Genomic DNA, 56126 nt, shown 5'->3' with positions numbered 1-56126 from the left:
AGGCGCATTTCGATGACGGGTAGAAGGCAATCGATATTGGATAGTCGGCCGGCCGCTCTATCTTTGGCGAGGCGTTCATAGCCATCAAGGAACCAATAATCATTGACTCCAAGTACTTTGAATGCGGGATCCAGCGACTCCAACTCATCGAGGAATCTCGGCCAATTCTGCTCGCCGCCGTAATCTTGCACGATCGAGTATGGAGTATGGAGATGCAGATCCCACTTCGCCCATAGCGAGCCGCGCATTACCTTCCCCCTGAGCATGGTCTGAATGACTAGCGACGGTTCAAGTTGATCAGTGTGGCAACGGTGTCGCGTCGGCGCAAGACCCAGCGTTACTGTGGGTTACGGCGTCGCCGTCATGTAGCACCCTTCGCCCACGGCTCGCCAACGAGATCTTCCGCGTGGCCCTTGCCTAGTGAACGTTGAGTAGCGCGAGCGGTGAGGAATCACGTGCCCTAGTCTCTGGACTCGACGCGCCAACTGGCGGAATCACAGGAGTGAGCACGTGGGCGAAGCGCAATCGCAAACTCTGCGATGCACCCGACAATTGCAAACCCGCACCGGAGTGATCGCCTGCATGACGACGTCGTGGTGCGCCGCAGGCCTGGGTAGTCGCGTGCGCTGCCCGCAGAGGGTAGCGGCACGGTGGCTTCAGCCTCTTGCAGCGCCCGCGCAGCGAGATCGGAGACATCTCCCGGTTACAGTCACAGCAGTTCGATGCGAGACCAGGCCAGCCCGGGGTAGTCGATCGCGGGCGGCAGCCCGCAGCTCGCCGGCGGTAGCCGGCAGGGTACGGCGCTAAGCCGGGGGTGGGTGGGAGCTCGCGGAGCGGGGGCGTTGAGGAGCGGAGCGACGAAGTAGCCCCGGCGTAGCGAGCGTGGGGAGGTCTCCCCCGGTCGACGGCGCAGCAGTTCGATGCGAAACCACGCCGGCCCGGGGTAGTCGATCGCGGGCGTTAGCCCGCAACTCGCCGGCGGTAGCCGGCAGGGTACGGCGCTAAGCCGGGGGTGGGTGGGAGCTCGCGGAGCCGGGGCGTTGAGGAGCAGAGCGACGAAGTAGCCCCCGCGTAGCGAGCGTGGGGCGTACTACCTGATGCGCATCCCGGAGATGGCTCGGGCGATCACCAGTCGCTGGATCTCCGAGGTGCCTTCGAAGATTGTGTAGATTTTGGCGTCTCGGTGCATGCGTTCTACTGGGTATTCGCGGGTGTACCCATTGCCGCCGAGGATCTGGATGGCTTCTTCGGTGACTTTGACGGCTACTTCGCCGGCTTTGAGTTTGGCCATGGAGCCTTCGCCGTGGCGGTAGTCGGGGGTTTCGCCGCGCATCAAGGCGGAGGACATGTTGGCGGCGCGCCACACCAACAACCTTGCGGCGTCGATTTCCAGGGCCATGTCGGCGAGTTTGAAGGCGATGCCCTGGTTGTCGATGATCGGGCGGCCGAACTGTTCGCGGGTCTTGGCGTAGTCGAGGGCTACCTCGTAGGCGGCGCGGGCGATGCCGATGGCTTGGGCGCCGACGATGTGGCGGGTCATTTCGAAGGTTGCCATCGAGGCGTTGCGGGCGCGCTCTCCCCCACTGGCAGCGGCTTCGCGAGCGCGGGCGAGGCGTTCGTCGAGCTTTTCCTTGCCACCCAACACATTCGCCGCGGGGATGCGGACGTTGTCGAAGAAGACGTCGGCGGTGTGGGAGGCACGCAGGCCGTGTTTGCGCAGCTTGGTGCCTTGCGCCAAGCCCTGGACCTCAGTCCGCGGTACGACGAAGGCGGCCTGCCCCTTCGTGCCCAAAGCAGGATCCACGGTCGCGACGACCACGTGGATGTCCGCGATGCCGCCGTTGGTGGCCCAGGCCTTCTGCCCGTTGATGACCCACTCGTCACTAACAGAGTCATAGACAGCTCGAGTGCGGATGGCGGAGACGTCCGACCCAGCCCCGGGTTCGGACGAGCAGAAGGCGGCGACCTGTACGTCGTCCACTGTCCCGTAGCAGCGGGGCATCCACTCGCTCCACTGCTCCGGCGTACCGTTCGAGAAGATCGCCGAGGACGCCAGACCGGTGCCCTTGAGGGACATCCCGATGCCCGCGTCGCCCCAGAACAGCTCTTCGTGGACGAGCGGCATCAGCAGACCGGACGGGTCGATGAAGAGGTTGATGTTCGCGTCGAGCCCGTACAGCCCGATCTTGGCCGCCTCCTGGATGACCGGCCAGGGGGTCTCCTCGCGCTCGTCCCACTCGGCGGCCGCGGGACGCATCACGTCGGCGGCGAAGGTGTGGGCCCAGTCGCGGATCTCGCGCTGCTCGTCGTTCAGCGCGAGCGAGAAGTGGCTCCAGCCCGGCTTGGCGCGCTCGGCGCCGAGCTCTCCGGCGAGGGCCATCACGTCCGCCGACACGGCAGGCTTCAACTCAGTCATCGACATCCTCACTGTACGAAAGAAAGCAAGTACGATGTTACCGACGAGTGTAACTGTCGTTTGCAGCGAGGGGTACCACTGTGGCTAAGATCGAACCCATGAGCTCCGCGCTGCTCGCGATCGGACGCCGCCGGACCACGGCGGAGCGCCGTCGTGACCGGGAGCGGGACATCATCCGCGCCACCCGCGAACTGTTCGACGAGCGCGGCACGATCGACGCCCAGATCGACGACATCGCCAAGCGCGTCGGGATCAACAAGGCGCTGATCTACCGCCACTTCGCCGGCAAGGAAGAGCTGTTCGCGCTCACTCTGGTCGACTACCTCAGCGAGCTCGACGACCAGCTCGACCAAGCGGACAACACCCGGAAGACCCCGCTCAACCGCCTCAAGGCCCTCAGCGAGGCGTTCGTCGACTTCTGCCTCGGCTACCCGGCCTTCACCGACTGCGCGATGAGCCTGCTCCGAAGGACCGGTGAGGAGCTGTTCGGCGAGATCACCGAGCCGGTGATGGTCAAACTCGGTACGGCGATGGCCGCGCCGCTGGACCGGATCGCGGCCGTGCTCAAGGCCGGCCAGCGGACCGGTGTCTTCGACGAGGTCGACACGGCGTACCTGGCCAACCACCTCTACACGCAGACCCTCGGGTCGTTGCACATGGCAAGGATGGGCCTGATCGTGTCGAGCGGGCAGCCGGGACACCCGGTGGTGCACCACGCGGATGTCGGCACGGTGCGAGAGACTGCCATCACCGCCACCCTGGCCACCGCAGTCGGCCGCAAAGCACTGAAACCCAGAGCTCGTTCGAGAGCAGGAGAGACATCGTGACCGAACCTCGCAAGGTGGCCGTGGTGGCCGGGAACCGGATCCCGTTCGCGCGCCAGGACAAGACCTACCGGCACGCCTCGAACTCCGACATGCTCACCGCCGCCCTCAACGGCCTGGTCGACCGCACCGGCCTCGGCGGCCAGGAGCTCGGCGAGGTCGTCGCCGGCGCGGTCCTCAAGCACGCCCGCGACTGGAACATGGTCCGCGAGGTGGTGCTCGGTTCCAAGCTCGCGGCGACCACGCCGGCGTACGACATCCAGCAGGCCTGCGGTACCGGGCTGGAGGCGGCGATCCTGGTCGGCAACAAGATCGCCCTCGGCCAGATCGACGCCGGCGTCGCGGGTGGCGTCGACACCGCCTCGGACGCGCCGGTCGCGGTCAACGACCACCTGCGCAACGTGCTGCTCGACCTCAACCGAGCCAAGACGTACCCGGACCGCTTGAAGGTCCTGGCCCGTGTCCGGCCGAAGGACATCGTCCCCGAGATCCCTCGCAACGCCGAGCCGCGGACCCGCAAGTCCATGGGTGAGCACGCCGCGCTGACCGCGCTCGAGTGGGGCATCACCCGCGAGGCGCAGGACGAGCTCGCCTACCGCTCCCACATCAACCTGGCCAACTCGTACGACCGCGGCTTCCAGCAGGACCTGATCACGCCGTACCTCGGCCTCGAGAAGGACCAGAACCTCCGCCCCGACACGACGCTGGAGAAGCTGGCGAAGCTCAAGCCCGTCTTCGGCAAGGGCGAGACCGCGACGATGACGGCGGGCAACTCGACCCCGCTCACCGACGGCGCGTCGGCGGTGCTGCTGAGCACCGACGAGTGGGCCGCCGAGCACGGTCTCCGACCGCTCGCGTACCTCACCCACTCGCAGACGGCCGCGGTCGACTACGTGAAGGGCGCCGAGGGCCTGCTGATGGCCCCCGCGTACGCCGTACCTCGCATGCTGCACCGGGCCGGCCTCACGCTGCAGGACTTCGACTACTACGAGATCCATGAAGCGTTCGCCTCCCAGGTGCTGTCGACGCTGAAGGCGTGGGAGGATCCGATCTTCTGCAAGGAGCGGCTCGGCCTGGACGCGCCGCTCGGCGAGATCGACCGCGACAAGCTGAACGTGAACGGGAGCTCACTGGCCGCGGGCCACCCGTTCGCAGCGACCGGCGGGCGGATCGTGGCCGCGCTGGCCAAGCAACTGGACGAGAACGGCGGCGGTCGCGGGCTGATCTCGATCTGCGCCGCGGGCGGCCAGGGTGTCGTCGCCATCCTCGAGAAGTAGGAGCTGAGATGACGGATCGCTACCAGACCTTCACCCGGACACCGCTCGGCCAGACGCTGGTGAAGAACCTGGGTCTTCCCGACCCGGCTCCCCTCCAGCGCTGGGTCGAGGGCGCGCCGGTGATCGACGGACCGGTGGTGTTCGGCGGGATCGGTGAGACCGACGCGGGCAAGGCGATCCAGGCCTTCCTCCACGACGTCGGCGCCACGTTCAGTACGGCGACCGAAGGCGTCGCGTCGAGCGAGATCCGGCCGAAGGCGCTGGTCTTCGACGCGACCGGCGCGATGTCGACGGCCGACCTGACCAGCCTGCAACGGTTCTTCTCCCCCGTCATCCGCCAGCTGGCCGCGGCCGGCCGGGTGATCGTCGTCGGTCGTACGCCGGAGCTCGCGCAGTCCCCCGAGCAGCAGATCGCACAACGCGCCCTCGAAGGCTTCACGCGAAGCCTCGGCAAGGAGGTGAAGCGCGGCGCAACGGTCAACCTCGTGTACGTCGCTCCCGACGCGCACGAGCAGCTCGACTCGACGCTCCGCTTCTTCCTCTCCCCCAAATCGGCGTACGTCGACGCGCAGGTCGCCCGGATCGGCATCGGGCCCCTGGTCAGCAACGACCCGACTCGTCCGCTCGCCGGCCGCGTCGCCCTCGTCACCGGCGCCGCGCGGGGCATCGGCGAAGCGATCGCAAACACGCTGGCCCGGGAGGGTGCCGCCATCATCGGCGTCGACGTACCGCAGAACGCCGACGCCCTGCGCAAGGTCATCACGCGGGTCGGCGGCTCCGAACTCCTGCTCGACGTGACCTCCGTGGACGCCGCGCAGCGGATCGCAGCCCACGCGCTCGAGCAGCACGCCGGTCTCGACATCGTCGTCCACAACGCCGGCATCACCCGGGACAAGCGGCTCGCGAACATGCGGACCGACACCTGGGACGCCGTCCTCGACGTGAACCTGCGCGCGCCGGAGCGGATCACCAAGCACCTGGTGGAATCGGGCGCGCTGCGCGACGGCGGATCGATCATCGGCGTCTCGTCGATGGCCGGGATCGCGGGAAACAACGGCCAGACCAACTACGCCACCTCGAAGGCCGGGATCATCGGTCTGGTCCAGGCCTTGGCGCCGCAGCTCGCCGAGCGGCAGATCCGGATCAACGCGGTCGCGCCCGGCTTCATCGAAACCGAGATGACAGCCAAGATCCCGTTCACGATCCGCGAGGTCGGCCGCCGGATCAACTCGCTGCAGCAGGGCGGGCTGCCGATCGACGTCGCCGAGACCATCGCGTGGTTCGCCGATCCGGCGTCGGCGGGCGTCACCGGCAACGTGGTCCGCGTCTGCGGCCAGAGCATGCTCGGGGCCTGAGATGCCGACGCGGCGGTACGACGACTCGCCGAGGTTCGGAGCGCTCTACGCGCGAACCGTGAAGGCCACGCTGCGGCGCGCCGACTACGAGCCGAACGAGGACGGTCTGACGCTCGAGCTGCCGCGGTCCGCGGTAGATCAGGACCATCTGACGGCGTACCGCGAGGTGACCGGGTTCCAGGCGGGTCCGGCGCTGCCGCCGACGTACCTGCATGTGCTCGCGTTTCCGCTGCACCTGGACCTGATGTCGGACCCGTCGTTCCCGTACAAGCCGATGGGGATCGTGCATCTGTCCAACACGATCACCCAGAAACAGCCGATCCCGATCCATGCGGAGCCGGCGATCCGGGTGCACAGCACGCCGGAGCGGCCGCATCCCAAGGGCACAGTCTTCGACGTGATCAGCGAGGTCCGCGTCGACGGCGACGTGGTGTGGAGCGATCTCACCACATTGCTGAGCCGCTCGGCCGGTACGCCGAACGCGCACGTCGATCTGCTCAAGGATCCGGAGCTCGGGCCGAGCGCGTGGTGGGACCTGCGCGGCAACCTCGGCCGCCGGTACGCCGCCGCGTCCGGCGACCGGAACCCGATCCACCTGTTCAAGCTGACCGCGCAGGCGTTCGGGTTCCCGCGCCAGATCGCGCACGGGATGTGGGCCAAGGCTGCCGCGCTGGCGTCGCTCCAGCGGGCCGGGAAGCTACCGGACGCCTTCACCGTCCGGGTCGATTTCCGGAAACCGTTACTCCTTCCTTCGCGGGTGCAGTTCGGGTTCGAGCAGGCGGGCAAGACGACCGACTTCGCGCTGTACGACGAGAAGCACGAGGTCACGCACCTGATCGGACAGCTGCAGGAGAGCTGAGCTCGCTGCGTCTCCGCAGCGCTCCCGGGACGCAGCGCTCCGCGATCTCGTCCAGTACGGCGCCGATCGGAGCCGGGTCGTGGCGATTCCCGTCGCGTTCCCGGATCGCGAGCTCGCCGGCGGCAGCCTCCCGGGCACCGATGACGGCCTGGTACGGCGCCCAGCGGTTCTCCCGGATCCGTGCGCCGAGAGAGCCCTCGTCCGCGTGCGCGATCTCGACCCGCAGGCCGCGGTCCAGCGCGCGCCGGGACACCTCGGCGGCGACCTTCTCCTCGTCGTCCGAGATCGGCAGCACCACGAGCTGCACCGGCGCGAGCCACGCCGGGAACGCGCCGCCGTGCACCTCGATCAGCTGCGCGACCGCTCTCTCGATGCTGCCGACGATCGCCCGGTGCACCATCACCGGGCGATGCTTGTTGCCGTCGGCACCGATGTACTCGAGCCCGAACCGCTCCGGCTGGTGGAAGTCGATCTGGACGGTCGAGAGGCTGAACTCCCGGCCGGCCGAGTCCATCATCTGGATGTCGATCTTCGGTCCGTAGAACGCGGCGTCACCCGGCGCGTCCTCGTAGTCGATCCCGGCGTTCTTCAGCACCTCCCGCAGGATCTCGACGGCGTGCGCCCAGCTCTCCGCGTCTCCGACGTAGTTGCTCTGCGGGCTGTTCAGTGACTCGTCCGGAAGCGCGAGCACATAGCGGGACGGGCTGATCTGCAGGTCGGCGTACGCCTGGTTGATCAGGGCGAGCGCGCTTTCCGCCTCCCCGGCGACCTGGTCCAGACGGCAGAAGATGTGCGCGTCGTTGAGCTGCATCGCGCGGACTCTGGTCAGGCCGGCGATCGCGCCGGAGAGCTCGGCACGGTACTGCCCGCCGAGCTCGGAGAACCTGAGCGGCAGCTCGCGGTAGCTGTGGGAACGTGACCGGAACATCAGCGCGTGGTGCGGACAGATGCTCGGCCGGAGCACGAGCTGCTCCTCGCCGATGTCCATCGGCGGGTACATGTCGTCGTGGTACTTCGCCCAGTGTCCCGAGATCTCGTAGAGCTCGCGTTTCCCGAGCACCGGCGAGTACACCTGCTGGTAGCCGGCTCTTCGCTCGACCTCGGAGATGTAGCTCTCCAAGGCCCGGCGTACGGCGGCGCCGGCCGGCAACCAGTACGGCAACCCGGCCCCGATCAACGGGTCCGAGTCGAACAGCCCGAGCTCACGCCCGATCTTGCGGTGGTCGTACATGGTGGTCTCCTCGTCAGTTCAGAGTGGGACGAGAGACCCCGGACAAAGCAAAACCCCGGGGCACTCGCCCCGGGGCTTGATCAAGACAGTCAGCTGTCAGCGCACCGGGACAATCTCCGGCGTCGTCGTCACTACAGCGCGCTTCAACATGCTTCTAAGTTAGCAGATCCTCGTCGAGACCGACGGGACGGATCAGACCCTCCTGGGCGACGGAGGCGATCAGGCTGCCGGACTCGGTGTACAGGCGGCCGGTGGCGAAGCCGCGGGCGCCAGAGGCCGACGGCGACGCCTGGTCGTAGAGGAGCCATTCGTCGGCACGGAAAGGCCGGTGGAACCACAACGCGTGGTCGAGGGAGGCTGGTTGGATGCGGCGGTCGCCGATGACGATGCCGTGCGGAAGCAGGCTGGCGCCCAGCAACGTCAGGTCGCTGGCGTAGGCAAGGACGCATGCGTGGAGGGCTGGGTCATCGGGGAGCTTGCCGGCGGCGCGGATCCAGAACTGCCGGCCGGTGACGCCGGCCAGGCGGACATCGAGGGCGGCCCACTCACGATCCCAGTCGGCCGCGGCGCGGCCGGACCGTGCCTCCAGAACAGTCGCGAGTCGCGGCGCTTCCAACGGCGGTACGACGTCGTCCGGCATCGGGTCCTGGTGGTCGAGGCCGGGCTCGGGGCGCTGGAAGGACGCGGACATGTAGAAGATCGGCTTGCCGTTCTGCGACGCCACCACCCGCCGGCTGCTGAACGAACCGCCGTCGCGGGTCGGCTCCGCGCGGTAAACGATCGGCACCGACGTGTCCCCCGCCCGCAGGAAGTACCCGTGCAGCGAGTGCACGACCCGCGCCGGGTCCACGGTCCGGCTCGCCGCGGCCAGCGCCTGGCCGAGCACCTGACCACCGAACACCCGCTGCATCGACGTCTGCGGCTGGCGTCCGCGATACAGGTCGGCGTCGATCATCTCCAGGTCGAGCAGCTCGACCAGATCCTCCAGCGACTCAGGCATGCCTCATCCTGACAGCCACCGGCGCCATCACACCCCACATCACACCCCCTGCCGCTGTGCGAACGATCACCCGAACGCTTTCGGTGAACTTTCGGTCGCACCAGGTACGGTTGAGCACTCAACCACCAAGCGATTGATTCAGGAGACGCCCGTGAAGTTGCCGCCCGCCGTCCGTGACCTTGTCCTGCTGATCGCCCGCGTCGGGCTGGGGATCGTGTTCGTCGCCCATGGCTGGCAGAAGTTCCACACGAACGGACTCGACGCCACGGCGCAGGGCTTCGAGCAGCTGGGGGTGCCCGCGCCGACGCTCTCGGCGTACTACGCGACCGGGGTCGAGCTGCTGGGCGGGATCGCACTCATCGTGGGGGTGCTGACCCCCGTCGCCGGTTTGCTGCTGACGCTGGACATGCTCGGCGCATTCGCCTTCGTGCATGTCTCCAACGGCGTGTTCGCGGGCAGCGGTGGCTGGGAGCTGGTTGCCGCTCTCGGGCTGATGTCGCTCACGCTGGCCGCAACAGGAGCAGGGCGCTTCAGCCTGGACAACGTCCTGGCCAAAGCGCCCAATCGCTCAGCTGTGACTGCCTAGCGGTCAGTGCCGTCCTCGCGGTCGAGCTGGGCGAGGAACTGCTCCACCTCGGCGCCCAGCTCGTCGGCCGACGGGGTGGAGTCGGCCAGAAGACTCTTGCGGGTGACAGATCCCTCAGCCGCGTCGTACTGCGATTCGAGCGCCTTCACGACTGCGGACGCGTCCTCGGAGGCCTCGACCTGCTCGTCGACCAGCCGACCCGTAACGGCTGCCTCGTCGAGCAGGGCCTTGCTAGGGAGGAGCAGGCCCGTCGCGGCCGAGATCGCGTGCACCAGCGCCAGCGCGGCGCCGGGGAAGCGGTTCTCCGCCAGGTAGTGCGGCACGTGGACCGCGAAGCCCATCGCGTCCTTGCCGGCCTCGCCGAGGCGGACCTGCAGCATCGTCCCGGCGCTGGCCGGCAGGCGCATCTCGCCGTCCCAGATGTTCGACCGGGTGACCAGCTCGGGCCGCGTCGCGTGCGCGGTCAGACCGAGCGGTCGGGTGTGCGGCACGCCCATCGGGATGCCGTGCACGCCGATCGTCAGCGTCACGTTGAACAACTCGTTGAGCTGGCGAATAGCGCCCGCGAACCGGTCCCAGTGGTTGTCCGGCTCGACGCCCTCGAGCAGCAGGAAGTCGACGCCCGCGTCGTCCGTCACCAGGTGCAGGGACAGGTGCCGCGGCGTGTAGTCGATGAACCGGTCCTCGGCGAACGTCACCTCGGGCCGCCGGGCCCGGTAGTCGTGCAGGAGGTCGACGTCGAAGCGCGCCAGCAACCGGTGCTCGAGCACCTCGAGCAGGTGGTCCGCGGTGACCCGTCCGGCCTGGCCCGCGTCCATGAACCCGTCCAGCGAGTGCACCAGCACCTTCGGCGTCGCCGCCGGGCCGGTCGCCACCGACTCGTCGACGATCTCGTAGAGGTCGTCCGGTCGCAGCATCGTCAGTCTCCTTCGTCCGTGGCCAACAGGGCGGTGCAAGCCCGCCTATTCTGCCCAACGCCGTGACGGCGGGCACAAATTCCGCCTCGGCCAGAAACTTTCCGGCTGTTCCACGACGCGGCGGCTGGGGAGACAGCTCTGGAAAGCGCTTGCTAACTTAGTCCGGTGAGCCCCGAACCCGATTCCGCCCTGACCGTCATGCTGGCGATGAACGACGCCAGCCGGGACCGCGTCCTCGTGCCGCGGGTCCGGCAGCGCCTGGAGGCCGTCGCCACTGTGCTGCCGGTCGGCCCGACGAGCAGTTTCCTCGCCGATCCCGCCGTCCGCGCCGCGCTGCCGGACGTCGACGTACTGCTCACCGGCTGGGGCTGCCCGCGGATCGGGCCGGAGGTACTGGACGCGGCGCCGAAGCTGCAGGCGATCCTGCACGCGGCCGGGTCGGTCAAGGGGATCGTCGACCCGATGGTGTTCGAGCGCGGGATCCAGGTGTCGTCGGCGGCCACTGCGAACGCGCAGCCGGTGGCCGAGTTCACGGTCGCGGCGATCGTGCTCGCGGGCAAGCGTGCGTTCAAGCTGGCCGCGCAGTACCGGACCGAGCGGCGGAAGGCGGATCCGCACGGGATGCCGGGCAGCTACGGCTCGACGGTCGGCCTGCTGGGCGCCTCGCGGATCGCGAGGATGGTGGCCGAGCGGCTCAAGGCGTTCGATCTGCATGTACTGATCAGCGACCCGTACCTGACCGCCGCAGAGGCCGCCGAGCTCGGCGCTGAGCTGGTCGACAACGACACGCTCTTCCGGCGCAGCGACATCCTCAGCGTGCACGCTCCCCTGCTGCCGGAGACGGTCGGCCTGGTCGACGCGCGGCTGCTGAGCCTCCTCCACGACGGGTCGGTCCTGATCAACACGGCCCGCGGCAAGATCATCGACGCCGACGCGCTGCTGCAGGAGTGCCTCAAGGGCCGCATCGACGCCGTCCTCGACGTCACCGACCCCGAGCCGCTGCCGCCGGACTCGCCGCTGCTCGACCTGCCGAACGTCTTCGTCACGCCGCACGTCGCCGGCGCCGTCGGCAACGAGATCGCCCGCCTCGGCGAGCTGGCAGTCAGCGAACTCGAGCGCCTCACCGCCGGCCAACCCCTCCTACATGCCATCACGCCGCAAGAGTTGGGACGGCTCGCATGACCCGCCTGGTACTACCTGACACTGACCGTGTGCTCTCGCGACAGACTGGGTGGGGCCGGGACCACTGGGAGGCGTTGGCGGATCACCTCCTCGACTCGCTCGTTCCGTACTTCTCCCCTGGCGCCTCGCTGATCCACCTGCCCGGCCGCCCGAGCCGGTCCGGTACGGCGTCGGACGCCCTCGAAGGCTTCGCCCGCTCGTTCATGCTGGCCGCCTTCCGCATTGCCGGCGTCCAGGGCAAGGGCTGCGAGCAGCTGATCGAGCGGTACGCGCGCGGCGTCGCCAACGGCGCTGACCCGGACCACCCCGACTCCTGGCTGCGCCTCACCCCCAGGTCCCAGCAGATGGTCGAGGCCGCCGCGATCGCCGTAGCCCTGCACGAGTCCCGCGAGTGGATCTGGGAGCGCCTGGACACTCGGGCGCAGGAGCATGTCGCCGAGTGGCTCGGTGGCTTCATCGGCTCCACCACGCACGACAACAACTGGCGCCTGTTCCAGGTGGTCAGCGAGCAGTTCCTCGCCTCGGTCGGAGCGCCGTACTCGCAGGAGGACATCGACGGCGGCCTCGACCGCATCGAGGACTGGTACGTCGGTGACGGCTGGTACTCCGACGGCGACGGGCAGAACTACGACAACTACATCGGCTGGGCCATGCACCTCTACCCCGGCCTCTGGGCGCGGATGGCTGCGGCCACGCCGGGAGCGCAGTACGAGGACCGGCTGAAGCTCTACAAGGAGCGCATCAACCTGTTCCTGGCCGACGCAGTACACCTGGTCGGCAACGACGGTGCACCCATCTACCAGGGCCGGTCGCTGACGTACCGGATGGCGGCGGCAGCGCCGTACTGGATGGGCGCCATCCTCGACTCCACCCCACTCACGCCCGGCCAGACCCGACGGCTGTGCTCCGGCATCGCACGGCACTTCGTGCAGCACGGTGTGCCCGACGAGCGCGGCCTGCTGACGCTCGGGTGGTACGACACATTCCTGCCGACGACACAGCAGTACTCGGGTCCTGGCTCGCCGTACTGGGCCTCGAAGGGGTTCATCGGGCTCCTGCTGCCGCCGGAGCACCCGGTGTGGACCGATCCGGAGGGCTCGGTCCCGCTGGACGACGCGGATCAGGTACGGGCGATGCCCGCGCCGGGCTGGATCGTCCACGGCAGCCGCCACGACCAGGTGGTGCAGCTGGTGAACCACGGGTCGGACCACCTGCCCACAGCCGAGCCAGATGGTGTGGAGCCCGCGGGCGACCCGCACTACAACCGGCTGGCGTACGCGAACCACGCCGGCCCGGAGCTGTCCGACCACGCGCCGCAGCTCGACAACCTGATCTCGCTGGTCGGCGCGGGCGGCATGCAGAGCTCACGCGGGCGGATCCGGCGCATCGGCATCAGCGGGCGTACGGCGTCCTCGTGGCACCAGGCCTGGCTGGGTGCGGTGGGACCGTGGCGGATCGAGATCGCGTCGGTCGTCCACGCCGGCTGGGAAATCCGGTGCGCGCTGGTCGAGGGACCGAGTGGCGCGCTGGTGCGCAGCGGCGGATTCGCGGTCGCCGGCGAGTCTTTGCCTGAGGCAACAGTCCGCGGCCTGGCCGCCGCCGCGCGAAACACCGACGGGCTGACGTCAGCCGTGGTCGGGTTACACGGATACGACCAGGCGGGCGTGCACAGAGGCTTGCACACGAACGCGTTCGGAGCGCATTCGGTCACGCCGTACCTGACCGCACGGCACTCCGGCGAGCCGTTGGTGCTGGTCAATGCGGTGGTGCTGACCCGGAGCTCGGCCCGTCCGGAAGCGCTTGCCGAGGGCATTGATCTCCAGGTGGCCGGTACGACGGTGTCGATCAGCCTGCCCGGCGTCGGCGTCGAGGTGGTCGAACTGGGACGTGGCGCACTAGATTGACGGGATGAGCACGTACGAGAAACTCCTGCAGGAACAGATCCGGAACGAGTTCACCGCGTCCCAGCAGTACATCGCGGTGGCCGTCTGGTACGACGAACAGGATCTGCCGCGGCTCGCCGCGCACTTCTACCAGCAGGCGCTCGAGGAGCGGAACCACGCGATGATGATGGTGCAGTACCTGCTGGACAAGGACGTCCGGCCGCACATCCCGTCGGTCGGCGAGGTCGAGGCCGACTTCAGGTCCGCGCTGGAGCCGCTCGAGCTCGCGCTGGCCCAGGAGATCACCGTCACCAAGCAGATCGAGATGCTGGCGCGGACGGCCCGGGACGAGAGCGACTACGTCGGCGAGCAGTTCATGCAGTGGTTCCTCAAGGAGCAGGTCGAGGAGGTCGCTGCGATGAAGACGCTCGTCAACGTTGCGAAGCGCGCCGGTGACAACCTGTTCCACCTCGAGGACTTCCTGGCCCGCGAGGTCGTCGGCGCCGACGGCGGGGACCCGACCGCTCCCCCGGCCGCGGGCGGGACCGTCTAGCTACTGGCTACCAACTCCCGCCTCCGCCGCCTCCTCCGCCGCCACCGGAGGAGGACGACGAAGAGGACGAGCTGGACGAGAAACCCGAGGACGTGCCGCCGCCGGTCGACGCAGTCGGCGGCTCGCTGAAGGTGGCGCTGACGGTGGTCGAGATCGTGCCGGCCGACCAGCCGGAGTCGTAGAAAGACGTGGGCCCGGAGTACCAGTCGGTCGCTGTCGGTAGCCGGCCGGACTGGACCAGGGTCTGACAGAGCTGCTGCCAGCGGTCGGCCAGGCCGAAGACGATCGCCCATGGCAGGTACTTGCTGAAGATGTCCTCGCCGTCCTGGAAGCGCAGCTGGTCCGCCTCGGCGGTCTCCAGGTATTTCTTGAACCCGAGGACCTGATCGGTGACCGCACGGCCGAGTGCGCTGCGGGTGCCGCGGCGGCCGCGCAACCCGAGATCGATCGAGGCGTTGACCACGGCCAGCACCGGCACGGCGACCGCGAGCGCCGGACCTAGCCAGCTGGGCGCGCCGGTCTTGATGCAGTAGACCACCAAGCTGACCAGCCCGGCGATCACGGCCACGAACAGACCGCAACCGAACGGCACCCAGCCGTATCCGGCGGACTCCACGAGTTGCGGCTTCCGCGGCATCCGGAGGTACCAGCCACGCTCCTCCACCTGCTGCCAGAGCGCGTCGCCCATGCTGTTTCCCGCGTTCGCCATCCGCGTGTCCCCGACGGCGGGCGCGACCAGTTTGACCCGGTCCAGCTTCGGAAACAGTCGTTTGAGCAGCATCTCCTCGTGCGGCGCCCTGGCCAGACCGGCGTCCACGAGCACCGCCGTACGGACGCCGTCCTCGCTCTCGATCCGGATCGCCCCGCGCACCGCGAGATCGATCAGCGTCGCGGCGATCTCGGTGCTGTCCGCCTTGGAGTCCACGAGTACGCCGCCCTCGGCAGGCGTGACATCCGCCGGCGGGGTGAACGCGACCGGCAGTTGGGACGAGCGCAATCGGTCCAGTACGGCGACTCCGGACGGCGGCACGGTGCCCGGCGGCGTGTCGGCGTACCGCTGGTCGCGTTGGCGCCGGAGCAGCAGCTTGCCGCCGACGATCGCGCCGACGGTCAGCAGCAGAGAGACCACTGCACCCGGGATGGTGACGCCGTACCGCTCGAGGAAGTTCGGCGCAGGTGCCAGGATCGGGGTGTCGTTGCTTACGGCACCGGCTTTGATCCCGGCGACGATCGTGAGCCCGTCGCCCTGGACCACTATGGAGTCCTCGGTGAAGACACCCTTGCCGGCGCTCAGCACGGCCCGGTCGCAGCGGGCCGTCGATCCGGCCGGCCCTACGAAGCAGGCGACCTTCTGCACGCCCTGTGGCACGGTGACGGAGATCGTCACCTGGTCGATCGGCGCTTCCCAACGATCCCCGGTCGCGTCCCAGTACAGCTCGCTGTGGTCGGCGAAGTGCCGCAGCGCGCCACGGACGTCGTAGGAGAGCTTGTACGTCACGACCTCGCTGGGCACCCGCTTCCCCGACGATCCGATCTTGAGCCGCAGCGTCTGGTTGCGACGGTGGTTCGCCGAGGTCGTCGTGGTCGAGAACTTGCCCGAGGCACCGTTCGACGCCGAGACCCGGAGGTTCGACACGTCGTACCGCTGGTCCTTCGACGAGTCGTCCACGAAGGGTTCGCGGACCACCAGATCGCGAAAGATGCCGTGGGCATCATCGTCGCCGAAGCGGTACTGGATCGTCTCGCTGACGTGCAGCACGCCGTCCGGGCCTACGGTGTAGTCGATCGCCAACGACTGCACGCGATCACCGAGAGCAGCAGACGCCGGTACTGCGAAACCCGCCAGCGCCAGCGCGACGACAACCACGCTGACCACGACCCCGAGCGCCCGACGCATGCGGGCGACCCTACCGAGCGTGAGGTCTACCAGCTGCCGCCGCCTCCACCGCCTCCGCCGCCGCCGGACGAGCCACCGCTGAAGCCCGACGAGCTGCCGCCGCCACCGCCTGAGCTGGCCGGTGCGGGCGGCGGGTCGAAGCTGTGGGCAACCGTGGAGCTGACCGCGCCGGCGGTCCAGCCGGACGTGTAGTAGGACGGGCCGTAGTACCAGTACGGGTCAGGCGTGAGCCGTCCGGCCGCGACCAGTTGCTCGCAGACCTTCTGCCAGCGGTCGGCGAGGTCGAAGGCGATCGCCCAGGGCAAGTACTTCGAGAAGATGTCCTCACCCTCCTCGAACCGGAGCTGGTCCGCCTCGGCGGTGGCGAGATACTGACGGAAGCCGATCAGCTGGTCGGTCACCGCCCGCCCGGCCGGGTTGCGTTGCCCACGGCCCCGAATCGCGATCCAGATGCCGAGGGCAATGATCACGGCGATCACCGGGACCGCGATCGCGATCGCCCGGCCGGGTCCGCCGGTGGCCGCACCGGTGATCGCGCCGGCCGCGCTGATCACCACCCAGAACGCGATCAGCACCCCGCAGCCGCACCCCCAGCCGGCTTTGAACGCCGACCCGCCGCCGGCCCGCGGCATCCGCAGGTACCAGTTGCGGTTCCTCACCAGGTCACGCAGCGCAGCGATCATCGCGTCGTGCGCCCGGCGCATCGTGTGGTCGCCGACCGCGCCACGCTTGAGCTGCACCTCGGAGCCGGGCTGCAACGACGGGAACAGCCCCGACATCAGCGCCTGCTCGTGCGGCGCGGTCGCGACGGCTGCGTTCAGCAGCACCGCCTTCTGCTCGCTCCCCGTGTTCTCGATCCGTACGCCGCCCCGCACGGCCATGTCGATCAGCGTCGCCGCCGTCTCCGTCGTGGTGGCCTTGGCGTCGATCAGCAGACCGCCCTCGGCGACCGGGATCTTCGGCGGCGCGAACGCGACCGGGATCTGGTCCGTCCGCAGGTCGTCCTTCACCGGCTCGGCCGCGACGCCGTCCGGCGGGAACGTCCCCGGCGGCATCCCGGCGAACCGCTGGTCCTTGTTACCGGTCTTCGCGTAGACGCCGGCCAGCAGCAGCGCGATCACGGTCGCCGCTCCGGATCCGGCGAGCAGCGGGACGGACAGCCCGTTCCGCTGCAGCCAGTTCGGCGGGTCGACCACGATCGGGGCGTCGTTCTGGACCGCGCCGGCCTTGATCCCGGCGACGATCGTCAACTGCTGGCGCCGTGCCAGCTGCGAGGCGCCGAAGGTCGCCTTGCCGCCGAGGATCGACTTCTGCGGGCAGCTCTCGGTCGAGCCGGCCGGGCCGGCGAAGCAGCTCACCTGCGTCACGCCTTGCGGGACCGTCGCGGTGACGGTGACCTGGTCGATCACCGCGTCCCAGGCCGAACCGGTTGCGTCCCAGTACAGCTCGCTGTGGTCGGCGAAGTGCCGGAGCGCGCCGCGGACGTCGTACGTGATCACGTACGTCGCGTTGAATCCGCTGATCGTCTGGTTGGCGTCGCCGATCTTGATCCGCAGGACCTCGTCGCGGTCCTTGTTCTGCTTCTGGGTCGAGGTCTCGAAGGCGTCCGGTGCGTCGTCGCTGTGCACCTGCACGTTCGAGACGTCATATCGCTGGTCCTTGGACCGGTCGTCGGCCCAGGGCTCGCGGACGACCAGGTCGCGGTAGATCCCGTGCCTGCCGAGGCTGCCGAAGCTGTAGGCGATCGTCTCCTTCACGTGCAGTACGCCGTCCGTGCCGACCGTGTAGTCGATGGCGAAGTTCTTCACCTGATCACCGACGTCGGCCACGCCGGTCATGCCAGCCGTGTCGGCCGCTGCCGGTTGGGCGAAGCCGGCCACCGCTACGACAGTGATCAGCGTGCTGATCAGGACCCCGAGTGCCTTACGCATGGCGGCGACACTACCGAGCGCGGGGTCCGGATCCGGGGAGGCGGACCGAATCCGGGACGTGATGGCTCTTGTGCGAAGTGACCGTTAGGGGAATCGTGGGTGGACCAGGAGGAACGTCATGGCAGACAAGACGAACGCTTCCCAAGGCACCGGAGCCGCGCCCGCTGTGGACAGCCCGGCCGCCATCCGCAACGTGGTCCTGGTCGGCCCGTCCGGCTCCGGCAAGACCACCCTCGTCGAGGCCCTGCTGGTGGCCTCCGGAGTCCTGAACAGACCCGGCACCGTCCTGGACGGAACCACGGTGTGCGACTTCGACGACGCCGAGGTCCGGCAGCAGCGCTCGGTGGGCCTGTCGCTCGCCTCGCTGCCGCACGACGGCGTCAAGGTGAACCTGATCGACACCCCGGGGTACGCCGATTTCGTCGGCGAGCTGCGGGCCGGGCTGCGCGCCGCCGACTGTGCACTGTTCGTGATCTCGGCGAGCGAGGGCGTCGACGAGCCGACCAAGACGGTCTGGCAGGAGTGCGCCCAGGTCGGAATGCCCAGGGCGGTCGTGATCACCAAGCTCGACCACGCCCGGGCCAACTATCAGAACGTGCTAGCCACCGCGCAGGCCGCGTTCGGCGACAAGGTCCTCCCGCTGTACCTGCCGGCCGGCGACGGGCTGATCGGCCTGCTCTCCCAGTCGTACTACGGCTACTCCGGCGGCAAGCGCTCGACCGGTACGCCGGACCCGTCGTACGCGGACCAGATCGAAGAGCTCCGCGGCTCGCTGATCGAGGGCATCATCGAGGAGTCCGAGGACGAGTCGCTGATGGACCGGTACCTGGGTGGCGAAGAGATCGACCAGAAGGTGCTGATCGAGGACCTCGAGCGGGCCGTCGCGCGGGGCTCGTTCTTCCCGGTGCTGCCGGTCTGCAGCGCGTCCGGGATCGGCACGTACGAGCTGCTCGAAGTGATGACCAGCGGCTTCCCGTCACCGCCCGAGCACCCCATCCCCGACGTGTTCAATCCGCACGGGGTCGCCCGCAAGGGGCTCACCTGCGACCCGGACGGGCCGCTGCTGGCCGAGGTGGTGAAGACGACGTCGGACCCGTACGTCGGGAGGGTCAGCCTGGTGCGGGTGTTCTCCGGCACCATCAGGCCCGACGCGACGGTTCACGTGTCGGGCCATTTCACGTCGTTCTTCGGTGAGCACATCTCGCACGAGGACCACGACGAGGACGAGCGGATCGGCTCGCTCTCGTTCCCGCTCGGCAAGTCGCAGCGCCCGGCGACCCGGGTGCTCGCGGGTGACATGTGCGCGATCGGGCGGCTGACCAGGGCCGAGACCGGGGACACGCTGTCCGACAAGGCCGACCCACTGCTGCTGCGGCCGTGGAACATGCCCGAGCCGTTGCTGCCGATCGCGGTCCAGGCGCGCGCCAAGACCGACGAGGACAAGCTCGGCGTCGGGCTGCAGCGGCTCGCGGCCGAGGACCCGACGCTGCGGATCGAGCAGAACCCGGAGACGCACCAGATCGTGCTGTGGTGCATGGGCGAGGCGCACTCGGACGTCGTCCTCGACGCGCTCTCCAACCGGTACGGCGTGACCGTCGACACCGTCGAGCTGCGGGTGCCGCTGCGGGAGACGTTCCTCGGGCAGGCGAAGGGCCACGGCCGGCACGTGAAGCAGTCCGGCGGCCACGGGCAGTACGCGGTCTGCGACATCGAGGTCGAGCCGCTGCCGCAGGGGTCCGGGTTCGAGTTCGTCGACAAGGTGGTCGGCGGTGCGGTGCCGCGGCAGTTCATCCCGAGCGTCGAGAAGGGCGTCCGGGCGCAGATGGAGAAGGGCGTCGCGGCCGGCTACCCGATGGTCGACATCCGGGTCACGTTGCGCGACGGCAAGGCGCACAGCGTCGACTCGTCCGACATGGCGTTCCAGATGGCCGGCGGGCTGGCCCTGCGGGAGGCGGCGGCCGCGACCAAGGTCGCCATGCTCGAGCCGGTGGACCTGGTGTCCGTGCTGGTGCCGGACGACCTGGTCGGTGCGGTGATGAGCGACCTGTCCGGGCGGCGCGGACGGCTGCTCGGCACCGACAAGATCGGCGACGACCGCACGCTGGTGAAGGCCGAAGTACCCCAGGTGGAGATCACCCGGTACACGATCGACCTGCGGTCGCTGTCGCACGGCGCGGCGACGTTCAGCCGCGAGTTCTCCCGCTACGAGCCGATGCCGGACTCGGCCGCCGCCAAGATGAAGTCCTCCTGACAGTAGTGACGCGCCGGCTCAGCTTTTCGAGTCGCGGTTGAGCCGGCGCTTCACGTCGCGGGACTTGAGGTACGTCGCGACGTCGTCGTACCGCTCGCTCTGGTTCGCGAACTCGATGTAGGAGCGGACGCGGTGCAGCCAGTCGAGGGTGGACGGCTTGACCGTGGGGAGCACGTCGGTCAGGTGCTGCATGGACAGCGGCGGCTCGCCGCCGGACGACAGCGCCTCGTCGATCACCTTGTCGACGCCACGCTCGATCAGCGCGCGCAGGTCCGCACCGCTGAACATCGGCGTCTGCGCCGCCAACGCCTTCAGGTCGAGGCTGTCGACCGGCACGTCCTTCGTCAGGACCGACAGGATGTCGGCACGCGCCGGCTCGTCCGGCGGCGGGACGAAGATGACCCGGTCGAACCGCCCGGGCCGCAGCATCGCCTCGTCCACGTCCCACGGCGCGTTGCTCGCCGCGAGCACCAGAAGTCCCTCGTTCTCGGAGCCGATCGCGTCCAGCTCCTGCAGCAGTACGTCGACCAGCCGCCGCGCCTCAGACCCGCCGTGCTTGTGCCGCGCGAACGCGAGCGCGTCGAGCTCGTCCAGGAACAGCACGCACGGAGCGTTCGCCCTGGCCCGCTCGAACGCGTCATGCAGGTTGCGCTCGGAGACGCCGAGGTACGGGTCCATCACGTCCTCGATCCGGACGTTGACGAACGGCAACCCGCACTCCCCTGCCGTCGCCCGGGCCAGCAGCGTCTTGCCGCAGCCGGGCGGGCCGTAGAGCATCACGCCACCGCCGGACTTCCGGCCGTACTTCTCGTACAGCTCCGGCCGGCTCAGCGGGAGGATGACCATCCGGTGGATGACCCGCTTGATCTCCTCCATCCCGCCGACCTGGTCGAAGGTGGTCGTCTCCTTCGGCGCGCCGGTGCCGTCAGGGTCGTACGGCGTCTCGGCCTCAGGACCGACCTTGATCCGGACGCCGCTGCGCTCGGCGATCATGTCGTCGACGAGCTGCTGCAACCGACCGGTCCCCTCCACAACGCCCTGCTGCCGCGCGGCCTCGAGCAGGTTCCGTAGGAGGGCGAGCCGCCCGTTCGCCGCGGCCAGCTCACCGACAGCGACGAACTGGTCGTCCGGCAACGCGTGCTGGTCCAGAAGCACGACGTACTGGTCCAGCGCCTCCTCCACCTCGCCGGCGGTGACCAGCGACTCGGCCAGCACCAGCCGAAGCAGCACATCGTCCGGGTTGGCCTCGACCGCCTTACGCAGCGCGGCGATCCGGTCGTTGCTCATGCTCCCCACTTCCTCTTGATCCACAGGCGCACCAGCGGCGGGGCCACCCAGGAGTAGACACAGAACACCAGCCAGCACATGGCGAACACGAACGACACCTGCGGCAGCCCGGCCAGGCGCAGGCCGTAGATGATCGCGACCGCGCCGATCCACACGACCAGCGGGTTCAGCCGAGCGAACGGCCGCAGCGGCAGCATCAGCGGGTGATTGAAGAGCTTCGCCTCGCGAGCCGCCGTCCGCAGATGATCGTCGTCCGGCTGACTCGCGGCAGCCGAGCGCAACGAGTCGTAGCCCGAGCGGGCGTCTCCGGTCAGCATCGAGGCGTGGCCGTGCAAGGCCCGCGCGTGCGGGTCCTCCGGGTCGTGAGACAGCGCCTCGATGCTGTGCCGGCGCATGTCGCGGTCCTTGCCGAGCGCGTAGGCGACCTCAGCCCGGGCCGCGGACACCACCACGCTGTCCGGAGCCTGCGAGGCGGCCCGCTCGACCAATGCACTCGCCTTCTCCGCCTGACCGGCCACGAGACACACTCGCGCGTACCCGATCAGCAGGTCCGGGTCGAGCGGGTCCAGGCTCAGCCCCTGCAGGAAGGCCGCCTCGGCTTCAGCCAGCCGCCCTTCCGAGCGGAGCGAGTAGCCCAGGATGTGCAGCAGCGGCAGGAACGGCCCGTGCCGGCCGAGCCCGTCCTGCAGTACGTCAATCGCCTCGGCGTTCCGGTCGAGCTGATGCAGCGCAGTACCGCGGAACAGGTACGCGCGAACGTCCAGCGCCGTGTCGCCGGACAGCCCATCGAGCTCGCTGAGTGTTCGCTCCGGCCGGCCGATCTGCAGCCAGTGCCCGGCCATCTGCAGGCGGGCCTCCGTCGGTTCGGTCATGAGCCCGCCACCAGCATGACGACGATCTCGGTGACGACCAGGAAGCCGACCAGGACGAGGGTGCCGGCGCCGAACCGCTTCGCGTGCTCGCCGCCGCGCAACTGGAACGCACGCTCCATCGGGAGCTGCAGCCGCATCTGGGCCAGGAAGCACAGCGCTGCGATCACCCGGACCGGCGTCAGCTGCGCCAGCAGCGCGCCGTCACCAACACCGATCTGCAGCCAGCCGGCGACCGCGATCTCGGCCCCCAGGCCGACCACCCCGACGGCGACGATCAGCCACCGCCGTCCGCCGCTGACGCCCAGCCGGCGGCTGTTCACGAACGAGAGCCAGGTGATCGGCAGGACCCCGCCGAACACGGCGATGTACCCCATCGGGAGCAGCCGCCACGGCCGCGCCGACGGGCTGGGGCCGGGCACGATGGTCGGCCGCAGGAGTTCGTCCGGCATCGGGCTCCTCGAGTGGGCAGGGTTCGGCTCGCGCAGTGTATAGCCTGTGCGGATGAGCGAGAACTGCCTCTTCTGCGGGATCGTGGCCGGTACCGTTCCGTCGACCCAGGTCGCCGAGAACGAGCGGGCGATCGCGTTCATGGACATCGCCCCCGCGACGCCCGGGCACCTGCTGGTGATCCCGCGGACGCACTCGAACGACCTGCGCGAGGCCTCCGCCGAGGACCTCACCGCCGCGACCCTGCTCGCCCAGTCCCTGATCGGCCGGGTCATCGACCGGCTCGAGGACGCGACCGGGGCAAACCTGCTCAGCTGCATCGGCGCGGACGCCTGGCAAAGCGTCTTCCACACCCACCTGCACGTCATCCCCCGCTACCCGAACGACCCCATGGTCCTGCCGTGGAAGCCACACAGCGGCGACATGGACGAGATCAAGGCCGTCGGCTCCCGCCTGGTGTAGTTACTGGCGGGCGACCAGCTCGTAGACCGACAGGAGCTCCGGCAGCAGCACCGACCAGTCATAGCGCGGTACGGCGTTCAGCCCGGCGCTTCGGAACTTCTCGCGCTCGTCCGGCGCACTCAGCAGGCGTAGGGCCCGCTCGGTGAGCTGCTGTACGTCGCCTGGCTCGAACAGCTCCCCCAGCCGGCCGCCGTCCAGCACCTGCCGGAACGCAGGCAGGTCGCTCGCCAGCACCGGCGCACCGGCCGCCATCGCCTCGAGCAGGACGATCCCGAAGCTCTCCCCGCCCAGGTGCGGCGCGACGTACGCGTCAGAACCGGCCAGCATGTCCGCCCGCGCCTCATCGTCGATCGCCCCGAGGAACAGCACGTTGTCGCGACAGCTCGCCGGCAACAGCCGCCGTGCCTCGTCCGCCTGTCCCGCTCCGGCCACCAGGATCCGCAGACCCGGCCGCTCGGCCACCAGGGCCGGCACAGCCTTCATGAGTACGCCGAGACCCTTGCGATGCTCGTCCAGCCGGCCGAGGAAGCTGATCGTGCCGTCCGCACCGAGCCACTCGGACCGCGGGCTGCCCTTGAGCCGGGCGGTGTAGAGGCCGTTCGGGATCACCACCGCCTCGCCGCCGATGTGCTGGACCATCATCGAGCGCGCATTCTCCGAGACCGCGATCCGCGCGTCGATCTTCTCGAGCGCGGGCCGCAGGAAGCTGGACGCGGCGCTCATCGCCCGTGACCGGACCTGCCAGGTGTGGAAGGTCGCCACGAACGGGCCGCCGGCCGACCACAGCGCGATCACGGATGCGCTCGGCGTCGTCGGCTCGTGCACGTGGACCACGTCGAAGTCGCCGTCCGCCAGCCAGCTCTTCACCCGGGCAGCGGTCCGCGGCCCGAACGTCACCCGCGCCACCGACCCGTTGTACGGCACGCCGACCGCCCGCCCGGACGAGACGACGTACGGCGGGACCGGCGGCCCGGTGTCGGTGTCGTCGACCGGCGCGAGCACCGAGATCTCGTGACCGAGCGAGAGCAGGGCCTCGGCCAGGTCGCGGACATGGTTCTGCACCCCGCCGGGCGTGCCCAGCGAGTACGGGCACACCACACCGATCCTCACGGGACGATTCTCACCCCTCGAGGAAAATCCTCTGCAACATGTGCCAGTCCTGAGGGTGCTTGCCGATCCCGTCGGCGAACGCGTCCGCGCAGCGCTGCACCATGGCCGCGACGCCGCCGTCCGGTTCGACGACGTCGTGGAACGTGATGACCAGGTCGGCGCCCTCGTAGTGCAGCGTGGCCGGGATGAGCGGCGCGCCGGTCTTCAGGCTGAGCGCAGCCGGACCGGCCGGCATCCGGGACGGGCGGCCGAAGAACGTGACCGGTACGCCGCGCTCGGACAGGTCCCGGTCGGCGACCAGGCAGACGAAGCCGCCGGCTCTGAGACGCTCCGCGAGTACGGCAGTGGGATCGTCACCGCCGGTGAGCGGGAGCACCTCCATGCCGAGCTTGGCGCGGTAGGCGATGAAGCGGTCGAACAGCGACTCCGGCTGCAGCCGCTCGGCCACTGTCGACACCGGCATCCCTGTCAGGCCGGCCCAAGCGCCGGCGTGGTCGTAGTTCGCCAGGTGGGGCAGCGCGCAGATCACGCCGTTGCCGGCCGCGTATGCGTCGCGGAGGAGCTTCTCGTTGACCGTCTGGACCCGCCCGACGATCTCCTCGGCGCTCCACTCGGGCAGCCGGAACGCCTCCTGCCAGTAGCGCAGGTACGAGCGCATGGCTTGTTTGGTGAGCGCGTCGAGGTCGGCGTCAGGACTAACTACGGTCAGGTTGCTGCGCAGGCGCCGTACGCCGCGGCCGTTGCGTCGTACCGTCCGGTCGGCGGCCAGGCGGAACAGCCAGGTGACGGTCCGCTCGGGGAGGCGCCGTACCAGGGTCCAGGCGAGCGCGAAGGCGAGGTCGACGGCCCGGTGACGCATCAGCTGGGCTGGTCGGGGGGCGGTGTGTCCAGCTTGGCGTCGGCCACGTCGGCCATCACCTGCTTGCGGACCGAGAGCGACCGCTGGACCACGGTGATCGTGCTCGCGGCGGCGACGTACCAGATCACGATCTCGAGCAGGATCGGCAGGTTGAACACGTCGGAGAAGAACGCCAGGATCAGCGTGAAGACCAGCCGGTCCGCGCGCTCGGCCAGACCGCCGCTCGCCTTCAGGCCGAGGCTCTCCGCCTTGGCCCGCGCGTACGACGTGACCGCGCCCATCACCAGCGCCCACAGCGTCACGGCCGCCATCAGGGTCGAGTCGCCGGCCCGCGAGTTCGCGTAGAACATCACCAGGCCGCCGTACACCGCGCCGTCGGCGATCCGGTCCAGCGTCGAGTCGAGGAACGAGCCCCACTTCGACGACGTGCCCGACGTCCGGGCCATGTAGCCGTCGATCAGGTCGGAGAAGACGAAACACGTGATGACCACCACGCCGATCCACAGGTCACCGCGCGGGAAGAAGATCAGCGCTCCGGCCGACACCCCGACGGTGCCGACCAGCGTGACCATGTCGGCGCTCACGCCGAGCTTGAGCAGGAGGTTGGCGATCGGCGTGATCACCTTGGTCCAGAACATCCGGAATCTGTTAAGCATGGCGACGCGATCGTAGTCCAGCCGGATCACTCTTCCGTGACAAGGCGGGCATTTCGACCTGCGAGCGGCGTCGATCGGGGTCATCCTGGAGCCAGTGAGCATGCGCCCCGTGACCCTTGTGCTGGTCCTGACCCTGGCGACCGGCTGCTCCGTCGCGCACCGGGCCAACGACACCCCACCGCCGACGCCGCCTCATATCGCCGTCGTCCCCACGGTCACCGCTCCCCCGCAGGCCGAGGGCCTGGACGGTACTGCGGGCGCACCCGGGCCACAGGTGTGTACGGCGACCGCGCACCAGCTCGCTGTGAAGCTACGCGTGCCGGTGACGGCCAAGCCGAACGCGTGGAACGACGGCGGACTGCCGGCCATGGACCTGTGCACGCTCGTGCTCGAGGGCCGGGTCGTGACGGTTGGGGTGAGTGCGCTCCCGGCCCAGCCGGACGCGCTCAGCCGGTTGATGGAGGGGGCGGGCAGCGTCTCGGTGCTGCCCGCGCTCGGTCCGTCAGGCGCGATCTCGGAGTCCCGGCTGGTGTTCCAGGCCGGCGATCGGGTCGTTCGGATCACGCCGGCGGGCGGGATCGACCGCAGTACCGCGGACGGGATCGATCGGGTCAAGGCGGTCGCGATCGCGCTCGCCGTACGGGATGCCGTACCTGGGCACCTGCGACCGGCCCGGCAGTCGGACCCGGCGTGCCAGCTGTCGAACTCGGCGGCGGAGCGGTACATCGGGCTGCAGGTGCAGTTGCGGCGGGACTACCGGATCCGGGGCGCGCTGACGTGTATCTGGGGGACGTTCAACGCGACGGTGTCGATCGTCGAGGCATTCGACCAGCGGTCCATTCCGGAGGCCGAGCGGGTGCCGGCGCCACGGTTCGCGCCGATCGGTCAGCCGGGGTACTACCTGCCCGAGGCGGGCGAGCTCGTCTTCCGCCAGGGCCGGCGGGTGGTCCGGGTGAGCTGCCTGACCACTCCCCCGCGCGAAGTCACACTGGACACCCTCCTCGGCATCGTCGATCCCCTTTTGCCTCTTTTCCTGCGCTGAACGGGCAACTTTCCGGACCAGTCCGGCATCCCACCCGACAACAGCGAAGCAGTACGAAACAGGGGGTAGTCATGACGAAGTGGGGAAAACTCGGCGGAGTGCTCGCGACCGGAGCGCTCGGCACGGGCCTGCTGTCCACCGGTCTCGCGTTCGCCGGGGGGACGTCGGCGACCGGCGCGACCTGCAGCATCAAGGTCGGGTCGGTGACCGCCGGCGGCGATCACCGGATGCAGACGTTCAGCACCACCGGCGCCAAGGTGGCCGACAAGATCGTTGCCAAGGACATCTATCCGGACGGGGCGGTCCGGCTCAGCGCCACCATGCGGTTCGGTGACGCCGAGGAGGGCAACAGCGAGGGACACACCGGGCCGGTCATCATGGGCTCGACCATGTACGACACGACGTACCTGACCCCGCACGGTGGTGGCAGCGTGATCACCAAGCAGGTCACCCGGGTCGGCGGCGGCTGGAACGTCTACCGGACGCTCGACCGGTCCACCCTCGTCGCCGGGGGCAAGCAGCGGGTGACGGAGTACTCGCTGCACACCGACGGCACGCTGTACCGGCGCAACGTGACGTACACGAACGGCGTACCGTCGCGGCGGATCACCGGGTGGCAGTCGGGCTACAAGGGCGTCAAGGCGATGACGCTGATCAGCCAGACGCCGACGTACGACACGTTCCTGATGACGCTGACCAGCGGCAAGCTCTACACCGCTCGACTGCCGCTGGCCGGTGGGCAGATCATCCCGGGCGTCGTGAAGCAGGTCCGGCCGGCGACCTGGCAGGGGTTCGAGTCGCTGGTGGCGGCGCCGTGCGGTAACGGCACACTGCTGCTCGGCATCGACAAGGACACCAAGGCGGGGTACCTGTACCACGTCGGTCACGCCAACGGTGCGGCGACGCAGATCACCGGGCTCGGCAAGGCGGCGGGGACGTTCAACGACCCGACGTACTTCGCCTGGCAGAACTCCGTCGGGCAGCCGCTGTCCGGCGAGTGACTATGGCCAGGACTTGGCCAGCAAGGCCCGGGTGTCGCTGAGGAGCTGCGGCAGGACCTTGGTGTGAGCGATGGCCGGCATGAAGTTCGTGTCACCTGCCCAGCGCGGTACGACGTGCTGGTGCAGGTGCGCGGCGATCCCGGCGCCTGCGACCTCGCCCTGGTTCATCCCGATGTTGAAGCCGTGCGCGCCGGAGACGGTGCGCACGGCTTGCATTGCTTGCTGTGTCAGCGCGGCCACGTCGGCGACCTCGGCATCGGTGAGCTCGGTGTAGTCGGCGACGTGCCGGTAGGGCACGACCATCAGGTGGCCGGGGTTGTACGGGTACAGGTTGAGGACGGCGTACGCCGCCTCGCCCCGGTGCACGATCAGCGCCTCGCTGTCGGGCATGCTCGGCAGCCGGCAGAACGGGCAGCCCGAGCCCGCCGCCGAGCTGGTCGGCTTGTTCTCGCCCTCGATGTAGGCCATCCGGTGCGGCGTCCACAGCCGCAGGAACTCGTCCTGCACACCGACCCCGTCCTGCCGCCCGAGCTCGTCCGGCTCGTACGGCGAGGCGGGACCGTCGTCCGTCATACCTGGACGCGCTTCTGGACGGCCTCGACGATCTCGGCGACCGCGTCGGCCACCGGTACGCCGTTCTTCTGGGTGCCGTCGCGGTACCGGAACGAGACCGAGCCGGCGGCCATGTCCTCGTCGCCGGCGATCAGCATGTATGGCACCTTGGACTTCTGCGCGGTCCGGATCTTCTTCTGCATCCGGTCGTCGGAGGCGTCGACCTCGACCCGGATCCCCTGCTTCTTCAGCTGGGCGGCCACGTCGTACAGGTAGTCGACGTGCCCGTCGGTGATCGGGATGCCGAGGACCTGGACCGGGGCCAGCCAGGGCGGGAAGGCGCCGGCGTAGTGCTCGGTCAGGACGGCGACGAACCGCTCGATCGAGCCGAACAGCGCGCGGTGGATCATCACCGGCCGCTGCCGGGAGCCATCCGGGGCGGTGTACTCGAGCTCGAACCGCTCGGGCAGGTTGAAGTCGAGCTGGATCGTGGACATCTGCCAGGTCCGGCCGATCGCGTCCTTCGCCTGGACGGAGATCTTCGGGCCGTAGAAGGCCGCGCCGCCCGGGTCCGGGATCAGCTCGAGGCCCGAGCCCTCAGCGACCTCGCGCAGCGTCTCGGTCGCCTCCTCCCAGACCTCGTCCGAGCCAACGAACTTGTCCGGGTTCTTGGTCGAGAGCTCGAGGTAGAAGTCGTCCAGGCCGTAGTCGGCGAGCAGGCCGAGCACGAAGGTCAGCAGGTTGCGGAGCTCGTCGCGCATCTGCTCGCGGGTGCAGTAGATGTGCGCGTCGTCCTGGGTGAAGCCGCGGGCGCGGGTCATACCGTGCACGACGCCGGACTTCTCCAGCCGGTACACGGTGCCGAACTCGAACAACCGCAGCGGCAGCTCGCGGTACGAGCGTCCGCGGGCCGCGAAGATCAGGTTGTGCATCGGGCAGTTCATCGGCTTCAGGTAGTAGTTCTGGCCCTGCTTGCGGATCTGCCCGTCCGCGCCGCGCTCCTCGTCCAGGTGCATGGGCGGGTACATGCCGTCGGCGTACCAGTCCAGGTGGCCCGAGGTCTCGAACAGCTGGCCCTTGGTGATGTGCGGCGAGTAGACGAACTCGTAGTCGTCCTCGACGTGCCGCTGGCGGGAGTAGTCCTCCATCACCTTCCGCAGTACGCCGCCCTTGGGGTGGAAGACGGCGAGGCCGGAGCCGATCTCGTCGGGGAAGCTGAACAGGTCGAGCTCTGTGCCCAGCTTGCGGTGGTCGCGCTTGGCGGCCTCCTCCAGGCGGGTCAGGTACGCCTTCAGCTCGTCCCGTGACTCCCACGCGGTGCCGTAGATGCGCTGCAGCTGCGGGTTCTTCTCGCTGCCACGCCAGTACGCCGCCGCCGTACGCATCAGCTTGAAGTTGCCGAGGTACCCCGTGGCCGGCACGTGCGGGCCGCGGCACAGGTCCTTCCAGGCGACGCTGTCGTCCCGCCGTACGTTGTCGTAGATCGTCAGCTCGCCTTGGCCGACCTCGACCGACGCGCCCTCGGCGGCGTCCGCGGCGGAGCCCTTGATGCCGATCAGCTCGAGCTTGTAGGGCTCGTTCGCGAGCTCGGCGCGGGCGTCGTCGTCGGAGACCACCCGGCGGCTGAACCGCTGCCGCTCCTTGATGATCTGCTGCATCTTCTTCTCGAGCTTGCCCAGGTCGTCCGGGGTGAACGGCGTGGGTACGTCGAAGTCGTAGTAGAACCCGTTCTCGACCGGCGGGCCGATGCCGAGCTTGGCCTCCGGGAACAGGTCCTGCACCGCCTGCGCGAGGACGTGCGCGGTCGAGTGCCGGATGATCGCCCGGCCGTCCGCCGAGGACGCCTTGACCGGCTCGATCTGGTCGCCGTCCTGGAGCACCCGGGACAGGTCGCGCAGTTCACCGTTGACCCGGGCGGCGAGGGCGGAGCGGTCCTGGCCGAAGATCTCGGCGAACAGCTCCCCGATCGTCGTCGTCTCGGCCACACTCCGCTCGGCCTCACCCTCGACACCGATCAGCTGCACCTTCACACCTTGGTTCACGAAGGAGATGGTATCGACAGACCTGACGAAGGTAGGGGGCGGGACCAGCCGCTCGTCCGATGTGCCGGCGGCCGGGGATTTCTAGGTTCTTCGGTATGAGCGACGCGATCCTGCATTTTGCCGACGAACTGATGTCCTCGGGGTGGATCTACCTCGCCTTGTGGGGTTTCGCCGCGCTGGACGGGTTCTTCCCCGCCGTACCCAGCGAGACCCTGGTGGTCACCGCCGGCGTCTTCGCGGCCGGGAACAGCGCACCGAACATGTACCTCGTCATCGTGGTGGCTGCCCTGGGAGCCTTCGTGGGCGACCACGTCTCCTACCTGCTCGGCCGCGGCGCCGGCGGCCGCCTGCTGGACCGCGTCCGTCCTGGCACCCGCCGGCACGCCGCCGTCCTCTGGGCTCGTCGCTCCCTGGCCGAGCGCGGCGGGTTGGTCCTGGTCGTAGCGCGCTACATCCCCGGCGGCCGCACCGCCATCACCCTCACCATGGGGTCGGTCCGCTACCCACTTCGGCGCTTCAGTGCCTTTGCCGGGTTGGCCGCAGCGAGCTGGGCTGCCTACTGCTCCCTGGTCGGCTACATCGGCGGCAAGGCCTTCGAAGACAACCCTCTGAAAGGCGTGGCCCTGGGCATCGGCCTTGCCCTCGCAGTCACCCTCCTCGTCGAGCTGGCCCGCCACCGATTGAACAAACGCCGAGCTGCTCTCCCGGTCAGCGTGGGACGTTGAGGGCGATGGTGACCTGCTCGGACACCTTGGCAGCCAGCTCGAGGGCGGCGCGGCGGGTGGCGGGTTGGAGTGCGGCGTGGTCCAGCGGGCCTTCGGCGGCGATGTGCATGTCGGTGGGGATGTCCACCACGGCGGCCGCGCGGGACTCGAAGTACGGCCGGAGCTGCTTCTCGACCTCCTTGTTCACGTCGCCGGGACCGTTGGACACCGCGATCACCGCACGCCGGATCAGGCGCTGCGCCTCAGGCCCCTGGTTGTCCAGCTCCTCCAGCATCTGTACGGCGGCCGCGCACGACAGGCTCTTCCACTTGATCGGGATCACCAGCGCGTCAGCAGCCTTCATCGCCTCCCGCCAGTTGCTGGAGCCCTCGTTGTTCCCGGTGTCGATCACCAGGACCTTGTAGAAGCGGCTGAGCAGGCGGTGGATCTGGTCGAAGTCCTTCGCCTCGATCTGCGCGTACGTGGTGATCGCCGACGTCAGTACGTCGTACTGCCCCGCCACCTGGTGCCGCAGGTACGCCGCGACGTCGCCGAGCCGGGCGTCCGGCTGCGTCAGCATCGGCATCGCCTGCAGCATGTCCGTCACCGTGGACCGGGCGTTGGTGTCGTGCGTGCGGAGGTGCATGTTGCCGCGCAGCTCGTTGTTGTCCCAGGCCACGACCCCGCCGCCGCGTGCCTGCCCCAGCGCACCGGCCAGCAGCAGGGTGGTCGGCGTCTTGCCGGAGCCGCCCTTCGGGTTCGCCACCACGATGGTGACCGGGCGACGGAACGCCGTCGCCGCAGTCGCGCGGGCGATCCGCTCGGACCGCTCGGTGCTACCGGGACGGAGACGCAGGACGCTACGGACACCACGCTCCGCCGGGGCCTCGCGCGGCAGCGGCAGTGCCTGGATCAGCTCGTCGGTGCGGTACGACAGGTTCGGCGGCTGTTGCTGCGCGGGGTGCTGACCGGGGACGCCCTGCGGGAAGAAGTGCTGGGCGGCCGGTGACAGTGGCTGGGGCTGGCCCGGCTGGCCTTGCTGGCTTTGTTGCGGAGGTGGCTGCGGGCCCTGTGGCTGGGGCTGGAAGGAGGAGCCGCCGAAGACGGGGACGCTGGGTGGCTGGGGCTGCTGAGGGACTGGCGGGATGCTGCCGGTGTCCTCTGGGCTCTCAGCGCTCTCAGCGCTCTCAGCGCTGTCCGCCGCGACCGCGCTGTCCTCGTCCTGCTCCTCCGGCTCGGGCTGCGTCCACGAAGCGGCAGGCTCGGGGGCCGGCTGGGTCCAGGAGGGCGTCGGCTGGGTCGGCTGCTGCGGCTGGGTCCACGGGGCCGACTGGTTCACCACCGGGTTGACCGGCTGGTCGGTCCGCGACCACGAGTCGCTCTGGAAGTCCCCGGAGAGGGCGTCCGGCTTCTGGTCGGTCTCGTCGGCTTCCGGCTCCTGGTTCGGGTCCGGCTGGCTCCAGGACGGAGTCGGCTGCCACATTCTCCGGACCTCGGCCGCCGCCGCTTCCCGGTCCTTGTGCTGTCCGGAGTTGTGCGAGTCGGTCACGACCTGGATCCCCGATTCTGTGAGGGGGCGGGCGCCCCTGTGAGGCTGCTGGGTTGCTCGGGAGGGTGAGGTCTCCGCGAGAGGTCCACTATCCCATGACCGGGTGTCCTCATCACGTCACGACCCGGAGCGTCCACTATGCGTGAAAGAGCAGTCAGATCTCAGCGGCTTCGATGATCTCGAACGGCACCAGCGACAGGTTCGGCACCTGCTCGCCCCGCAGCTGAGCCAGCAACAGGTCCACAGCGGCCCGGCCCATCTCGGTCTGGTCCTGCCGCACATGCAGGTACGGCGGTCCGCCGATCGAGTCGCCCGGTGAGTCGAAGCACGCGACCTTGCGGTCACCACCGAGCGCACGGTCGACCATCCGAGCCAGGTTGTACTCACAGGCGATGTACGCCGTCACCTCCGGCATGCGGTCCCGGAACGCACGGATCGTGTCCATGTCCGCCCGTACGCTCTCGGTCGTCGTGGACCCAGGCAGCGTGCTGCGCAGATCGGTCAGCTCGTAGGCCCGCCCGCGTCCATCGAACGCAGACCGGAAGCCCTCCAGCCGCTCCTCGATCGACGAGGTGTTCACGGGAGGCGGTGAAACGAAGGCAATGTGCTCATGCCCCTGGTCGAGCAGACAGGTCGCGAGCGCACGAGCCGCGGCCACATTGTCGGTCTGGACGGCAGCTACAGGTATGCCGGACAGGTGGCGGTCCACCAGCACCACTGGGAAGCCGTCGAGCACCTGCCGCAGCAGACTGGCGTTGTAGAAGTCGCCGTGCACCGGGAAGACGATCAGGCCGTCCACCGAGGACACCAGCGAGTCGACTGCCTTCTCCTCGTCGGTCTGACGGCCATGAGTACGCCGTACCACCAGGTGGGCGCCGTACTCCGCGCAGCGCTCCTCGATCGCGTTGAGAAGGTCGAGCCCGTAGGACTCCGAGATGTCCGGGACGATCAGCGCGATCGAGCGGGCGTCGCGCCGGGTGACCGCGCGCAGCGGGATGGTGACTCCGGTCAGGTCCGGCAGACGGCGTACGACGAAGGTCCCCTTACCGCGGACGCGCTCGACGAGCCCGGCTTCCCGCAGTACCTCGAGGGCTCGCTTCGACGTGATCCGGCTGACCTCGAACTGGGCCGCGAGCTCCATCTCCGACGGCACCCGGTCCCCTGGGCGCAGCGTGCCGCGGCGGAGCTGCTCCAGCACGTGGGCGCAGATCCGCTCGTACAGCAGAGTCACAGCGCGTCTCCCTTGATCATCCCCGGTTGACATATCAAATCATCTCTTCGAGAACTGTCGGTGCCGCATGCCAGCGTGCGGACCATGGAGATCACTGGAAAGGTTGCCGTAGTCACCGGAGCGGCCGTTGGGATCGGCCGTGCGATCGCACCTAGGCGCGCTGGGAGCCGCGGTGGTGGTCGCGGACATCGATGCGGACGGCGGTGCGGAGACAGCCGAGCTGATCGGTCCATCGGCTCGGTTCGTCCAGGTGGACATGCGGGACGACGAGGCGGTGCGCTCGCTGATGGCATGTCAACCGCAGATCCTGGTCAACAACGCCGGCGGCGGAGCCGTGCTGACGCCGTGCTTCCCATCGGCGTCGGTGGAGCGGTGGTCGGCCTCGATCGACCTCAACCTGCGGGCGCCGATGCTCGCGCTGGACCTCGCGCTACCGGGCATGCAGGCCGCAGGTGGTGGAGCGGTGGTCAACGTGGGTTCCACCGCTGGTCTCGGCTTCGGTCCGCACGTCTCGCCGGAGTACAGCGCCGCCAAGGCCGCTCTGATCCGGCTGACGGCCACGCTGGCGCCACTGTCGTCGCAGCTGGGTGTTCGGGTGAACTGCGTCGTACCGGACTGGGTTGCGACCGAGCGTGGGGTCCGCGAGCGCGCTGCTCTGCCGCCGTCCGAGCGTGGTCCGGAGCAGGTCCCGCTGTCCACGCTGACCACTGCGGTGTCTTCGCTGATCCAGGACGACAGCTGCGCCGGGCGGGTCCTCCTGCTGGATCGCGGTGCAGAGCCGCGGTTCCTCAACTGACCATCGGCCGAGTGCGTGAAGAAGTCCGGAAAGGTTCCGGATGAAGTCCTGGTGAGGGACCTGGTCGGCTGACAACATTCCTGCATGAGCCGATTGCCCGCACCTGCCTTCGCCGTTCGACCCGTGGTGTCGATCGCGGTGCTGGTGGGCGTCGTCCTGACACTGCTGTCCGGGCGGTACGGGTACCACCGCGACGAGCTGTACTTCGTCGTGGCCGGGCGCCACCTCAGCTGGGGGTACGTCGACCAGCCGCCGCTGACGCCGCTGATCACCCGGATCTCGACGACGATCTTCGGCGACACCGTGATGGGCCTGCGGGTGCTGTCGACGATCAGCTGCGTCGTCACGATCATCGTGGTCGCGCTGATCGCTCGAGAGTTCGGGAGCGAGCGCCGGGGCCAGACACTCGCAGCGATCCTGGCCTCCGTGTCCGGGTTCGTGCTCGGCGTCGGTCACATGGTGTCGACGGCGACGTACGACCTGCTGGCGTGGATGCTGATCGCGCTCTTCGCCGTCAAGCTGCTGCGGACGCGGGACGGGCGGTGGTGGCTGGCGCTCGGCCTGACGGCCGGGATCGCGTTGGAGAACAAGTACTTGGTCGTGCTGCCGATCGGCGCGCTGCTGATCTCGGTGCTGATCGTCGGACCGCGGGAGGTGCTTCGGTCCTGGTGGCTGCCGGCCGGCGTCGCCCTCGCCGGTCTGCTCGCCCTGCCGAACGTGCTCTGGCAGATCCACCACGACTGGCCGCAACTGACTGTCGCCGGTGGGATCAGGGACGACGACGGCACCGAGAACCGGATCATGTTCGTGCCACTACAGATCCTGCAACTAGGACCGCTGCTGGTACCCGTTTGGGTCGCCGGATTCTTGTGGATCTGGCGACGGCTGCCGTGGGCGCGGTCGGTCGCGCTGGCCTACCCGGTGCTCTGCGTTGCCGTGCTCATCATCGGCGGGAAGTCGTACTACGCGCTGCCGTTGCTGCTCGTCCTGGTCGCCGCCGGTTGCGAGCCGGTCCTGGGCTGGATCGATCGTCACCGGCGAACGGCCGTGACGGCGCTCGTCATCACGGCGGTGACCTCGGCCGTGTTCACGCTGCCGGTGCTGCCGGCGTCCGCGGCCGACTTCGTGATCCCGGTGAACAAGGAGCAGGGCGAGCAGATCGGCTGGCCCGCATTCGCCTCGGCCGTCGCGACCGCGTGGGAGCGGATCCCACCCCAGTCGCGGTCGACCGCCACACTCTTCGCCGGAAACTACGGCGAGGCCGGAGCCCTGGTCCGCTACGGCCCGCAGCACGGACTGCCCACGGTCTACTCGGGTCACATGAGCTTCGCGGACTGGGCCCAACCACCGGACACCAACACCGGCATGGTGCTCCTCATCGAACTGAACCGCACCCCACGCTTCGAGTCCCACTTCCGCAACTGCACCCAGATCGGAACCATCAACAGCCTCGTCTCCAACGACGAAGACGGCACAGCCCTAGTCCTCTGCGACGCCCCCACCGAACCCTGGTCCGCCCTCTGGCCAAAGCTCAAAACCTTCTACTAACCCACGACCTCCCCACCTAACGGCCCACCCGCCAACCGCCCCGGACGACCGCCGAATAACTGCAGCAGTCGAGCGATGCCGCACCGGCACCGGTGAGCGGTCATCTGGCACCGGGCCGGACGGTGACACAGGCGGCAGGCGGCAGGCGGCAGGCGGCAGGCGGCAGGCGGCAGGCGGCAGGCGAAGACGATCATGGCGGCCGCAGCGACAGCAAATCCACCACGGCGGCCGGGCGAAGCGATGGCTGGACCTGCGGCTAACTGCGCAACCCAGCCTCAGCGGCGAGCCAAGCGAAGCGGTGGCTGCACCGGTAGCTGCCTGCCCACCCGGCCACAGCAGCCGAGCGGAGCGATGGCAAACCCCGGCGGCTAACTGCCCAACCCGGCCACAGCAGCCGAGCTAACCGCCCAACCCGGCCAGCGGCCGAGCTAACTGCCCAACCCAAGCACAGCAGCCGAGCCGACCGACAAAGACAACCACGGCGGCCGAGCTGACTGCCCAACCCAGCCACAGCGGCCGAGCGGAGCGATGGCCCAGGGGGTGCGGGTGGCGGAGCCCCCGCAACGCGGCAAGCGAAGCGCAGCCGCACAAATGATGAAGGCGACGAGGCCAACGCTTTCCGTTGGCACACGTCGCCTATCGCCTTCGTGGACGATACTGGGATCGAACCAGTGACCTCTTCCGTGTCAGGGAAGCGCGCTACCGCTGCGCCAATCGTCCGTCAACAGCCTCGGTGTACTGCGAGGTGTCGAGGTGGAGACGGGATTCGAACCCGTGTACACGGCTTTGCAGGCCGTTGCCTCGCCTCTCGGCCACTCCACCACTGAGAAAGCTGGCCCGCCGAACCCTCTCCGAGCGGACGACCGGGTTCGAACCGGCGACCTCAACCTTGGCAAGGTTGCGCTCTACCAACTGAGCTACGTCCGCAGTGCGACCGAAGGTGTCCCCGGCGCGAGAAGAACATTAGCCCATCCGAGCCGGAGTTCAAAAACGGGGGTCCCCCCGCCCGTCGACGTAGCGTCATCGGTTGGTCACCTTCGGACGGCCTGCCAGAACCGGATCGCCTGCGCACTAAGGTGTTGCGCGGAAGGAGCACGACATGCGTATCTGGCTCAACGGCGTCCTGCGGGACGACGCGGCGACGATCTCACCCCTGGACCACGGGCTGACCACCGGTGACGGAGTGTTCGAGACGATCAAGATCGTCGACGGACAACCGTTCGCCGTGACGCGGCACCTCGACCGCCTGGTCCGGTCCGCGGTCGGTCTCGGCCTCCCGGCACCGGACGTCGCCCAGATCGAGGACGGCATCGCCGCGGTCGTGGCCGCCGATCCCGGCATCCCGTTCGGCCGGCTGCGGATCACGTACACCGGCGGTGTCTCACCGCTGTCCTCGGACCGCGGTACGTCGGGCCCGACGATCCTGGTCGCGACGCAGGAGATCAAGCACCCCGCGTCGACCTCCGCGATCGTCACGGTCCCGTGGGTACGCAACGAGCGCAGCGCGGTCGCAGGCCTCAAGACCACGTCGTACGCCGAGAACGTCCGCGCCCTCGCCTACGCCAAGGAGCGCGGCGGCAGCGAGGCGATCTTCGCGAACACCGTCGGCCACCTCTGCGAAGGCACCGGCTCGAACATCTTCTGCGTGTACGACGGTGAGCTCGTCACGCCGACGCTCGAGTCCGGGGCGTTGGCCGGCGTGACGCGGCAACTGGTCCTCGAATGGTTCGGCGGTGTCGAGCGCGACGTACCTCTGGAAGCGATCTACCAGGCCGAGGAGATCTTCCTCACGTCCACCACTCGCGACGTCCAGGCGATCCAGAGCGTCGACGCGCACGACCTGACCGCGCCCGGCACCGTCACCGCCCAGGTCGCCAAGATCTTCGCCGAGCGGTCCGCCGAGAACCCGAACCCGTAAAGAGATCAGCCCGCGGGACGCGAGTCCCACAGGCTGATTCGGGTCACTCTCCGGATGCCTTGCGGCGCTCCCGGTACGCGGCGACGTGGAGCCGGTTGCCGCAGGTGCGGGCGTCGCAGTACCGCTTGGAGCGGTTCCGGGACAGGTCGATCAGGGCGTCGTCGCAATCCGGGGCCTCGCAGCGGCGGAGCCGTTCGCGTTCGCCGGCCGAGATCACCTGGGCAAGCGCGATCCCGCACTCGACCGTGATCCGGCACGCCAGCGACGAACCGTCGCGCGAGTAGTGGATGTGCCACGGGTGCCCGTCGTGGTTGGTCAGCCGCGGTGTCGACGTACCCCGCGCGATGATCGCGTTGATCATCGCCGCCGCGGCCGCATCGGAGTCCGTGGTGAAGACCGGCGAGAACAGCGGCCGCAGCTCGCGAACCTCCGCCAGGTCCTTCTCTGACAGGGAGTCGACCGCACTGACCTCGCGCTCCTGGACGAACTTCTCCAGTTCCTCGAGCGTCTCCAGCGTGTCGACCTGGCTGTTCGGTCCGGGCATGGTGTTGACGAGCCGGACCAGCGTGCCGAGCGCCTGCTCGGTGTCGTGCGAGAAAGTCACAATCACGTCTCCAACAAGACGGGATCTCCGTCCTCCAGCAAGAGTAGCCCGGCCGGATTAGATCGTCGCTTCATCATGCGCTATGGTTTCACCCGCAAGGCACCACCAGGCAACATCAGCATCATCTGTTGGGCGATTGGCGCAGTGGTAGCGCGCTTCGTTCACACCGAAGAGGTCACTGGTTCGAACCCAGTATCGCCCACCCAACGAACACGCAGGCCAGAGCGGGAACCCAGCACCAGCCGGGTCCCCGCTCTTCTCGTTTCAGCCCTCGTCAGGCAGCGAAAAGGCAGCAAGAGCCCCTAGAACCCGCTCCTGAGACCCTCCCTGGACCTGCGTGTAGATCATCAGCGTCGTCGTCGGCCGCTCGTGCCCCATCACCCGCTGCACGTCGGGAACCGGAACACCCGAGGTGATCAACCACGACGCGTACGAGTGCCGAAGGTCGTGGAACCGCAGACCGCCTTCGGCGTGGCGCGCTACTGCCTTGACGGCCTGAGCCTTGGTCTTGAACAGCTCGGTCGCTTCCCCTGCCGCGGTCGGCCACGTGCCCCGGAACTTGTCACCGTCCGCCGCGACCCCGCCCAGGAGTCCGGCCCGGACTAGCAGCGGCCGCCAGATGCGCGCCCGGAACAGCCGACACCTCGGTCATCACCGGCAACCGCACCCCAGACCAGCCGAAGCGCACCCCACCGGCCGACGCCGTCGCCGTCGTGCCGATGACATTCAACACGCTCAACGCGTGGGCGAATGGCAACGCGCACACTTACCCCCTCACAACTCTTTGTGCGGCTCTGGGATTGCACACACCGACTGTCGCTGTACCCTTCGCAAAACATGACCTAGCCGGCCATCCCGCTTGGCTCGCGTCGCTCGCTGTCCTGCGATACGCGGGGATTACGATTCTGGATCCACATACGGGGTCAGGCTCATCCATCGAGCCTGTGGCGTCGGGCACCGGTGACGATCTAGCGCGCGAGTTTGACTGGAATTGGATTCTTCGTGAGCTGGACCGACGGCATAGCAAAACAGGCTCATCACAGATGAGGGTGTAGAGCCGGTAAAGTACCGAAATGGCAAGAGCACACACAGGCAAGATGCCGAATGACCAGGTTCTGCGCTGGGCGGCTGAGGCGGTTGGCGGGACGAGCGTCGTTTCGTCCGAGGGCCTGACCCGCGGCGAGCACCGCCCTTCGGGCACGTTCCGCCTGGGTATCGAAGGACCGGCGGCCCGGACCAGGGACGTGATCTTGAAGGTCCCTGTCCGGGGATGGATCGCTGCCGCGTGGGTGATGACGAACGCACGCGCGCTTCAGCTGGCCGAGACTCATGGCCTGGCCGCGCCGCGGCTGATCGCTGCGGATCTCGACGGGAAGGCGAGCGGAACCGTGGCCACCCTGGAGACCTTCCTGCCCGGCAGCGCCGGTCTCTCGCCGACGGTTTCGGTCGCCCGGCTCCGCGAAGCGGGAGCGGCCCTTGCCAGGGTCCACGCCTTCAGGCTGGTTCCGCAGGCCCACCTGCCATACCGGCCGCGGCCGTGCGCCGTTGACGACCGCGCCGATGAACGCTTGCGGGGCCTGATGCCGACCACACCTCTGCTGCAGCAGGCCGACGAGCGGGTCAGGTCGCACGGGATGCCGGCAGTCGCGTCGGTGTTCGTGCATGGTGACGCCTGGGGCGGCAACATGCTGTGGGAGGGTGACCATTGCGTTGCGCTGATCGACTGGAATACAGCCGGGGCTGGTAACCCGGGCGTCGATCTCGGCAGCCTGCGGATGCAGATGACCCTTCAGTACGGCCAGGACGCGGCGTCCCATGTGTTGGAGGGCTGGGAGCGGCAGGCGGGCCGGGAGGCAGCCGGCGTGCCCTACTGGGATGCCGTGGCCGCGCTGAACACGCCGACAGTGATGGACGGTTGGGCGGGATTCGCCGACGACGGTAGCCTCCTGGGCGCCGCTGCCGTCACCGAAAGGCGCGACGCTTTCCTTCGCGCCGCTCTCAGTCAATGGTCATAAACATCAGACAGTCAGGCCTTCGGCCAGGTCCGCCAGTTGCTGAGCTCGATCACGCAGGAAACGTATCGGGTCATCCGACCAGAGAGAATCTGGCAGAAGAGCGCGATCGCAGCTGTCTTTGAGTTCCTTCTTGGGCAGTTAGCCGCCGGGTTGGCCTTCGCTTCGCTCGGCCGCTGTGGTCACGTTTCCTGTCGCCCGGGCCTTCGCTTCGCTCGGCTGCAGGGGTCGTTCAGGGCTTCGCTTTGGTTGCTGTTGGGTGAGTGCTGCGTGGGGCTCCGGCGATGGTTGCGGTGGTTTCGGTGATGGGGACTTCGTGGCCTGAGGCGCAGGTGACTGTTGTTTTTAGGGGTTGGCCGCAGGTGGTGTGGGTTAGGTGGAGGCGGCCTGGGGTGTCGTCCAGGGTGTCGCCCCAGTTGATTAGGGCTACGAGGATTGGGAAGAGGGATCTGCCGCGCTCCGTGAGGACGTACTCGTGGCGGGTTCTTGAGCCGGGCTCTTGATACGGGCGCTGGGTCAGTAGGTCGTCGGCCAGTAGTTGCTTCAGGCGCTCGGCGACCGCTTCACTCAGGCCGGTGCGGCTGGCTAGTTCGTCGAAGTGTTTGGCGCCGTAGAAGAGTTCCCGCAGCAGGATCAGGGCGGAGCGGGTGCCGATCAGTTCCAGTGCGCGCTCCAGGCGGCAGTTGCCTTCGGCGGTCCAGGCGTCCCGGTTCTCGAAGGCGCCGGCTCGGGTGATGACGTCCGTGTCGTTGGGTGCCACGATTGTCACCACTAGCCAGATGGCCCCGAGACGGTCCGAAGCGTCCGTACGGCGGCGGTGGGCGGCGGTGCTCGCGTTGTGCCTCGGCGTGATGATGGCCTTCGTCAACATCACCGCGACGGTGTCGGCGCTGGCGGCGATCCAGACGGATCTGCACACGTCGCCGAGTCAGTTGGTGTGGATCAGCAGCGCCTACAGCCTGTTGGTGGTCAGCGTCGTGATGTCGGCGGGGACGCTGGGCGACCTCGCCGGCCGGCGGCTGGTCTTCACGATCGGCGCCTTGGTGTTTGCGGCCGGCAGTGCGATGGCCGTGGCGGCAGGGAGCACTGGAGTCCTGATCGCGGCCGAGGCGATCATGGGCCTGGGCGGAGCGGCCGTGCTGCCGACGAGTCTGTCGATCGTCAGCCACAACTTCACCGATCCGCAGGTGCGGACCGTGGCGATCAGCGTCTGGGCTGCGTTCTCCGGGATCGGCCTGGCGGTTGGGCCGGTCCTGGCGGGGGTGCTGCTGACCCACTTCAGCTGGCACGCCGTCTTCGTGCCCAACGTCATCCTCGGCGTGATCGTGCTGGTCGCCACGGCCGTGCCGACGGCGGTGTTCGTCCGTCGGCGCTAGTCAGGCGTTACTGAGGCGGTCCATCGCCTCGGTTGGGAGCTGCAGGTCGACGGCGCCCAGGGCCTCGTCCAGCTGGGCGACTGAGGAGGGGCCGATCAGGGGCACGATGTTCTGGTGCAGGAGCCAGGCCAGGACCACCTGGTTCGTGGTCGCGTTCAGGTCGCGGGCGGTCTGGCGGAGTACCTCGTACCGGGCGTACGCCGTCGGGTGCGCGTAGCCACGCTCAGCCCAGAACGGGCGGTCTGCGCGGCTGTACGAGCCGCCCAGTAGCGCCTGGTACGCGACCAGCGTCACCTCCGGGTGCTCCTGCAGATAGTCGAGGTGCTCGAGACCTGCATGCTGGTAGTGCGCGGTGCCCCGGCGGGAGACGCCTTGTAGCGCAGGCGGATTGGGCCAGAGGTACGTGTAGTGCTGCTGGACCACGGAGTACTGCGCCACGCCCTGCGCCGCCGCTAACTGCCGGGCTCGGTCCAGTCGCCACGCTGCCGTGTTGCTGCAGCCGATCAGGTCCACCGTGCTGTCTGCAGCGAGACGACCAAACGCTGCGACCGTTTCGTTGAGCGGTGTAGTGCGGTCGTCGATGTGGGCGTAGTACAGGTCGATTCGGTCGGTACCGAGCCGGCTGAGGCTGCCTTTGACGGCGGAGGCGACCGTGTCGGCGCCGAGGCCTTCCCAGTGCGCGTCGCCAGGGTCCCCGGGGCGAGTGGTGCGTGCTCCGCACTTCGTCGCGATCACCAGGTCGTCGCGGTTGCCGCGGGAGCGCAGCCACTCCCCCAGCAGCTGCTCGCTCTCGCCACCGTGGCCGGTCCACTGGTTGTAGTTGTTCGACGTGTCGATGAAGGTGCCGCCGGCTTCGACAAAGCGGTCGAGGATGGCGTGGGCAGTCTCGGGTGGGGTGGAGCTGCCGAAGTTCATGGCACCCAGGCAGAGCGCGCTGACGGGTCGACGGCCTCCGAGCGTTCGCGACAACATGCATCCACCCTGCCTGTTCGAGCGCGGTCTAGGTCAAGCGCTACCCGTTCCAGACGCCGTTCTCCATCAGTACGCGGTCCTTGAGCTCGTCGACCTCGCGCCAGGCCTGGATCTTGGCCGGCGTGACCCGGATGAACAGGTAGTTCCGCAGCGGCCGCGGATCGAAGCCGGCCTTGGCCGCGAAAGCATCTCCCTCGGCCTCGGCCAGCTCTTCGGTGGGAACGAACGCCGCGGTCCCGGTGATGTGGACGAGATCGCGGATCTCGCCGATCGTCAGCTGAAGCACCGGATTCTCGAGCAGGTTCCGGGCAGTCGGGTTCTTGGCGGCCGTCGACAGCAGCAACGTCGTCCCGTCCCACAGGAACGAGAGCGGCATCAGGTACGGCGTACCGTCCAGCGACGCGGTCGCGATCCACGCGTCGACGTCGTCCTCCAGCCGTCGGAGCGTGTCCTGCTTACGCTGTGCGTACGAGCGGGCTGGTGGCGTCATGGTCGGCTCCTCTGTCACATGCGTCGCTGGTGGTGCGTCATCCCGGTGACGGCGCTGTGCCGGTGAGTGTGACAGGTGGAGGGTGTGGTCGGGATGCGCGGGGACGAGTGGCTGGCTGATCGGTTCGAGGAGAATCGGGGACGGCTGCGGGCGGTCGCGTTCCGGATCCTGGGGTCCGAGGCGGAGGCCGAGGACGCGGTGCAGGAGGCGTGGATCCGGCTCAGTCGCAGCGATGCCGGCGCGATCGACAACCTCGGCGGGTGGTTGACGACTGTGGTCGGGCGGATCTGTCTTGATCAGCTGCGGACCCGCCGCGGACGACCGGAGCAGCCGATCCACGACGTGGTCGTGGACGACGTCGTGTCCGATCCGGAGCTCGAGGTCGTGCAGGCGGATTCGGTCGGGCTCGCGCTGCTCGTCGTACTCGAGACGCTGACGCCGGCCGAGCGATTGGCGTTCGTGCTGCACGACCTGTTCGCCGTACCGTTCGATGACATCGCGCCGATCATCGGGAAGTCGCCGGCGGCCGCGCGGCAGCTGGCCAGCCGGGCGCGGCGCCGGGTTCGGGGTACACCGGAACCGGTCGACGTCGACGTGGTTCGGCAGAAGGAGGTCGTGGCCGCGTTCCTTGCGGCGGCGCGGAACGCGGACTTCGCGGCGTTGCTCGAGGTGCTCGATCCCGAGGTCGTCGTCCGAGCCGACGAGACGGTCGCCGCGCGTGGGATCGCCGCGGTCATCGAAGGGGCACCACTGGTGGCGCAGACGTTCAGCGGGCGGGCGCACGCGGCGCGGCTCATGCTCGTCGACGGGATGCCTGGCCTGGTGTGGATGCAGCGCGGCGAACCGCAGGTTGTGTTCTCTTTCACGGTGGTCGACGGGCGTGTCGCCGCGATCGACCTGCGGGGCGATGCGTCGTCCCTGCGAGCCACCGAACTGGCGTCATTGCCAGGGTGATCGGGGTACTGCGATCGGCGTGGCGACTGGACAATCGGAGCCGGATTCAGCTCCTCGTCGCGGGCGCCGGAAGCGGGTGGAATCTGGTTTTTGTGCGGGCCGAAAGTGCGCTACTGTTCTGCTCTCGCACCGAGCGGAAACGCCTCGGAGTGACTGCGGACGTAGCTCAGTTGGTAGAGCGCAACCTTGCCAAGGTTGAGGTCGCCGGTTCGAACCCGGTCGTCCGCTCGGAGAGGGCTCGGCTTTCTCAACGCCTACTGTCAGTGGTGGAGTGGCCGAGAGGCGAGGCAACGGCCTGCAAAGCCGTGTACACGGGTTCGAATCCCGTCTCCACCTCGAGAACTCCACAGTACCGAGGACGATTGGCGCAGCGGTAGCGCGCTTCCCTGACACGGAAGAGGTCACTGGTTCGATCCCAGTATCGTCCACGAAGGCGATGGGCGAGCTGTGCCTGCGGAAAGCGCAGGCCGGCTCGCCTTCGTCATTTGTGCGGCTGCGCTTCGCTTGCCGCGTTGCGGGGGCTCCGCCACCCGCACCCCCTGGGCCTTCGCTTCGCTCGGCCGCTGTGGCTGGGTTGGGCAGTCAGCTCGGGCGTTGTGGGTGCCTTTGTCGATCGGCTCGGCCGCTGTGGTTGGGTTGGGCAGTTAGCTCGGCCGTTGTGGTTGCGGTTGTCGGTCGGCTCGGCTGCTGTGGTTGCGTTTGTCGGTCGGCTTGGGTGCTGTGGTTGCGTTTGGCTTTTACATGCGGAGGTGGGAGGCGCCGTTGAAGTCTAGGATTGTGCCGGTGGCGAATTCGGCTTCGGGGGAGGCTAGGTAGAGGATTGCGGTGGCTACTTCGGAGGGGGTGGCTACGCGTTCCAGGGGGCTTTCCAGGCGGCGGCGGTCGTAGCCGGGGCCGGAGAGGTTGGGGGCGGCCATGTCTGTGACGGTCCAGCCGGGGGCTATGGCGGTGACGGCGATGCCTTCGGGGCCTAGGGCTCGGGCCAGTGACTGGGTGAAGGACACCAGGGCTGCTTTGGAGGCTCCGTAGGCGGGTTGGTTTGGTTCGCCGCGGAAGGCGCCTCTCGACGAGACGTTGATGATGCGGCCGCCTCGAGTCATGTGCTGTACGGCGCACCAAGTGGCGTTGGCCGGTCCAACGAGGTTGACGGCGAGGGTGTCCGCCCAGGCTTGTTGCCATTCGGCGTACGTTGTCTTGCGGATGTGGTGGGGGTGGTAGACGCCGGCGTTGTTGACCAGTACGTCGATGGAGCCGAGAGCGCGCGCTGCGTCGTTCACCATCGTCTCGACTGCTGCAGGGTCAGACAGGTCGGCTTGGACCATGGTGTGGCCGGAGCCGGGGAGTTCTTTCAGGACTTGGGCTGCGGCGTCCGGGGAGGCGCTGTAGTGGACCGCCACTCGATCGCCGGCTGCCGCGAACGCGTGCGCCGTTGCCGCGCCGATCCCGCGTGAAGCCCCGGTCACCAGAACAGATCGGTTCATGGTCCCGATCCTTGCATCCCCGGCCGGTCGGTGCTCAGGGTCTTGGTTTGTGGTCGCGGCGGTACGACTTGCTCGTCCGGACCCATTCCTTCTTCATCTCCGAGCGCAGCCGCGCATCCGCCCGGCGCGCCATGTAGGCCGCCTCCTTCTGCAGCTTCACCCAACTTTCGTACCGTCGGTAAGGAAGCGTGCCGTCGTCGAGGCCGGCACGGACCGCGCAGCCCGGTTCGGTGACGTGGGAGCAGTCCTTGAACTTGCAGAGATCTGCCAGCGCGGTGACGTCGGGAAAGGCGGCCGCGAGGCCCTCGCCTGATTCCTGCAGGCCGATCCCCCGCAGCCCAGGCGTGTCGATCACGACCCCGCCCGACGGCAGCACGATGAGTTCACGCCGTACCGAGGTGTGCCGCCCCTTGCCGTCCTCACGGATCGCCTGCACGTCCAGCAGCTCCACACCGGCCAGGGCGTTTACCAGCGAGGACTTACCCGCGCCGCTGGACCCCAGCAGCGCCACGGTCGCGTTGCCATCCAAGAGCGCTCGCACGCTCTCCAGACCGAAGCCGGTCGACGCACTGCACACCAGTACGTCGGCTCCCGGCGCAGCCACCGCCACGTCGTCGGCGATCGAGTCCGCATCCCCGACCAGGTCCGACTTCGTCAGTACGACGACCGGTCGCGCCCCGCTCTCCCACGCCAACGCCAGGAACCGCTCGATCCGTCCGATCCGCGGCTCCGGCACCAGCCCGATGACGATCGCGATCACGTCGACGTTGGCCGCGAGCACCTGACCACGCGACGATCCGCCGACCTCCGCGCGCACGATCGTCGTACGGCGTGGCAGCACCGACTCGAGCGTGATCCGTTCGTCCGGCCAGAACCGCAGGACGACCCAGTCCCCGGTACAGGGGCCGGCCTGTGGATCCGCGGCGATCGCGGCGAGCAACGCACCGGACCAGGTCGCACGGACCGGTCCGTCCTCGGTGAGTACGGTCGCCAGGCCCTTGTCGACCCGGGAGACACGACCCGGCACCAAGTCCGGGAAAGACAGCAGGACATCGGCCGTGGAACCGTCGAGTCCCAGGGCCTGGAGTGTGGCTGACATGCGAACCCTTTCGGAGGGTCCGGCCGCGAGCTCAGCTCAGCGGACGGACGAGGTAGGAGACATCGGCCCGATGGGCCTGGATCAAGCTCATGGCGGGTGCCTCCCTTCCGGTCCGGAGCGGTCCTGAGCGACGACCGCGTGTCGCGTTCAGCCTAGGTCTTCGGTGTCACTCTGCGCACCGGATTTTCCGACCGGAAGCGCAGCATCGACCTCAGGCACGGCGTCAGCCTCAGCGTCAGGCTCAGCATCAACCTCAGGTTGAGGGTCACCCTTAAGCTTCCGAACGACCGGCGGCTTCTCCCCCAGCTCCGCGATCTTCCGTGCCACGCCGGCTTCGGCCCGCTCGTCTTCATGCACCGGAGTCAGCGTGCCGTGCTCGTGGTGCGGCTCCGGCTCGGCCTTCATCACCGGCTCCGGTTCCTCGTCCTCCGCCGCCGCGACTTCGGCGACATGCGCCTTGTGCGGCCACAGCCGGTCCACCACCGCATTCAGCGCGGCCCCGATCAGTACGGCGATCGCGGTCATGTACAGCCACATCAGTACGGCGATCGGCGCGGCCAGCGGTCCGTAGATCGACGTACCGCCGACCGTGCTCTGCAGGATCCAGCGGAGCACGAAGCTGCCCAGGATCCAGATCGACAGCGCCAGGAACGAGCCGGGCAGGTCGGAGACCCACGGCGTCCGGACCGGCACCGACAGGTGATACAGGGTGTTCAAGAACCCCGCCGACAGAATCGTGACCACGGGCCAGTACAGCTGGTTCAGGAAGTCGAGCCGGTGCGGCAGCAGCGCGTCGACCGCGTCCGGGCCGGCCAGCACCAGCGGCAGCACGATCACGCCGATGACAAGCGCGGCGCAGTACAGGCTGAACGAGAGCACGCGGGTCCGGACGATGCCGCGCTTGCCGCCCATCCCGTACATGATCGTGATGGTGTCGACGAACACGTTCAGCGCGCGGCTGCCGGACCAGAGCGCGAGCACGAACCCGATCGAGACCACGTCCGGCCGGCCACCGTTCAGGACCTGGTCCAGCGTCGGGGCGATGACGTTCTTGATCGAGTCGTCGGTCAGCGCCCGGGCCGCCAGGTCGACGATCTGCTGCTTGATGTCGTTGATCGTCTCGACCGCGAACCACTTGCTCGCGATGTAACCGAGCGAGCCGGCGAGGGCGAAGATCAGCGGCGGCAGCGAGCCGATCGCGAAGAACGCTCCCTCGGCCGCCAGCCCGGTGACGCGGTAGCGCAGGCAGACGCCGATGGTCTGCGTGACCAGCTTCCAGGCCACCGCAGGGATCCTGCGAACCCATCCGAATGAGAGGGAGCTCCCACCCGTGGGTCCTGCCCCTGAACGTGCCATACCGCTTACCGTACTGACATGGCGGACCCATTCGCGGTAACGAACCAGCCTCCCCCACTCCGGGGCGTGAACTTCTTCACCCGCGACGTGGCCCTCGGTGACGCTGTGCGGCCGTACGCCGACCTCGCCGGCCACCCCGGCCTGCAGCTGATCGGCGAGCTCGCCGGCTCCGAGGAGGCCCGCGCGCACGCGCTGCCGGCCAACCAGAACCCGCCGGTACTGCGGACGCACGACCGCTACGGGAACCGGATCGACGAGGTCGAGTTCCACCCGTCGTGGCACTGGCTGATGGCGCAGGCCGTCGGCTTCGGGCTGCAGGCCGCGCCGTGGACCAGCGAGGCGCCCGCGCCGCACCTGACCCGGGCGGCCGGGTTCTACCTGTGGTCCCAGGTCGAGCCGGGGCACGGCTGCCCGATCTCGATGACGTACGCCGCGGTGCCGGCGCTGCGGGCGGACGAGGCGCTGGCGAAGGAGTGGATCCCGCAGCTCGCGTCGACGGAGTACGACGTACGGCGGTTGCCGGCCGCGGCCAAGTCGGGGGTGCTCGCCGGCATGGGGATGACGGAGAAGCAGGGCGGGTCCGACGTCCGGGCGAATCAGACGACGGCGACGCCGGTCGGGGACGTGTACCAGCTGAACGGGCACAAGTGGTTCTGCTCGGCGCCGCAGGTGGACGTGTTCCTGGTCCTCGCGCAGGCGCCGGACGGGCTGAGCTGCTTCGTCGTACCGCGGGTGCTTGCCGACGGCAACCGGAACCCGTTCGCGCTGCAGCGACTGAAGGACAAGCTGGGCAACCGGTCCAACGCGTCGTCCGAGGTCGAGTTCCACGGCACCATCGGCTACCGCCTCGGCGACGAGGGCGCCGGCGTCCGCACAATCATCGAAATGGTCGCCGCCACCCGGCTCGACTGCGTGCTCGGCTCGGCGGCGCTCCAAAGAAGAGCCCTCGTCGAGGCAATCTGGCACACGAAGCACCGGAGCGCGTTCGGGGGGCTGCTGGCAGACAAGCCGGCGATGCAGAACGTGCTGGCGGACCTTTCACTGGAGTCGGAGGCCGCGACGGCCCTGGGGATGCGGCTGGCAGCAGCCGTCGACAGCGGTGACACAGCCTTTCGGCGGATTGCGCTTCCGTTGGCTAAGTTCTGGGTGTGTAAGCGGACGCCGTTCATGGTGGCTGAGGCGCTGGAGTGTCTCGGGGGGAACGGGTACGTCGAGGAGTCCGGGCTGCCGCTGCTCTACCGGGAGTCGCCGTTGAACTCGATCTGGGAAGGATCCGGGAACGTGAACGCGCTCGACGTACTGCGGGCCCTGCGCAGGCCCGAGTCGCTCGAGGCGTGGTTGCTCGAGGTTGGCGCCGTACAGGGGGCGGACGCGCGGTTGGACGCCGCGGTCGAGGACGTGCTGCAAGCGCTTGCTGACATCGAGAACGCCGAAGCCGGTGCGCGACGGCTGGCCGCGCAGATGGCCCTGTGCCTGCAAGGTTCGCTGCTGATCAGGCACTCCACGCCCGCGGTCGCGGACGCGTTCGTGGCGTCCCGCCTGGCGAAGGACTGGGGTGGCGTGTTCGGGACCTTGCCAAGGACGACGCCCTTCCAGGAAATCGTCGAGCGCGCGATAGGGTGAGCCTGTCGCGACTGGCGCGCTGAGGTGGATAACCACCGGGGAGCGAAACCCGTCGGCACCGTGCGCCTGGGTGCCTTCGACCCACTGCAACCGCAGGAGAGACAACGATGCCTCAATCCACCGACAACGCCGCATCCTTCGACGCCACCGCCGCGTCGGCCGCGTACAACAACGCGCTGCAGGTGATCGCCGCGGTCGAACCGACCATCGCCGGCGCGATCAAGGCCGAGCTGGCCGACCAGCGGTCCTCGCTCAAGCTGATCGCGAGCGAGAACTACGCCTCCCCCGCCACGCTGCTGACGATGGGCAACTGGCTCTCGGACAAGTACGCCGAAGGCACCATCGGGCACCGCTTCTACGCCGGCTGCCAGAACGTCGACACCGTCGAGCAGACCGCGGCCGACCACGCCCGGGCCCTGTTCGACGCACCGCACGCGTACGTCCAGCCGCACTCCGGCATCGACGCGAACCTGGTCGCCTTCTGGGCGATCCTGGCCCAGCGGATCGAGTCCCCGGCGCTGGCCGAGGCGGGCGCCAAGCACGTCAACGACCTGACCGACGACGACTGGACCAAGCTCCGCAAGGCGCTCGGCGACCAGAAGATGCTCGGCATGTCGCTGGACGCCGGCGGTCACCTGACCCACGGTTTCCGGCCGAACATCTCCGGCAAGATGTTCAACCAGCACTCCTACGGCACCGACCCCGGGACCGGGCTGCTCGACTACGACGAGGTGGCCCGCAAGGCGCGCGAGTTCAAGCCGCTGATCCTGATCGCCGGCTACTCGGCGTACCCGCGGAAGGTGAACTTCGCGAAGATGCGCGAGATCGCCGACGAGGTCGGCGCGACGCTGATGGTCGACATGGCGCACTTCGCCGGCCTGGTCGCGGGCAAGGTCTTCACCGGCGACTTCGACCCGGTCCCGCACGCGCACGTCACCACGACCACCACGCACAAGTCGCTCCGCGGCCCGCGCGGCGGCATGGTGCTCTGCCAGCCCGAGTACGCCGACTCCGTCGACCGCGGCTGCCCGATGGTCCTGGGCGGCCCGCTCAGCCAGACGATGGCGGCCAAGGCCGTCGCGCTGGCCGAGGCGCGGCAGCCGTCGTTCCAGGAGTACGCGCAGAACGTCGCGGACAACGCGGTCACGCTGGCCGAGGGTCTGATGAAGCGCGGCGTGAAGCTCGTGACGGACGGCACCGAGAACCACCTGGTCCTGCTGGACGTCTCGTCGTACGGCATCACCGGCCGGCAGGCCGAGTCGGCGCTGCTGGACGCGGGCATCGTCACCAACCGAAACGCCGTACCGCGCGACCCGAACGGCGCGTGGTACACCTCCGGGGTCCGGATCGGTACGCCGGCCCTCACCACGCGCGGGTTCGGCGCCGACGAGTTCGACCGGACCGCCGAGCTGATCGTGGACGTGCTGTCCGCGACCACGCCGACCACCACGTCCGCGGGCGCACCGTCGAAGGCGAAGTACGTGCTGGCCGACGGCGTCGCCGACAAGACCAAGGCGGCCTCGGCCGAGATGCTCGACAAGCACCCGCTCTACCCGGGCCTCGAGCTCAACTAATAGTCACAGACTGCCCGTCGTCGGCTTGCCGAGGGCGGGCAGTCTTCTTTGGCATCAGTACGGCGGCAAGGACCGCGCCGGCCAGCGCAATGGCTGCGGAGACCCACATCGTGGTGTTGAGGCTGTGCAGGAACGCGTTCCGTACGTCGTTCAGCAGGTCCACCGAGCCCGTCTTCGCGGCGACCGCGAGCCCGCCGCCGAGGCTCTTCTCGACCGCATCGGCCGCCTGCGGCGGAAGGGCGGTGGTGTCGACGCCGTGCCGGTAGACCGAGTTCAGGACAGTCCCGAGGACGGCGACCCCGACCGTGCCGCCGACCTGGCGGAACGCCTGGAGCAGACCCGACCCGGTGCCCGCCCGCTCCGGATCGAGGACGCCGAGCGCGGCGTTCATTGCCTGCGGGATCGAACATCCGAGGCCGAACCCGACCACGACGAACCACGTCGCGGTGTACCCGTACCCGGTCCCGAGCTCGGTGAAGGCGCCGAGCCCGAAGCCGGCCGCCATCACCACGAACCCGATCAGGACGACCAGCCGGGTCCCGAGCTTCGACTCGGCCAGCTCGGCCAGCTTCGCTCCGAGCGTCATACCGCCGATGAACGGCAGCAGCTTCAAACCCGTGTGCAGCGCGTCCGATCCGTTGATGCCCTGGAAGTACTGCGGCATCGTGAACAGCAACCCGAAGATCGCGAACACCGAGACCGTCAGCAGCACCGCTCCCCCACTGAACACGCGCTCCGAGAACAGCCGGAGCTCGATCAGGGGATGGGACGTGTGGCGTTGCCAGAGCAGGAAGGCCGCGATCAGGATCACGGCGAGCGCGAGGAACGCGATCGTCAGCCCGTCGGTCCAGGACGTTTCGCCGGCCTTCGTGACGCCGTACACCAGGGCCGCGAGACCCGCGCTGGAGAGCAGGATCCCGAGCCAGTCGATGGCCGGGCGGTCGGTACTGCGGCTCTCCGGAACCAGCAGCGTCACCGCGACCGCGGCGAGCAACGCGATCGGGACGTTGATCACGAAGATCCACTGCCAGCCGGCGTGGTCGAGCAGCAGCCCGCCGACGATCGGGCCGAGCGGCATCCCGATGCTGTTGGCAACGACGAAGAACCCGATCGCCTGCTTCCGGTCGTCGGCGGTCCGGAACAGCACCGTGATCAGCGAGAGCGCGACCGGGACGATCATCGCGGCGCCGATGCCGAGAAACGCGCGGGCCGCGATCAGGGCGCCGGCCGACTCCGCGAACGCGCAGGCGAGCGACGCAACGCCGAACAACGAGAGCGCGATCCCGATGATCTTGCGCCGCCCGTAGCGGTCGCCCAGCAGGCCGGCCGGGAGCAGCAGCGCGGCGAGGACCAGGTTGTAGCTGTTCGCCATCCACTGCAGCTGGCTGGTCGAGGCGTCGAGCTCCTTGGCGAGCGTCGGCAGCGCGACGTTGAGCACAGTCGTGTCCAGGCCGAGCACGAGGACGGCGAGACAGAGGGCGATGAGCACACCGAAGCGGCGGGCGCCGGTGAGCGTCGGCCCTGCGGTACCGGTGGTCGAGGTCATGTCGAGCAAATTATCAGAGATTTGTGATAGTTGCGATAGATCGAATTATTGTAAGCTTCAACCATGGCCGCCGAACCCAGCCGGGAAGAGATCAGCCAGTTCGTCGAACGGTTCGCCGGGGTGCTGGCGAACAGCGGCGTGCCGACGATGTCCGCCCGGGTGATGGGCGCAATGCTGGTCAGCCCGACCGGCGTGATGACGGCCGCCGAGCTCGCCGACCTGCTCAAGATCAGCCAGCCTGCCGTGTCCGGCGCGGTGCGTCAGCTGCTGCAGGTCGCGTTCATCACCCGCGAGCGGCTGCCGGGATCGCGCAAGGACCACTACCGGATCCGGGACGACGTGTTCGCCGCCATCCTCGAGCGCCGCAACCTCGCGTTGAGCGAGTGGGAGGCAACCAGCCGGTCCGGCGTGGCGCTGTTCGGCGAGGACTCCCCGGTCGGCCGGCGGCTGACCGAGGCGGCCGACTTCTTCGCCTTCATCCACGGCGACATGTCCCAGATGATCAAGAACTGGCGCGCTGAGCACCCGCGGTGACTCTCATGGGTACGGCGTGGCTCGACAGCGCCGAGCGGATCGCCTGGGAGACGCGGGTGATGCGTCGGCGCGTTCCGCTCTACCGCGCGGGGATCGCCGTACTGCGTGGGCTCAATGCCGTGACCGGCGGGCGGGATCGGCCGTCGCTGGCGGTCACGCGGTGGCATCGGGTCGGGCCCCAGGGCAGCACGTTCGTGATGGACAAACTCGAGACCATGACCGGCCGGACGGATCATCCGGTGACGTCGCGGGCCGAGCTGCGGGCGCGGACGTCGTTCGCGTCGCGGTTGGCGCGGGCTGTGTCGGCGGACGAGTGGCCGCAGATCATCGCGGAGTACGAGCGGCGCCGGCAGGGTGCGGCGCCGCAGTACCGGTATGTCGGGCATCGGCCGTTGAATGCGGAGTCGCATGCGCTGATGGATGAGGCGTGGGTGCGGGGTGAGCTCCCGACGGATCCGTACCGCGCGTGGAACGTGCTGAAGCATGAGGACGAAGGCGCGTTCTACAGCTCGTTCTTCACGCATGGCGGGGCCAGGGGTTACCCGGGTGGCGAGACCAATCCTGACTTCCGGTTGGGTCGGGTCATGTTCGACGTCGGCTGGCGTGAGAAGGCTTCGCTGGAAGGCGAACGGGAGGTGCTGCGGCGGAGTCGGGTGCTGCGGGCAACTGAACTCGTCAAGTTTCTCCGCGTCGAGGTGGCGGAGCTGGTTCGTTCGCCGACGGTGTCCTCCGGCCCGGCGGTTGCGGCTCGCGCGGATGTGTACACGCGGGAGGTCGTTGCCGCGGTTGCCGATTTCGTGAAGCCGGAGGAACTGCGGTCGGCGACCGCGCGCGGGGAGCGGGCGCCTTCGCGGAGGCGGGCTTCCGCGATCGACGTCGCGAACACCATCGCGAAGGCGCTGCCGCCCGCGGTCAGCGGACAGGCCGCGCCGGCCAACCGGCAGGCGGTTACGGGAGCTCGTTCAGGGGGCGAGGGGCAGCGACGTAGTCCGCGACGTTCGGCTGAACCACCTGGACGAGCCACTGCCTCCTAGCTGTGGCTGCGAGCCGGTCCGCTCTGACTTGCTCCAGCCTTCGGCGTGGCCGCAGGCCCCCGCGATGGTGCCGCGCGCCCGGGTCCGGTTCGATCTCGCTCACCGGTCGCGGACTGCGAGGTCGCCGCCTCGGTATTCGCCCCAGGCGGAGTTTGAACTCGTCCAGGAGGCCCGGCCGTCTTCACGGTCAGACCACCCTCGCCCTGCACGGCGCGCTCGCTCGCGGTGACGCTGACCGAACCGCTCACCGAACCCGCGGTCACCCTGCCGGGCCCGCTCGCGTGTACGTCGACGTTGCCGCTGCCCGAGGTGGCGTACGCGGTGCCGTTGGAATTGGTGATGGAGACGTCGCCGCGCTTCGCGATCGCCGTGGCGTCCGTCGTCGCGCCGAGCTCGATCCGGCCGGAGTGTGTTCGCGCATCGACCTTTTGCGCCTGGCCGACATTGATCTCGCCGACTGCGGTGCGGGCGGTGACGTCGGCGCCAGTACCGACCTCGACGTCGCCGCTCGCGGAGGATGCGGTGACGGTGACCGCGCTGCCGATCCTGACGTCCCCGCTCGCAGACGACGCCGTGACGGCGATCGCGTCGCGGACCCGGACATCTCCACTTGCGGACGTCGCCTTGACGGTCTCGGCTTCACCGACACTGACGTCGCCGCTTGCCGACTTGGCCGTGACGGTCTCGGCTGCGCCGACACTGACGTTTCCGCTGGCGGAGGTTGCGTGGACCTCGTCGGCGCGGTCGACGCGTACGTTCCCGGAGGCGGACCGGGCGTTGACGATGTTGACCTCGCCGTGGGTCTCGATGTTCGCGGCGTCGGTCGTGCACTGGAGCGAGCTGCCCACCGGGACGACGGCGTGGATCTCGATCGGTGACAGCGGCTCGGCCGGGTTCGCGGACCGGTCGGCGAACGGATCGTCGTACCCGTTGCCGAAGCTCACACTCGAGAAATCGCCGTCGATGTACACGTTGCCGTGCACGTCGCCGACCTGGACGACGTTGCCCGACCCGATCGAGACGCTGTTGAAGGAGCCGTTGTGGAAGGTGTGGACCGTGCCGGTCCCGTCCCGGAAGACGGCACCGCCGGCGGGACCCTGGACGTCCACCGAGAGGCTCCGGTTCGCCCCGACGGTCGCCGCCGAGTCCCGTACGGCGTCTGCTGCCGCTCCCGTCTCGTCCGCGGTGGAGATGGTGATCCTGGCCTGCGTGCACTTGGGATCGGCCACCACC

General features: G+C 68.7%; 50 protein-coding genes, 7 tRNA genes and 1 riboswitch (2 of these 58 running past the window's edge). Of the genes, 27 read left to right on the top strand and 30 right to left on the bottom strand.

Going from position 1 to position 56126, the window contains the following annotated elements; translation table 11 throughout:
- Together AB0E69_RS19850 and AB0E69_RS19845 are read right to left on the bottom strand one after the other, a co-directional pair.
- Positions 1–266, bottom strand: the beginning of a protein-coding gene (locus tag AB0E69_RS19850) for a hypothetical protein (protein WP_360147514.1). 667 nt of this gene lie to the left of the window's left edge; the window shows 266 of its 933 coding nt (coding positions 1–266); it begins with the start codon at positions 264–266; the stop codon falls past the left edge of the window.
- A gap of 824 nt (positions 267–1090) precedes the next feature.
- The gene (locus AB0E69_RS19845; protein ID WP_360147511.1) at positions 1091–2416 is read right to left on the bottom strand and encodes an acyl-CoA dehydrogenase family protein; all 1326 of its coding nucleotides are present in this window, start codon (positions 2414–2416) and stop codon (positions 1091–1093) included.
- Positions 2417–2514: 98 nt separating this feature from the next.
- Between AB0E69_RS19845 and AB0E69_RS19840 the strand changes: the two genes are divergently transcribed.
- The 4 genes from AB0E69_RS19840 to AB0E69_RS19825 are packed head-to-tail and all read left to right on the top strand — an operon-like array spanning position 2515 to position 6731.
- Positions 2515–3243, top strand: coding sequence for a TetR/AcrR family transcriptional regulator (locus AB0E69_RS19840; protein ID WP_360147508.1), 729 nt, complete (start codon positions 2515–2517; stop codon positions 3241–3243).
- Positions 3240–4517 carry an acetyl-CoA C-acetyltransferase gene (locus AB0E69_RS19835; protein WP_360147505.1) on the top strand — a complete coding sequence of 426 codons (1278 nt, stop codon included), beginning with the start codon at positions 3240–3242 and terminating at the stop codon, positions 4515–4517. Before AB0E69_RS19840 ends, AB0E69_RS19835 begins: the two co-directional genes overlap by 4 nt.
- An 8-nt stretch (positions 4518–4525) precedes the next feature.
- Entirely contained in the window at positions 4526–5872 is a 1347-nt protein-coding gene (locus AB0E69_RS19830) for a 3-oxoacyl-ACP reductase (protein WP_360147502.1), read from the top strand.
- Position 5873: 1 nt separating this feature from the next.
- Positions 5874–6731, top strand: coding sequence for a MaoC/PaaZ C-terminal domain-containing protein (locus tag AB0E69_RS19825; RefSeq protein WP_360147499.1), 858 nt, complete (start codon positions 5874–5876; stop codon positions 6729–6731).
- On the opposite strand, the gene thrS (AB0E69_RS19820) is transcribed toward AB0E69_RS19825, so the two are convergent.
- Both thrS (AB0E69_RS19820) and AB0E69_RS19815 read right to left on the bottom strand, forming a co-directional pair.
- Entirely contained in the window at positions 6697–7962 is a 1266-nt protein-coding gene (gene thrS / locus AB0E69_RS19820; protein ID WP_360147496.1) for a threonine--tRNA ligase, read from the bottom strand. The genes AB0E69_RS19825 and thrS (AB0E69_RS19820) overlap by 35 nt on opposite strands.
- A gap of 154 nt (positions 7963–8116) precedes the next feature.
- Complete coding sequence (locus AB0E69_RS19815) at positions 8117–8962, bottom strand: acyl-CoA thioesterase II (protein WP_360147493.1); 846 nt, start codon at positions 8960–8962, stop codon at positions 8117–8119.
- A gap of 151 nt (positions 8963–9113) precedes the next feature.
- Between AB0E69_RS19815 and AB0E69_RS19810 the strand changes: the two genes are divergently transcribed.
- Positions 9114–9548, top strand: coding sequence for a DoxX family protein (locus tag AB0E69_RS19810; RefSeq protein ID WP_360147490.1), 435 nt, complete (start codon positions 9114–9116; stop codon positions 9546–9548).
- On the opposite strand, the gene AB0E69_RS19805 is transcribed toward AB0E69_RS19810, so the two are convergent.
- A complete protein-coding gene (locus tag AB0E69_RS19805) occupies positions 9545–10465 on the bottom strand; it encodes a PAC2 family protein (protein WP_360147487.1) in 921 nt (306 codons plus the stop codon). The genes AB0E69_RS19810 and AB0E69_RS19805 overlap by 4 nt on opposite strands.
- A 165-nt stretch (positions 10466–10630) precedes the next feature.
- On the opposite strand from AB0E69_RS19805, the gene AB0E69_RS19800 reads away from it, so the two are divergent.
- Genes AB0E69_RS19800 through AB0E69_RS19790 form a run of 3 tightly spaced genes read left to right on the top strand, consistent with a single transcriptional unit; the run spans position 10631 to position 14083 of the window.
- The gene (locus AB0E69_RS19800; RefSeq protein ID WP_360147484.1) at positions 10631–11647 is read left to right on the top strand and encodes a hydroxyacid dehydrogenase; all 1017 of its coding nucleotides are present in this window, start codon (positions 10631–10633) and stop codon (positions 11645–11647) included.
- Between the two features lie 29 nt (positions 11648–11676).
- Positions 11677–13551, top strand: a complete 1875-nt coding sequence (locus tag AB0E69_RS19795; RefSeq protein ID WP_360147481.1) for a DUF2264 domain-containing protein — start codon at positions 11677–11679, stop codon at positions 13549–13551.
- Between the two features lie 4 nt (positions 13552–13555).
- Positions 13556–14083, top strand: a complete 528-nt coding sequence (locus AB0E69_RS19790) for a ferritin (RefSeq protein ID WP_360147478.1) — start codon at positions 13556–13558, stop codon at positions 14081–14083.
- Between the two features lie 7 nt (positions 14084–14090).
- On the opposite strand, the gene AB0E69_RS19785 is transcribed toward AB0E69_RS19790, so the two are convergent.
- Positions 14091–15980, bottom strand: a complete 1890-nt coding sequence (locus AB0E69_RS19785) for a DUF2207 domain-containing protein (RefSeq protein WP_360147475.1) — start codon at positions 15978–15980, stop codon at positions 14091–14093.
- Positions 15981–16006: 26 nt separating this feature from the next.
- The gene (locus tag AB0E69_RS19780) at positions 16007–17911 is read right to left on the bottom strand and encodes a DUF2207 domain-containing protein (RefSeq protein ID WP_360147472.1); all 1905 of its coding nucleotides are present in this window, start codon (positions 17909–17911) and stop codon (positions 16007–16009) included.
- 118 nt (positions 17912–18029) lie between these two features.
- Here AB0E69_RS19780 and AB0E69_RS19775 point away from each other — a divergent pair, with 118 nt between their 5' ends.
- Positions 18030–20162: an elongation factor G-like protein EF-G2 gene (locus AB0E69_RS19775; protein ID WP_360147469.1), complete on the top strand. Its 2133-nt coding sequence runs from the start codon at positions 18030–18032 to the stop codon at positions 20160–20162.
- Positions 20163–20180: 18 nt separating this feature from the next.
- On the opposite strand, the gene AB0E69_RS19770 is transcribed toward AB0E69_RS19775, so the two are convergent.
- The 3 genes from AB0E69_RS19770 to AB0E69_RS19760 are packed head-to-tail and all read right to left on the bottom strand — an operon-like array spanning position 20181 to position 22770.
- A complete protein-coding gene (locus AB0E69_RS19770) occupies positions 20181–21449 on the bottom strand; it encodes a tetratricopeptide repeat protein (protein ID WP_360147466.1) in 1269 nt (422 codons plus the stop codon).
- Entirely contained in the window at positions 21446–22321 is an 876-nt protein-coding gene (locus AB0E69_RS19765) for a tetratricopeptide repeat protein (protein WP_360147463.1), read from the bottom strand. The genes AB0E69_RS19770 and AB0E69_RS19765 overlap by 4 nt, the downstream gene beginning before the upstream one ends.
- On the bottom strand, positions 22318–22770 hold the full coding sequence (locus AB0E69_RS19760; RefSeq protein ID WP_360147460.1) for a hypothetical protein: 453 nt from the start codon (positions 22768–22770) through the stop codon (positions 22318–22320). The genes AB0E69_RS19765 and AB0E69_RS19760 overlap by 4 nt, the downstream gene beginning before the upstream one ends.
- A gap of 52 nt (positions 22771–22822) precedes the next feature.
- Here AB0E69_RS19760 and AB0E69_RS19755 point away from each other — a divergent pair, with 52 nt between their 5' ends.
- Positions 22823–23230 carry an HIT family protein gene (locus tag AB0E69_RS19755; protein WP_360147457.1) on the top strand — a complete coding sequence of 136 codons (408 nt, stop codon included), beginning with the start codon at positions 22823–22825 and terminating at the stop codon, positions 23228–23230.
- On the opposite strand, the gene AB0E69_RS19750 is transcribed toward AB0E69_RS19755, so the two are convergent.
- Genes AB0E69_RS19750 through pgsA form a run of 3 tightly spaced genes read right to left on the bottom strand, consistent with a single transcriptional unit; the run spans position 23231 to position 25855 of the window.
- Positions 23231–24340: a glycosyltransferase family 4 protein gene (locus tag AB0E69_RS19750; protein ID WP_360147454.1), complete on the bottom strand. Its 1110-nt coding sequence runs from the start codon at positions 24338–24340 to the stop codon at positions 23231–23233.
- A 10-nt stretch (positions 24341–24350) separates the two neighbouring features.
- Complete coding sequence (locus AB0E69_RS19745) at positions 24351–25199, bottom strand: phosphatidylinositol mannoside acyltransferase (RefSeq protein ID WP_360147451.1); 849 nt, start codon at positions 25197–25199, stop codon at positions 24351–24353.
- On the bottom strand, positions 25199–25855 hold the full coding sequence (gene pgsA, locus AB0E69_RS19740) for a phosphatidylinositol phosphate synthase (protein WP_360147448.1): 657 nt from the start codon (positions 25853–25855) through the stop codon (positions 25199–25201). Before pgsA ends, AB0E69_RS19745 begins: the two co-directional genes overlap by 1 nt.
- 109 nt (positions 25856–25964) lie before the next feature.
- Between pgsA and AB0E69_RS19735 the strand changes: the two genes are divergently transcribed.
- Complete coding sequence (locus tag AB0E69_RS19735) at positions 25965–26897, top strand: hypothetical protein (protein ID WP_360147445.1); 933 nt, start codon at positions 25965–25967, stop codon at positions 26895–26897.
- Between the two features lie 71 nt (positions 26898–26968).
- Entirely contained in the window at positions 26969–27898 is a 930-nt protein-coding gene (locus AB0E69_RS19730) for a hypothetical protein (RefSeq protein ID WP_360147442.1), read from the top strand.
- Here AB0E69_RS19730 and AB0E69_RS19725 read toward each other — a convergent pair whose 3' ends face one another.
- Together AB0E69_RS19725 and thrS (AB0E69_RS19720) are read right to left on the bottom strand one after the other, a co-directional pair.
- Entirely contained in the window at positions 27899–28471 is a 573-nt protein-coding gene (locus AB0E69_RS19725) for an HIT domain-containing protein (RefSeq protein ID WP_360147439.1), read from the bottom strand.
- A complete protein-coding gene (gene thrS, locus AB0E69_RS19720) occupies positions 28468–30492 on the bottom strand; it encodes a threonine--tRNA ligase (protein ID WP_360147436.1) in 2025 nt (674 codons plus the stop codon). Before thrS (AB0E69_RS19720) ends, AB0E69_RS19725 begins: the two co-directional genes overlap by 4 nt.
- 95 nt (positions 30493–30587) lie before the next feature.
- Between thrS (AB0E69_RS19720) and AB0E69_RS19715 the strand changes: the two genes are divergently transcribed.
- Complete coding sequence (locus AB0E69_RS19715; RefSeq protein WP_360147433.1) at positions 30588–31217, top strand: DedA family protein; 630 nt, start codon at positions 30588–30590, stop codon at positions 31215–31217.
- Here AB0E69_RS19715 and AB0E69_RS19710 read toward each other — a convergent pair.
- Together AB0E69_RS19710 and AB0E69_RS19705 are read right to left on the bottom strand one after the other, a co-directional pair.
- Entirely contained in the window at positions 31201–32745 is a 1545-nt protein-coding gene (locus AB0E69_RS19710; protein ID WP_360147430.1) for an AAA family ATPase, read from the bottom strand. The genes AB0E69_RS19715 and AB0E69_RS19710 overlap by 17 nt on opposite strands.
- A 154-nt stretch (positions 32746–32899) precedes the next feature.
- A complete protein-coding gene (locus AB0E69_RS19705) occupies positions 32900–33976 on the bottom strand; it encodes a GntR family transcriptional regulator (protein ID WP_360147427.1) in 1077 nt (358 codons plus the stop codon).
- Between the two features lie 139 nt (positions 33977–34115).
- Between AB0E69_RS19705 and AB0E69_RS19700 the strand changes: the two genes are divergently transcribed.
- Positions 34116–34772 (top strand): SDR family NAD(P)-dependent oxidoreductase, encoded by a 657-nt coding sequence (locus tag AB0E69_RS19700; protein WP_360147424.1) that lies wholly within the window; start codon positions 34116–34118, stop codon positions 34770–34772.
- Between the two features lie 84 nt (positions 34773–34856).
- Entirely contained in the window at positions 34857–36320 is a 1464-nt protein-coding gene (locus AB0E69_RS19695; RefSeq protein ID WP_360147421.1) for a glycosyltransferase family 39 protein, read from the top strand.
- A gap of 648 nt (positions 36321–36968) precedes the next feature.
- Here AB0E69_RS19695 and AB0E69_RS19690 read toward each other — a convergent pair.
- From AB0E69_RS19690 to AB0E69_RS19680, 3 genes are all read right to left on the bottom strand, one after another.
- Positions 36969–37040: transfer RNA gene (locus AB0E69_RS19690), tRNA-Val, on the bottom strand.
- A 31-nt stretch (positions 37041–37071) separates the two neighbouring features.
- Positions 37072–37142, bottom strand: a tRNA-Cys gene (locus tag AB0E69_RS19685).
- A gap of 32 nt (positions 37143–37174) precedes the next feature.
- Positions 37175–37247 (bottom strand) — tRNA-Gly (locus tag AB0E69_RS19680).
- Between the two features lie 172 nt (positions 37248–37419).
- Between AB0E69_RS19680 and AB0E69_RS19675 the strand changes: the two genes are divergently transcribed.
- Positions 37420–38238: an aminotransferase class IV gene (locus AB0E69_RS19675; RefSeq protein WP_360147418.1), complete on the top strand. Its 819-nt coding sequence runs from the start codon at positions 37420–37422 to the stop codon at positions 38236–38238.
- A 43-nt stretch (positions 38239–38281) separates the two neighbouring features.
- On the opposite strand, the gene AB0E69_RS19670 is transcribed toward AB0E69_RS19675, so the two are convergent.
- Positions 38282–38848, bottom strand: coding sequence for a CGNR zinc finger domain-containing protein (locus tag AB0E69_RS19670; protein ID WP_360147415.1), 567 nt, complete (start codon positions 38846–38848; stop codon positions 38282–38284).
- Between the two features lie 124 nt (positions 38849–38972).
- On the opposite strand from AB0E69_RS19670, the gene AB0E69_RS19665 reads away from it, so the two are divergent.
- Positions 38973–39044: transfer RNA gene (locus AB0E69_RS19665), tRNA-Val, on the top strand.
- 62 nt (positions 39045–39106) lie between these two features.
- Here the strand turns inward: AB0E69_RS19665 and AB0E69_RS19660 are convergent.
- Positions 39107–39358 (bottom strand): tyrosine-type recombinase/integrase, encoded by a 252-nt coding sequence (locus tag AB0E69_RS19660; RefSeq protein ID WP_360148519.1) that lies wholly within the window; start codon positions 39356–39358, stop codon positions 39107–39109.
- A 581-nt stretch (positions 39359–39939) separates the two neighbouring features.
- Between AB0E69_RS19660 and AB0E69_RS19655 the strand changes: the two genes are divergently transcribed.
- Complete coding sequence (locus AB0E69_RS19655) at positions 39940–40857, top strand: aminoglycoside phosphotransferase family protein (protein ID WP_360147412.1); 918 nt, start codon at positions 39940–39942, stop codon at positions 40855–40857.
- A gap of 229 nt (positions 40858–41086) precedes the next feature.
- Here AB0E69_RS19655 and AB0E69_RS19650 read toward each other — a convergent pair whose 3' ends face one another.
- Entirely contained in the window at positions 41087–41614 is a 528-nt protein-coding gene (locus AB0E69_RS19650) for a helix-turn-helix domain-containing protein (RefSeq protein ID WP_360147409.1), read from the bottom strand.
- 19 nt (positions 41615–41633) lie between these two features.
- On the opposite strand from AB0E69_RS19650, the gene AB0E69_RS19645 reads away from it, so the two are divergent.
- A complete protein-coding gene (locus tag AB0E69_RS19645) occupies positions 41634–42230 on the top strand; it encodes an MFS transporter (protein WP_360147406.1) in 597 nt (198 codons plus the stop codon).
- Here AB0E69_RS19645 and AB0E69_RS19640 read toward each other — a convergent pair whose 3' ends face one another.
- Both AB0E69_RS19640 and AB0E69_RS19635 read right to left on the bottom strand, forming a co-directional pair.
- Entirely contained in the window at positions 42231–43202 is a 972-nt protein-coding gene (locus tag AB0E69_RS19640; protein WP_360147403.1) for an aldo/keto reductase, read from the bottom strand.
- A gap of 40 nt (positions 43203–43242) precedes the next feature.
- On the bottom strand, positions 43243–43692 hold the full coding sequence (locus tag AB0E69_RS19635; RefSeq protein ID WP_360147400.1) for a pyridoxamine 5'-phosphate oxidase family protein: 450 nt from the start codon (positions 43690–43692) through the stop codon (positions 43243–43245).
- Between the two features lie 93 nt (positions 43693–43785).
- Here AB0E69_RS19635 and AB0E69_RS19630 point away from each other — a divergent pair, with 93 nt between their 5' ends.
- The 4 genes from AB0E69_RS19630 to AB0E69_RS19615 all read left to right on the top strand — a co-directional run bounded on the left by AB0E69_RS19630 (position 43786) and on the right by AB0E69_RS19615 (position 45074).
- A complete protein-coding gene (locus AB0E69_RS19630) occupies positions 43786–44646 on the top strand; it encodes a sigma-70 family RNA polymerase sigma factor (protein WP_360147397.1) in 861 nt (286 codons plus the stop codon).
- Positions 44647–44801: 155 nt separating this feature from the next.
- Positions 44802–44874: transfer RNA gene (locus AB0E69_RS19625), tRNA-Gly, on the top strand.
- Between the two features lie 37 nt (positions 44875–44911).
- A tRNA-Cys gene (locus AB0E69_RS19620) sits at positions 44912–44982 on the top strand.
- Between the two features lie 20 nt (positions 44983–45002).
- A tRNA-Val gene (locus tag AB0E69_RS19615) sits at positions 45003–45074 on the top strand.
- Positions 45075–45383: 309 nt separating this feature from the next.
- Here the strand turns inward: AB0E69_RS19615 and AB0E69_RS19610 are convergent.
- The 3 genes from AB0E69_RS19610 to AB0E69_RS19600 form a co-directional block, all read right to left on the bottom strand.
- Positions 45384–46127, bottom strand: coding sequence for an SDR family oxidoreductase (locus AB0E69_RS19610; protein ID WP_360147394.1), 744 nt, complete (start codon positions 46125–46127; stop codon positions 45384–45386).
- A gap of 34 nt (positions 46128–46161) precedes the next feature.
- Positions 46162–47226, bottom strand: a complete 1065-nt coding sequence (rsgA, locus tag AB0E69_RS19605) for a ribosome small subunit-dependent GTPase A (protein ID WP_360147391.1) — start codon at positions 47224–47226, stop codon at positions 46162–46164.
- 147 nt (positions 47227–47373) lie between these two features.
- Entirely contained in the window at positions 47374–48510 is a 1137-nt protein-coding gene (locus AB0E69_RS19600; RefSeq protein WP_360147388.1) for a YihY/virulence factor BrkB family protein, read from the bottom strand.
- 90 nt (positions 48511–48600) lie between these two features.
- Here AB0E69_RS19600 and AB0E69_RS19595 point away from each other — a divergent pair, with 90 nt between their 5' ends.
- Both AB0E69_RS19595 and AB0E69_RS19590 read left to right on the top strand, forming a co-directional pair.
- On the top strand, positions 48601–50205 hold the full coding sequence (locus tag AB0E69_RS19595) for an acyl-CoA dehydrogenase family protein (protein WP_360147385.1): 1605 nt from the start codon (positions 48601–48603) through the stop codon (positions 50203–50205).
- Positions 50203–50284: riboswitch (ZMP/ZTP riboswitch) on the top strand. (Overlaps the previous gene by 3 nt.)
- Before the next feature lie 28 nt (positions 50285–50312).
- On the top strand, positions 50313–51779 hold the full coding sequence (locus AB0E69_RS19590) for a glycine hydroxymethyltransferase (protein WP_360147382.1): 1467 nt from the start codon (positions 50313–50315) through the stop codon (positions 51777–51779).
- Here AB0E69_RS19590 and AB0E69_RS19585 read toward each other — a convergent pair.
- Positions 51772–53325, bottom strand: a complete 1554-nt coding sequence (locus AB0E69_RS19585) for a DHA2 family efflux MFS transporter permease subunit (protein WP_360147379.1) — start codon at positions 53323–53325, stop codon at positions 51772–51774. The genes AB0E69_RS19590 and AB0E69_RS19585 overlap by 8 nt on opposite strands.
- Positions 53326–53388: 63 nt before the next feature.
- On the opposite strand from AB0E69_RS19585, the gene AB0E69_RS19580 reads away from it, so the two are divergent.
- Both AB0E69_RS19580 and AB0E69_RS19575 read left to right on the top strand, forming a co-directional pair.
- Complete coding sequence (locus AB0E69_RS19580) at positions 53389–53859, top strand: MarR family transcriptional regulator (protein ID WP_360147376.1); 471 nt, start codon at positions 53389–53391, stop codon at positions 53857–53859.
- Between the two features lie 5 nt (positions 53860–53864).
- On the top strand, positions 53865–54893 hold the full coding sequence (locus tag AB0E69_RS19575; RefSeq protein WP_360147373.1) for a hypothetical protein: 1029 nt from the start codon (positions 53865–53867) through the stop codon (positions 54891–54893).
- On the opposite strand, the gene AB0E69_RS19570 is transcribed toward AB0E69_RS19575, so the two are convergent.
- Positions 54890–56126: the 3' portion of a hypothetical protein gene (locus AB0E69_RS19570; protein ID WP_360147370.1), read on the bottom strand. The gene runs 77 nt beyond the window's last position; the window shows 1237 of its 1314 coding nt (coding positions 78–1314); its start codon lies off the right edge, out of view; its stop codon occupies positions 54890–54892. The two genes, AB0E69_RS19575 and AB0E69_RS19570, sit on opposite strands and share 4 nt — an antisense overlap.

It is taken from the genome of Kribbella sp. NPDC026611 (genome assembly GCF_040638345.1).
Classification (GTDB): Bacteria; Actinomycetota; Actinomycetes; order Propionibacteriales; family Kribbellaceae; genus Kribbella.
Note: the sequence above shows the minus strand (reverse complement) of the source record. Positions and strands in the feature narration are given on the sequence as shown.

Coding starts and splice junctions, on each gene's coding strand:
- AB0E69_RS19845 (WP_360147511.1), bottom strand. CDS start 2,416: ATGACTGAGTTGAAGCCTGCCGTGTCGGCGGACGTGATGGCCCTCGCC.
- AB0E69_RS19840 (WP_360147508.1), top strand. CDS start 2,515: ATGAGCTCCGCGCTGCTCGCGATCGGACGCCGCCGGACCACGGCGGAG.
- AB0E69_RS19830 (WP_360147502.1), top strand. CDS start 4,526: ATGACGGATCGCTACCAGACCTTCACCCGGACACCGCTCGGCCAGACG.
- AB0E69_RS19825 (WP_360147499.1), top strand. CDS start 5,874: ATGCCGACGCGGCGGTACGACGACTCGCCGAGGTTCGGAGCGCTCTAC.
- thrS (WP_360147496.1), bottom strand. CDS start 7,962: ATGTACGACCACCGCAAGATCGGGCGTGAGCTCGGGCTGTTCGACTCG.
- AB0E69_RS19815 (WP_360147493.1), bottom strand. CDS start 8,962: ATGCCTGAGTCGCTGGAGGATCTGGTCGAGCTGCTCGACCTGGAGATG.
- AB0E69_RS19805 (WP_360147487.1), bottom strand. CDS start 10,465: ATGCTGCGACCGGACGACCTCTACGAGATCGTCGACGAGTCGGTGGCG.
- AB0E69_RS19790 (WP_360147478.1), top strand. CDS start 13,556: ATGAGCACGTACGAGAAACTCCTGCAGGAACAGATCCGGAACGAGTTC.
- AB0E69_RS19785 (WP_360147475.1), bottom strand. CDS start 15,980: ATGCGTCGGGCGCTCGGGGTCGTGGTCAGCGTGGTTGTCGTCGCGCTG.
- AB0E69_RS19780 (WP_360147472.1), bottom strand. CDS start 17,911: ATGCGTAAGGCACTCGGGGTCCTGATCAGCACGCTGATCACTGTCGTA.
- AB0E69_RS19775 (WP_360147469.1), top strand. CDS start 18,030: ATGGCAGACAAGACGAACGCTTCCCAAGGCACCGGAGCCGCGCCCGCT.
- AB0E69_RS19770 (WP_360147466.1), bottom strand. CDS start 21,449: ATGAGCAACGACCGGATCGCCGCGCTGCGTAAGGCGGTCGAGGCCAAC.
- AB0E69_RS19765 (WP_360147463.1), bottom strand. CDS start 22,321: ATGACCGAACCGACGGAGGCCCGCCTGCAGATGGCCGGGCACTGGCTG.
- AB0E69_RS19760 (WP_360147460.1), bottom strand. CDS start 22,770: ATGCCGGACGAACTCCTGCGGCCGACCATCGTGCCCGGCCCCAGCCCG.
- AB0E69_RS19755 (WP_360147457.1), top strand. CDS start 22,823: ATGAGCGAGAACTGCCTCTTCTGCGGGATCGTGGCCGGTACCGTTCCG.
- AB0E69_RS19745 (WP_360147451.1), bottom strand. CDS start 25,199: ATGCGTCACCGGGCCGTCGACCTCGCCTTCGCGCTCGCCTGGACCCTG.
- pgsA (WP_360147448.1), bottom strand. CDS start 25,855: ATGCTTAACAGATTCCGGATGTTCTGGACCAAGGTGATCACGCCGATC.
- AB0E69_RS19730 (WP_360147442.1), top strand. CDS start 26,969: ATGACGAAGTGGGGAAAACTCGGCGGAGTGCTCGCGACCGGAGCGCTC.
- AB0E69_RS19725 (WP_360147439.1), bottom strand. CDS start 28,471: ATGACGGACGACGGTCCCGCCTCGCCGTACGAGCCGGACGAGCTCGGG.
- AB0E69_RS19715 (WP_360147433.1), top strand. CDS start 30,588: ATGAGCGACGCGATCCTGCATTTTGCCGACGAACTGATGTCCTCGGGG.
- AB0E69_RS19695 (WP_360147421.1), top strand. CDS start 34,857: ATGAGCCGATTGCCCGCACCTGCCTTCGCCGTTCGACCCGTGGTGTCG.
- AB0E69_RS19675 (WP_360147418.1), top strand. CDS start 37,420: ATGCGTATCTGGCTCAACGGCGTCCTGCGGGACGACGCGGCGACGATC.
- AB0E69_RS19655 (WP_360147412.1), top strand. CDS start 39,940: ATGCCGAATGACCAGGTTCTGCGCTGGGCGGCTGAGGCGGTTGGCGGG.
- AB0E69_RS19645 (WP_360147406.1), top strand. CDS start 41,634: ATGGCCCCGAGACGGTCCGAAGCGTCCGTACGGCGGCGGTGGGCGGCG.
- AB0E69_RS19640 (WP_360147403.1), bottom strand. CDS start 43,202: ATGTTGTCGCGAACGCTCGGAGGCCGTCGACCCGTCAGCGCGCTCTGC.
- AB0E69_RS19635 (WP_360147400.1), bottom strand. CDS start 43,692: ATGACGCCACCAGCCCGCTCGTACGCACAGCGTAAGCAGGACACGCTC.
- AB0E69_RS19630 (WP_360147397.1), top strand. CDS start 43,786: ATGCGCGGGGACGAGTGGCTGGCTGATCGGTTCGAGGAGAATCGGGGA.
- AB0E69_RS19610 (WP_360147394.1), bottom strand. CDS start 46,127: ATGAACCGATCTGTTCTGGTGACCGGGGCTTCACGCGGGATCGGCGCG.
- rsgA (WP_360147391.1), bottom strand. CDS start 47,226: ATGTCAGCCACACTCCAGGCCCTGGGACTCGACGGTTCCACGGCCGAT.
- AB0E69_RS19595 (WP_360147385.1), top strand. CDS start 48,601: ATGGCGGACCCATTCGCGGTAACGAACCAGCCTCCCCCACTCCGGGGC.
- AB0E69_RS19590 (WP_360147382.1), top strand. CDS start 50,313: ATGCCTCAATCCACCGACAACGCCGCATCCTTCGACGCCACCGCCGCG.
- AB0E69_RS19585 (WP_360147379.1), bottom strand. CDS start 53,325: ATGACCTCGACCACCGGTACCGCAGGGCCGACGCTCACCGGCGCCCGC.
- AB0E69_RS19580 (WP_360147376.1), top strand. CDS start 53,389: ATGGCCGCCGAACCCAGCCGGGAAGAGATCAGCCAGTTCGTCGAACGG.
- AB0E69_RS19575 (WP_360147373.1), top strand. CDS start 53,865: ATGGGTACGGCGTGGCTCGACAGCGCCGAGCGGATCGCCTGGGAGACG.